Here is a 56,573-nt window from a genome sequence, read left to right as displayed (position 1 = left end):
CCGGCTGCTCAAGGACTTCGACTCCGCGCTCCTTCCGTACGCGGTCGCCACGGTCTTCCTGGCCTTCGGTGTCGCCTACCGCTACACCGTGTGGATCTCCTCTCCCGGTGCGCGCCGCCTCTTCAAGCAGGGCTGGCGCAGCCTGTTCTCGGCCGCCAACTTCCGCAAGGCGCCGACCGCCCTGCCGAAGATGATCGCCACCTATCTCGGTTTCCAGAAGTTCCTGGGTGCCCGCTCGCACGGCCGCTGGGCGGCCCACCAGTTGATCTTCTGGGGCTGCATCCTGGCCGCCGCGATCACCTTCCCGCTGACCTGGGGCTGGTTCACCTTCACTTCGGGGTCCGGCTCGGGCCCCGGCTATGAGATGCGGATCTGGGGGTTCAAGGTCCTGGGCTTCGACTCGCTGAGCGTGGTCGGCTGGCTGATGTTCCACGGTCTGGACATCGCCGCCGTACTGGTGATCCCGGGCGCCTCGTACTTCCTGTGGCGCCGGATGAAGGACCGCGGCGCCATCACCGGCCAGCGCTTCGCCTACGACCTCGTCCCGCTGATCGCCCTGATCGTCATCTCCGTGACGGGCCTCCTCCTCACCTTCTCGTCGATCTTTCTGCACGGCGGCGGCTACCAGTTCCTGGCGGTGCTGCACATGGTGTCGGTGGTGTTCACGCTCATCTACATCCCGTTCGGGAAGTTCTTCCACATCGTGCAGCGGCCGGCCGCGGTCGGTATGCAGCTCTTCAAATACACGGCCCGCCAGGACGAGCAGGTCTTCGCGTGCAAGCGCTGCGGTGAGCCGATCGACACCGCCCCGTACGTCGAGAACCTCCAGGGCACCATGCGCGATCTGAAGCTGGGCTTCGACGCCTGGGCCGCGTACTGCCCGCGCTGCAAACGGGTGCTGCGCGGCACCGCCTACCTCAGCCATGTCAAGAAGGGCTTCAAGTGAGCAGCGTGCCCCCTCCACTCGACCCTTCGATCGCCCCGCCCGGCACCCGCAACTTCCGGGACGCCGGCGGGATTCCGGCCGACCAGTGGCACGCCGACCAGAACGGCGAGACCCTCGTACCCACCCACTGCTGCTTCTGCGGGGTGCAGTGCGGCATGTATCTGCGGGTCGACCGGGCGGGCAAGGTGTTCGGGGTCGAGCCCCGCAACCACGACATCAACCGGATGCGGCTGTGCCCCAAGGGCATCAACGCCTACCAGCAGGTCAATCACCCCGACCGGCTGACCGCCCCGTTGATGCGCCGCTCCCGCGACGAGCCGTTCCGGGAGGCATCCTGGGAGGAGGCGCTCGACTTCACGGTCGCCGAGATCCGCCGCATCCAGGGTGCGCACGGCAATGACGCGTTCGGGCTGCTCGGCGGGGCGAGCCTGTTCTCGGAGAAGACGTACCTGGTCGGCAAGTTCGCTCGGGTCGCCCTCAAGACGCGGCACGTCGACTACAACGGCCGCCTGTGCATGGTGTCGGCGGCGGGCGCGAACAAGCTCGCCTTCGGCATCGACCGGGCGGGCAACCCGTTCTCCGACATCCTGCTCAGCGACTGCCTGCTGATCGCCGGGTCGAACGTGGGGGAGTGCTTCCCGGTCATGACCCAGTACCTGTGGGGCGCCCGGGACCGGGGGGCCAGTCTCATCGTGATCGACCCGCGGGAGACGGCGATCGCGCGCACCGCCGACATCCATGTGGCTCTCCGCCCGGGCACGGACGCTGCCTTCTTCAACGCGGTCCTGAACGTGGTCATCCAGGAGAACCTCGTCGACAAGGAGTTCGTGGCCGAGCACACCACCGGCTGGGACGAGGTGCGGGCCTCCGTAGCCGACGTCACGCCGGAGGTGGCAGCCGAGATCTGCGGGATTCCCGCCTCCCAGGTCGTCCAGGTCGCCCGGGCCTTCGCGGGCGCCAATCGGGCGATGGCCTGGCACGCCCGGGGCATCGAGCACCATTCGCAGGGCGTCGAGAACTGTCTGACCGTCATCAACCTGTGCACGGCGACCGGCAATCTCGGCAAGCCGGGCGCCGGTTACGGCACCATCACCGGCCAGGGCAACGGCCAGGGCGGACGTGAGCACGGGCAGAAGTCGGACCTGCTGCCCGGCGGGCGTTCCATCTCCAATCCGGAGCACCGGCGGCAGATCTGTGAGATCTGGGGGATCGAGGAGCCCGAACTGCCGCCCGCGGGAACCTCGATGATGGAAATGGTCTGGCAGATGCAGCGCGAGGAGATCCGCGGCCTGATCGGCATCTGCAACAACCCGTTCGTCTCGCTCCCCAACTACGCGACGGTCAAGTCGGGTTACGACGCTCTGGAGTTCCACGCTCAATTCGACTTCTTCCTTTCCGAGACGGCGACGAACGCGCATGTCGTCTTTCCGGTCACCACCTGGGCCGAGGACGAGGGGGTGATGGCCAACGCCGAGGCCAGGGTGGTCAAGCACAACAAGGCGCAGGAGCCGCCCGCCGGGGTGCGTACCGACACCTGGGTGATGTGCCAGCTGGCCCAGCGCCTGGGCGTGGGCGACAAGTTCGACTACGCGGGTTCGCGCGAGGTGTTCGACGAGTTGCGCATCGCGTCGGCCGGAACGGTCAACGACTATTACGGCATCACCTACGAGCGGCTGGAGGAGACCGGGGGTATCGCCTGGCCGTGCCCCTCCACCGACCATCCGGGCACGCCCCGCCTGTTCGAGGGCGGCCGGACCGCCCACCCGGACGGCAAGATCCATATGCAGGTGGTCGAGTGGCATCCGCCGATGGACCCGTACGACGAAGAGCATCCGATGTCGCTGACGACGGGCCGTACGGTGGCGCACTTCCTGTCGGGCAACCAGACCCGCCGGCTCGGGGCGCTCGTCGAGCAGACACCGCGGCCCTGGGTGGAGGTCCATCCCTCGCACGGCTTCCGCAACGGCGACCCGGTGCGGGTGGTGACCCGGCGGGGCAGTGAGGTGTTCCCGGCCCTGGTCACCGAGGCGATCCGTCCCGACACCGTGTTCATCCCGTACCACTGGCCCGTTCCGACGGCCGCCAACGCGCTCACCATCGATGCCCTCGACCCCCGGTCCAAGATCCCCGAGTACAAGGTGTGCGCCTGCCGTATCGAGGCGGCGGAGCGGATCGACGAGGTGCCGGCGCCGCCGACCGCGCCGGGACACCAGGCGTACCCGGCGACGCAGGTCTCGCGCACCGACCCCCTGCCGCCCACGTCCCCGCAGGGCCGTGGCACCGCGGAGAGGAGCTGACGCCCGCCATGATGGGCAGAACGATCTTCATCGACCCGGGGCGCTGCATCGGCTGCCAGGCCTGTGTGTCCGCCTGCCGCGAGTGTGACTCGCACCGCGGCAAGTCCATGATCCATCTCGACTATCCCGACGAAGGTCATTCCGTCGCCTCCCTCCCGACCGTCTGTATGCACTGCGAGGACCCGGTCGCCCCGTGCGCCGAGGTGTGTCCGGCGGACGCGATCCTGGTGACCGCGGACGGTGTGGTGCAGCAGGCCGACACCACCCGCTGCATCGGCTGCGCGAACTGCGTCAACGCCTGCCCCTTCGGCGTACCGAAGATCGACCTCCAGGCGAAGCTCCAGCTGAAGTGCAACCTCTGCTACGACCGCACCGCCTACGGTCTGGCCCCCATGTGCGCCACGGTCTGTCCGACCGGTGCGCTGTTCTACGGGACCGTCGAGGAGCTCCGCGCGGAGCGCCCCGGGGTCCAGGTCGCCGACTCCTTCACGTTCGGCGATGTCGTCGTCTCCACCGGCGTGGCCATGGTCGTGCCCGCCGACAAGGTCCAGTGGCCGGTGCCCGGAGGTCTCCCGATCGTCGAGGTCAACGGGAAGGACGTCACCCGATGAGCGTCACCGACCAGTCGCCCGCCGCGCCCGAACCGGACGCGGACCCCGCCCGGGACGCGCTCCACGACCGCATCGCCGCCGACTCCCTGACCACCCGCCGTGACTATCTGCGCATCGTCGCCACCGTGTCGGGCGGCCTCGCGGTCGGCGGGCTCGCCGTGGCCGGGGGCGTGCTGCACCGCCACGGTGACAGCGACGGGCCGCCCGACCGCAAGCGCGTCGCAGCCGTCCTCGCCCCCGGCGAGTCCGTCGCCTTCCGCTTCCCCGACGAGGACGACCGCGCCGTCGCCGTCCGCCTCAAGGACGGCACCCTCGTCGGCTACTCCGCGGTCTGTACGCATCTGGCCTGCGGGGTGCTGTGGCGCGAGGACCGAGGCACCGAGGGCGAGCTGTACTGCCCGTGCCACGAGGGGGTCTTCGACGCCCGCACCGGTGAGGTGACCGCCGGCCCGCCGCCGCGCCCGCTGCCGAAGGTGCTCCTGGCCGAGGAGGCCGACGGAAGCGTCTGGGCGGTGGCCACGGCGCGCTCCGGTGAGAGCGTCAAGGACGCCATGTGCCGCCAATTCGCGGACAAGCGGCCGGACATGGCGGCCCGTAGGGGCTGCCCCGCCGCGGAAGCCAAGGCGGTCGAGAGGAGCGAGCGGACATGAGCACCGAGGGAAACACGCCCCCCGGCGGCGCTCCCGGCCGCGACGGCACGCCCCAGGCGGGCGGGAGCTTCGGCCCGGGCGAGGGCCTCGCGGGTGAGGCGCGGCCCGCCTACACCCCCGGCTCCGTACAGCCCCGGCTGAACCGGCCGGTCCATGAGCGGTATCCGCAGATCCGCGCGACCAGTGGGTACGGCGACCCCCGGGTCCGGCACACCGGGCCCGGGCCGGGTGCCGGCACGGAGCAGGAGCCGGAGCGTTCCTCGAAGCTGACGGCCCGCCTCACCCTCGCCATCACCGTGGTCATCGGCCAGCTGTGGGGCCTGACCGTGGTGGTCAACGAGTGGATGCGGGGCAACACCGGCACCGCCTGGTGGGGGGCGGGATTTCTGTGTCTGTCGTTCCTCGTGGTCCTGGGCCTGTGGGCACTCGACCCCAAGGACCGCTGACCTCGCCGCCCGCGCCGCGTGGGCCGCCCGCCCGCGGCCGTACCCTGGAGGCATGAGCACCGCCCCCACCCCCGGACCGCACGACCCGGCAGCAGCGCCCGACGAGCCGGTCGAGAAGCAGGCCGAGCAGCAGCGCGAGGAGGCCGTGCGGCCGAAGCCCGAGGCGAAAGCGAAGCCGCGGCTGGTCTTCGACGATCCGCTGGACCAGCAGTCGGCGGACGACACCGACCGCGGGTGGGGCGAGCGTCCCGCGTCCGCCGACAGCGCCGGGGATTTGGCCCGCTTCCTCGACGAGAAGCCGCCCCACCACATCTGAGCCGTACGCGACAGCGCTAGAACCCCGCGGGACCCGCGCCGGTGCCGGGGCCAGAGCCCATGCCGGGACCCGATCCCAGACCGGGGCCGGAGCCCGTGCCCGGGCCGCGCTGGGTGACGAGGAGGTCGCGGATCTCCTTGAGCACCTCCAGCTCGCTGACCTCCATCGTCTCGCGCACCCCCTCCTTGGCCTTGTCGTGCGCGGCCCGCCTCGCCAGGATCTTGGCCATGGGCAGCACCATCAGGAAGTACACGACGGCCGCGGTGATGAGGAAGCTCAGCAGGGCGCTGAGCACCCCGCCCCAGAGGATCTGGATGCCCGAGTCGGCCCTGCAGGGACCCTTGAGGCAGGAGCTGTAGCTCTCCAGGTCCTTCGTGCCGAACGCGCCGACCAGCGGGTTGATCACGCCCTTCACGACCGAGTTCACGATGTTGGTGAACGCGGCACCGATCACCACGGCGACGGCCAGGTCGATCACATTTCCGCGCATCAAGAAGGCCTTGAAGCCGGCCATCACACCTGTCTTGTCCTCGCTCACCAATGAGCCTTTCTTCGCATGTGCAGGGGACGGAGCGAACTCCTGCGCCACCTTGGACAGGACGGGGACGCGCTGTCCAATCCGGGCACGCGAACTGATGACTTGACCGTCCCTGCGTGCGAATCAACACAGGGTCACCGCGAGCCGTGCGGAGGAACCCGCGCCGACCAGCGTCCGGGCGGTCTCGCGCGGCACGGCGAGGACGACGAGCGCTCCCGCCTCCGGCGACGCGTCGCGTGGCCCCGGAACTCCCGTGACCCTGGCGCCCGTTGCCAGCACGCGCGCCTCACCGGTGCCCGCCGTGGGCGAGTTGGCGGACGCGATTACGTCGACCCGGTCGCCGGGCCTCAGCAGCCGCACGGTTTCCGCGTCCGCGATCCGTACCGGCGCCGACACCATCGCGGACTCCCGCGCGGGTGGCCGTTCGTGCGGCGCGGGGGGCACGGCCGGGTGCGTACGTTCGGCCGCCTGCGGGCTGGAGACCGCGAGGGCGGCAGCCGTGACGGCGAGCCCGGCGGCCACCGCCCGCCGTCGCCTGCGCATCGCGCGGCGCAGCCCGTGCCGTCCACCGCGCACCCGCAGCGGAGGGAAGAACGGCACCCCGCCCGGCTCGGGTGCGGGCACGGGAGGCAGATAGGGGAGCGGGCGAGGAGCGGGGGAAGCCGCGGAGGCGGCGGGGCGTGCGGACATGGTGACCACTACCGATCGTGGAGTGCCTGTGCTGCTCGGACGCTCCTCACGATCCCCTGCCCCGAGGGATTTCGCCGGGGCCTGTGGAGGACGGCCCGGATGTGGATAACTCGCTCACCCGGAAGGGGTGTTCAGCCCCCCATCAGCTCTTTTCCGGCCCCCGGGTCGATCCCCCCGGCCGTCCCCGGGTCGATCACCCGGCCGTCCCTGGGCGATCCCCCGTCGCCCCCCGAGCGACACCCGCCGCACCCTCCGCCGCCCTCACGGCAGTTCGATACCCAGGTCCCAGCCCTCGTGCGCGTGGCCGCACAGGCAGTCGCGGTCCTCGGTGGACGGAAGGGCCTCGACCGCGTCGAAGAGCACCTCGCGCAGGCGCGCCACGTTCTGGCCGAACACCTTCAGGACCTCGGTGTGCGAGACGCCCTCGCCCGTCTCGGCGCCCGCGTCCAGGTCGGTGACCAGGGTCAACGAGGTGTAGCAGAGCCCGAGTTCGCGGGCGAGTACGGCCTCGGGGTGGCCCGTCATGCCGACCACGGAACCGCCCATCGCCGCGTGCCACCGCGACTCGGCGCGGGTGGAGAAGCGGGGGCCCTCGATGACGACCATCGTGCCGCCGTCCACGGCCGGCCAGCCGCGCCCGTCGGCCGCGGCCAGGGCGACCTTGCGGCCGTTGGGGCAGTACGGGTCGGCGAACGTGGTGTGCACGACGTTGGGGATGGTGCCGTCGGGCAGGGGCAGCCCGTCGAAGTAGGTCTGGGCGCGTGCCTTCGTACGGTCCACCAGCTGGTCGGGGACGAGCAGGGTGCCCGGCCCGTACTCCGGGCGCAGGCCGCCCACCGCGCACGGGCCGAGCACCTGGCGCACCCCCACCGACCGCAGTGCCCACAGGTTGGCGCGGTAGTTGATGCGGTGCGGGGGCAGGTGGTGGCCGCGGCCGTGGCGGGGCAGGAAGGCGACCCGCCGGCCGGCGAGCTCGCCGAGGAAGAGGGAATCGCTGGGGGAGCCGTACGGGGTGTCCACCTGGATCTCGGTGACGTCCTCCAGAAAGGAGTAGAACCCCGAGCCGCCGATGACGCCGATCTCTGCGTTAACCATGGCGGTCACACTAACCGTGGCCGCCAACGCCAGAGCCCCCGCCGTGGGGACGACGGGGGCTCTGCGCGAGGCTGGGTCAGGCGGCCGGGCTGGCGCTCGACGAGGACGAGCCGGAGCTCGACGCCGAGGCGGCCGGCTTGGACTCCGAGGCCGATGATGTCTTCGGTGTCGACGAGGACGTCGACGCGGGCGAACTGCTCGACGACGATCCGCGGCTGTCGTTGCGGTAGAAGCCGGAGCCCTTGAAAACGATGCCGACCGCCGAGAACACCTTCTTCAGGCGTCCGTCGCAGTTCGGGCATACGGTCAGGGCGTCATCGGTGAACTTCTGCACCGCCTCGAGGCCCTCGCCGCACTCGGTGCACTGGTACTGGTAGGTCGGCACTTGTCTTCCTCCTGGCACTCTCACTCGATGAGTGCTAACGACGGTCCATAGTGACGTATTCCCCGGAATCAGTCCACCGTGACGGGAACACGGTGACCGACGCCACGCGCCACGGTACGTGCCGCCGGGCGCGGGCTGAGCCGCGAACGCAGCGCCAGCAGGGTCACCAGGGCCAGTGCGGTGCCGCCCATCGGCACCAGGAACCCGGCGGTCGAACCGTGGGCGTCGGTCAGCCGGCCGGCGACGGTGACGGCCGCCGCCTGGCCGAGGGCGACCGCGCCGGTCAGCCAGGTGAAGGCCTCGGTGCGGGAGGTCGCCGGGACCAGCGACTCGACCAGCGTGTAGCCGGTGATCAGGGCCGGGGCGATGCACAGGCCGACGAGCAGGCCGAGGCCGCCGAGCAGCAGCGCGGAGTGCGCCGCCCACAGTCCGGAGGCCGCCAGGGTCAGCGCGGCGTAGCCGGCGATCAGCCGGGTGCGGGGCGCGGACTTCCAGGCGATGGCGCCGCAGGCGATGCCCGCCAGCATGTTTCCGGCGGCGAAGATGCCGTAGAGGACGCCGTTGATGCCGGGGTTGCCGATCTCTTCCGCGAAGGCGGTGAGCGAAACCTGCATGCCGCCGAAGACCGCGCCGATGCCGAGGAAGGCCATCGCCAGGACGCGTACGCCCGGGATGGACAGCGCGGAGGTGTGCTCGGCCTGCTCCAGTTCGGCGGCGCTGCGCACCGGCGGCTGGGTGGTGCGCCGGGCGGCGAACAGCAGGCCGCCGATCAGGGTTAGCGACGCTTCGGCGATCAGGCCGGCCGCCGGGTGCACGCCGGTGCACAGGGCGGTGGCGAGGACCGGGCCGATGACGAAGGTGAACTCGTCGGTCACGGACTCGAAGGCGGCGGCGGTCGCCATCAGGGGCGAGCCGTCCAGCTTGTGCGCCCAGCGGGCCCGCACCATGGGGCCGACCTGCGGGACGGAGGCGCCGGTGGGCACGGCGGCGATGAACAGCGCCCACAGGGGCGCGCCGGCCAGCGCGAGCGCGGTCAGCGTCGACACCGAGGCCGCGTGCACCAGGACGCCGGGCACCAGGACGGCGCGCTGGCCGAAGCGGTCGGCGAGCTTGCCGCTCTGCGGGGCGAACAGGGCCATGGACACGCCGGTGAAGGCGGCCACGGCGCCGGCGCCGCCGTACGAGCCGGTGGTGTGCTGCACGAGGAGCAGGATGCCGATGGTGAGCATCGCGAAGGGCTGCCGGGCGGCGAAGCCGGGCAGGAGGAAGGACAGTGCGCCGGGTGTGCGCAGAAGCTGCCCGTAACCGGGCCGCTTGTCAGAAGTGACCGTGGATGCCACGGCCCCTTGCCTTTCTGCCGCCTGGTAGCGCGCCCCATGCACAGATCTGTGGGTGCGGGCGTTGCCGAGAGCTGTCCTCTTGCGCGGAACTGCGGTAGATGCCGGGGGCTACTGCGGGGAGCTCCCGACCGCCATACGGTCGCGCCAGCTCTGCGTCAGGCAGAGTTGGTCGATCAGTGGTGTGCCTTCATGGTACAGAGTTTTGGCACTCCGTGCCTGTGAATCCGCACGGAGTGCCAACTTTCGTCCTGTGTTTATGTGGCCGTCATGTGGTTTGACGAGGGATGACGCGGCTCAATGTGACGTTCGCCTGGGCTTCGCCCGCTGCGCGGACCCGCCGGTGCCGCCTGTGCCCAGCCAGCCGGCGAGCTTGCCGCCCTGGCCGACCGCGCGCAGCCGGGACTCGGCGGCGTCGCGCACCGGATCGGTGGCGACCACCAGGAGTTCGTCCCCGTGGCGCAGCACCGTGGTGGGCCCGGGTACGAAGCTGGTGCCCTCGCGCACCACCAGGGTGACGGCGGCGCCGGGCGGCAGCCTCAGCTCGTGCACCTCGACGCCGTGCATCCGCGAGGTGGGCGGGATCGCCACGGACAGCAGATGGCCGCGCAGCCGCTCCAGGGGTGCCGATTCGACGCCGAGGTCGGCGGCCTCGTCGGCGTCCGAGAGCTGGAGCTTGCGGGCCAGCCACGGCAGCGTCGGCCCCTGGACCAGGGTGTAGACGACGACCAGGATGAAGACGATGTTGAAGACCCGCTCGCTGCCGTCGATCCCGGAGACCATGGGGATCGTGGCCAGGATGATCGGTACGGCGCCGCGCAGGCCCGCCCACGACATCAGGGCCTTCTCCTGCCAGGGCAGTCGGAACGGCAGCAGGCTGAGCAGTACTTCCAGCGGTCGCGCCACCATCGTCAGGACGAGGCCGATGATCACGGCCGGCCAGAAGTCGGCGGCCAGGTTGTGCGGGGTGACCAGCAGGCCGAGCAGGACGAACATGCCGATCTGGGCGATCCAGCCGAGCCCGTCCGCGAAGCCCCGGGTGGCCGGCCAGTGCGGCAGCTTGGCGTTGCCGAGCATCATGGCGGCGAGATAGACCGCGAGGAAGCCGGAGCCGTGGGCCATCGCGCCGGCCGCGTAGGCGGACACGGCGATCGCCATCACCGCGATCGGGTAGAGGCCGGAGGCGGGAAGCGCCACATGGCGCAGTCCGAAGGAGCCGAGCCAGCCCACCGCGAGTCCGATGGAGGCGCCGATGGCCAGCTCCAGGGCTATCTTGCCGACCAGCAGGTACCAGGAGTCGACGGGGCCCGGTGTGGAGAAGGCGACGACCAGGATCACCACGGGGGCGTCGTTGAAGCCGGACTCGGCCTCCAGGACGCCGGTGATGCGCGAGGGCAGGGGCACCTTGCGCAGCACGGAGAAGACGGCCGCGGCGTCCGTGGAGGACACCACCGCGCCGATGATCAGTGCCTGACGCCACTCCAGGCCCACCAGATAGTGCGCGCCCGCCGCGGTGACGCCCACGCTCACCGCGACGCCGACGAGCGACAGCATCACGGCCGCCGGCAGGGCCGGCCTGATCTCCTTCCACTTGGTGCCCAGGCCGCCCTCGGCCAGGATCACCACCAGTGCGGCATAGCCGATCACCTGCGTCAGTTCGGCGTCGTTGAACGTGACGTTGAAGATGCCGTCCTGCCCGATCGCGACACCGATGCCGAGATACAGGAGCAGGCTGGGGAGCCCGCTGCGCGAGGAGATGCGCACCGCCGCGACGGCGATGAGCAGGACGAGCGAGCAGATGAGCAGGAGTTCGTTGAGCTGGTGGACAGTCAGTGGCCGATCCTTCCCCTCAGGCGCCGCCGGGCACCCCATGAAAATCGTGCATCCCCAGGCGCCTTGTGCGCATCCCGGGACACCTCGGGCATGCCAAGCGAAAGGTTTCGGCACTCCAAGGTACTTCGTTACCTTACCTAATCTTTGACGCTTTCTTTACGCGCGGGCCCCGGTGTGCGGGCCCCCCGCGGGCGAACGCGGACACCGCGTCAGGGGCTGTCAGCGGCTGCGCCTATGGTTGCTCCCAGCACTCCTGGACCACCCTGCCCCTCGAAGGACAGCGATGCCCGCCACCACAACCGCCCCTTCCGCCGGTACGACGGCCGGCAAGACGAGCAGGAAGAGGGGACGCCGCCTTCGGCTGTTCGTCCTCGTCCTGGTGCTGGCGCTGGTCGCGGGCGTCGCCTACGGCGCGTACTGGGGAGTGAGCACCGTGCGCGCCTCCTTCCCGCAGACCACCGGCACCCTCAAGCTCCCCGGCCTCACGGGCGAGGTGGAGGTCAAGCGCGACGACTACGGCGTCCCGCAGATCTACGCGGGCAGCGACGCGGACCTCTTCATGGCCCAGGGCTATGTCCAGGCCCAGGACCGCTTCTGGGAGATGGACGTCCGCCGTCATCTGACCTCGGGCCGGCTCTCGGAGATGTTCGGCAGCGGCCAGGTCGACACCGACGCCTTCCTGCGCACCCTGGGCTGGCGCAAGGTCGCGCAGCAGGAGTACGACACCCAGCTGTCGCCCGCCACGAAGAAGTACCTCCAGGCGTACTCGGCGGGGGTGAACGCGTACCTCAAGGGCAAGGACGGCAAGGACATCTCCGTCGAGTACGCGGCGCTCGGCTTCACCAACGACTACGCGCCGGAGTCCTGGTCGCCGGTCGACTCGGTGGCCTGGCTCAAGGCGATGGCCTGGGACCTGCGCGGCAACATGCAGGACGAGATCGACCGTTCCCTGATGACGAGCCGGCTCAGCCCGCAGCAGATCAAGGACCTGTACCCGGCGTATCCCTCCGCCACCCACCGCCCCATCGTCGACCAGGGCTCGTACAACAAGGCCACCGGGAAGTTCGACCCGCAGCGCGCCGCCACGGGCTCCGACGGGGCCGCGGGAAGCGCCCAGGACGCGCTCCAGGGGATGCAGAGCCAGCTCTCGGCGCTGTCCGACACCCTCGACAAGATCCCCTCGCTGCTCGGCCCCAACGGCAGCGGCATCGGCTCCAACTCCTGGGTGGTGTCGGGCAAGTACACGACGACCGGGATGCCGCTGCTCGCCAACGACCCGCACCTGGCGCCGATGATGCCCTCGCTCTGGTACCAGATGGGCCTGCACTGCCGGACGCTCTCCAGCACGTGCTCCTACGACGTGGCGGGCTACACCTTCTCCGGCATGCCCGGCGTGATCATCGGCCACAACCAGGACGTGTCCTGGGGATTCACCAACCTCGGCGCCGACGTGACGGACCTGTACCTGGAGAAGATCTCCGGGTCCAGCTACCTCTACGACAACCAGGAGAAGCCCCTCGCCACCCGCGAGGAGCTCATCAAGGTGGCCGGCGGCCCCAACAAGACCATCACCATCCGCGAGACCAACAACGGCCCGCTGGTCTCCGACCGCAACGACGAGATGGCGAAGGTGGGCCAGAAGGCCCCCGTCGACACCGCGGCCCCCGACCGGGGCGCCGGCTACGCGGTCGCCCTGAAGTGGACGGCGCTGGAACCCGGCAAGTCCATGGACGCCGTCTTCGAGCTCGACAAGGCCACCGACTTCAAGTCCTTCCGGGCCGCCGCCAAGGACTTCGAGGTCCCCTCGCAGAACCTCATCTACGCCGACACCAAGGGCAACATCGGCTACCAGGCGCCCGGAAGGATCCCGGTGCGCGCCGACGGCGTCGACGGCACCCTGCCCGCCCCCGGCTGGGACTCGAAGTACACGTGGAAGAAGGGCTCCATCCCCTTCGACGCGCTGCCCTACGAGTACAACCCCAAGCGCGGCTTCATCGTCACCGCCAACCAGGCCGTGATCGACGAGAAGAAGTACCCGTACCTGCTCACCAAGGACTGGGGCTACGGCACCCGCAGCCAGCGGATCAACGACCTCATCGAGTCGAAGACCAAGGGCGGCGGGAAGATCTCCACCGAGGACATGCAGAAGATGCAGATGGACAACAGCAGCGAGATCGCCGCGCTCCTGACGCCCGCCCTGCTGAAGATCGACGTGCCCGACCCGTCGGTGCGCGAGGCGCAGAAGCTCCTGGAGGGCTGGGACTACACCCAGGAGAACGACTCGGCGGCCGCCGCCTACTTCAACGCGGTGTGGCGCAACGTCCTGAAGCTGGCCTTCGGCAACAAGCTCCCCAAGGAGCTGCGGCCCAAGGGGGAGTGCCTGTACGTGACTCCGCCGGCCGGCACCGGTCCCGTCGACGACCCCGACAAGAAGGTCTGGGAGTGCGGCGAGCGCGACGGCGACTCGGCGCAGCCCGACGGCGGTGACCGCTGGTTCGAGGTCGTGCGCAAGATCTTCAACGACCAGAACAACACCTGGTGGAAGGCGCCGGGCACGCGTCTCGACAAGGCCACCACGACCCGTGACCAGCTCCTGGCGCGGGCCATGAAGGACGCCCGCTGGGAGCTGACCGCCAAGCTCGGCAAGGACACCACGAGCTGGACGTGGGGCCGGCTGCACCAGCTGATGCTGAAGAACCAGACCCTCGGCACCGAGGGCCCGGGCTTCCTGCAGTACGTCCTCAACCGCGGCCCGTGGAACCTCGGCGGCGGCGAGGCCGCCGTCGACGCGACCGGCTGGAACGCGGCGAGCGGCGACTACGGCGTCACCTGGGTGCCCTCGATGCGGATGGTCGTCAACCTCAAGGACTTCGACAAGTCCAAGTGGATCAACCTCACCGGGGCCTCGGGCCACGCCTACAGCGCGCACTACTCGGACCAGACCGAGAAGTGGGCCAAGGGCGAGCTGGTGGACTGGTCGTTCAGCGGCCGGGCGGTGGACGGCTCGACGGTCGACACCCTCAAGCTCACGCCGTAGGCGCGGCCCTCACACGGCGAAGCGCGTCACCCCGTGAGGGGTGACGACCGCTTGCACGGGGTGGTCGTGCGGTTCCTCCGGGACCCGCGCGACCACCTCGTTCGCGTACAGGAGCACCACCAGGGCGGGCTCGGCCCCCGCCGCCCGGAGGCGGGCCAGCACCCGGTCGTAGGAGCCGCCGCCCCGGCCGAGCCGCATGCCGCGCCCGTCCACGGCCAGACCCGGCAGCAGCACCGCGTCGGCGGCCGTCACGGCCTGCGGGCCCAGGCGCTCACCGTCGGGTTCCAGCAGGCCGCGCCCGGCCGGAACCAGTCGCTCGGGGCTCACATAGGGGGCCCAGTCCAGGTCGTTGTCCGGGAGCAGCACCGGCAGCAGCACCCGTACGCCCCGGGCGTGCAGCAAGTGGACCAGGGCGCGGGTGCCGGGCTCGCTGCCCACCGAGAGGTAGGCGGCCACCGTGCCGGCCGTCGCGAGTTCGGGCAGCGCCAGCGCCTGGTCGGCGAGGGCCAGGGACGTGGCGCGCAGCTCGTCGTCCGTGAGCTGCTTCCTGGCGTCGAGAAGCCTGCGCCGCAAGAGGGCCTTTTCGGACATCTGGTGACTCACGGTCTGTCTGTAATCCCCTCAAATGCGCGGGTAAGAGAGCGAATTCACCGGAGAACAATCATCCGCACATACCCAGCGGATAGGGTGCCCGCATGACTCAGTCGCCCCCACGGATCACCAAGGCTGTCATCCCCGCGGCCGGGCTCGGCACCCGGTTCCTTCCGGCTACGAAGGCCACCCCGAAGGAAATGCTGCCGGTGGTGGACAAGCCGGCCATCCAGTACGTGGTGGAGGAGGCGGTGGCGGCGGGCCTGTCGGACGTCCTCATGGTGACCGGACGCAACAAGCGTCCCCTGGAGGACCACTTCGACCGCAACTACGAGCTGGAGTCGGCGCTGACCCGCAAGGGCGACGCCGACCGGCTCGCCAAGGTGCAGCAGTCCAGCGACCTGGCGACCATGCACTACGTACGCCAGGGGGACCCGCGGGGCCTGGGCCACGCGGTGCTGTGCGCGGCCCCGCACGTGGGCAGCCAGCCCTTCGCGGTGCTCCTCGGCGACGACCTGATCGACGCCCGCGACCAGTTGCTCTCGCGGATGGTGGAGATCCAGGAGCACGAGGGCGGCAGCGTGATCGCGCTCATGGAGGTCGATCCCGGGCAGGTCCACCTCTACGGCTGCGCGGCCGTCGAAACCACCGCCGAGAGTGATGTCGTGCGCGTCACCGGGCTCGTCGAGAAGCCCGAGCCGGCCGAGGCGCCCTCCAACCTCGCGGTCATCGGCCGCTACGTCCTGGACCCGGCCGTCTTCGACGTGCTGCGCACCACCCGGCCCGGCCGGGGCGGCGAGATCCAGCTCACCGACGCCCTCCAGCAGATGGCCGCCGACGAGTCGATCGGCGGCCCGGTGCACGGCGTCGTCTTCAAGGGCCGCCGCTATGACACCGGTGACCGCGGAGACTATCTGCGGGCCATTGTCAGACTGGCGTGCGAACGTGAAGACCTGGGCCCCGACTTCAAGGCCTGGCTTCGCCGGTACGTCACCGAGGAGATGTAGCACGCGTGAGCAACACGATCTGGTCGGTCGACGAGCACCTGGACGACATCCTCGCCGCGGTCAGGCCGCTCGAACCCATCGACCTGCAACTGCCCGACGCCCAGGGCTGCGTCCTGGTCGAGGACGTCACGGTGGCCATCGCCCTGCCGCCCTTCGACAACAGCTCGATGGACGGATACGCGGTGCGCGTCGCCGATGTGGCGGGCGCCAGCGAGGAGTTCCCCGCGGTGCTCACCGTCATCGGTGACGTCGCCGCGGGCAGCGGCGAGCTGCCCACCGTGGGCCCCGGCCAGGCCGCCCGGATCATGACCGGCGCCCCGCTGCCCCCCGGCGCCGAGGCCGTCGTCCCCGTGGAGTGGACCGACGGCGGGGCCGGCCAGGGCGCCGCCACCACCATGCGCCCGGCGGGAGACGCCCCCGAAGGGGCGAGCGGCCAGGTGCGGGTGCACCGCGCCGCCGAGGCCCGCGCCCACGTCCGCGCGCGCGGCAGCGACGTCCAGGTCGGCGATCTCGCCCTGCGCGCCGGCACCGTGCTCGGCCCGCCCCAGATCGGCCTGCTGGCCGCCATCGGCCGCGGCACCGTCCGGGTGCGGCCGCGCCCGCGGGTGGTGGTGCTCTCCACCGGAAGCGAACTGGTGCAGCCCGGCGAGGAGTTGAGGGAGGGTCAGATCTACGACTCCAACAGCTTCGCGCTGGCCGCCGCCGCCCGGGACGCGGGCGCCATCGCCTACCGGGTCGGCGCCGTCACCGACGACGCGGCGGTGCTGCGCGACACCATCGAGGACCAGCTCATCCGCGCCGACCTGCTGGTCACCACCGGCGGGGTCAGCGTCGGCGCGTACGACGTCGTCAAGGAGGCGCTGTCCTTCGCCGGCGACGAGGACGAGCCGGGCAGCGGCGTCGACTTCCGCAAGCTCAAGATGCAGCCGGGCAAACCGCAGGGCTTCGGCTCGATCGGCCCGGAACACACCCCGCTCCTTGCCCTGCCCGGCAACCCGGTCTCCTCCTACGTCTCCTTCGAGCTGTTCGTGCGCCCCGCGATCCGCACCCTGATGGGCCTCGCCGACGTCCACCGGCCCACCGCCCGCGCCGTCCTCAAGAGCGGCAAGGCGCTGAGCTCGCCCGCGGAGCGGCGCCAGTTCCTGCGCGGCCGCTACGACGCCGAGGCGGGCACCGTCAGCCCCGTCGGCGGCGCGGGATCGCATCTGATCGCCGCGCTCGCGCTCGCCGACTGCCTCATCGTGATCCCCGAGGAGACCACCTCGGCGGAGCCCGACAGCGAGGTGGACGTGGTCCTGCTCGGCTGAGTGGCGGCCGGTGGGGGTACGGTGTCTGCCCACAGAAGCCGTACCGGGAGCGCCACCGAATGAGTACGACGCACAGCAGGCTCACGCACCTCGACGAGGCGGGCGCGGCCCGCATGGTCGATGTGTCCGAGAAGGACGTCACCGCCCGCACCGCCCGCGCGAGCGGCCGCGTGCTCGTCTCGCCGCGTGTGGTGGAACTCCTGCGGGGCGAGGGCGTGCCCAAGGGCGACGCGCTGGCCACCGCCCGCATCGCCGGGATCATGGGCGCCAAGCGCACCCCCGACCTGATCCCGCTGTGCCACCCGCTCGCGGTCTCCGGCGTGCAGCTGGACCTGGCGGTCACCGACGACGCGGTGGAGATCCTCGCGACGGTGAAGACCACCGACCGCACGGGCGTCGAGATGGAGGCGCTGACCGCCGTGTCGGTGGCCGCCCTCACCGTCGTCGACATGGTCAAGGCCGTCGACAAGGCCGCCGTCATCACCGACGTACGGGTCGAGGAGAAGACCGGCGGAAAGTCCGGCCACTGGAACCGGCCGACGGAGGCCGGAGCATGACGGCCCCTCAGCCGGACCCCGCGAACGTCCCGCGCCGGCCGGGCCCGCAGGACGCGACCCCGTTCCCGGCGAGCGGCGAAGGCCTCGGCGAAGCGCTGCTCGCGCCGTACGCGGCCCTCGTCGTCACGGCCTCCAACCGGGCGTCCGCCGGGGTGTACGCGGACACCGGCGGGCCGCTGCTCGCCGAGGGCCTCGCCTCGATCGGCTTCACCGTGGACGGGCCGCTCGTGGTGCCCGACGGCGACCCCGTCGGGCAGGCGTTGCGCGCCGGGGCGGCCGCCGGCTACGACGTGATCGTCACCACCGGCGGCACCGGCCTCTCGCCCACCGACCGCACCCCCGAGGTCACCCGCGCCGTCCTCGACTACGACGTGCCCGGCATCCCCGAGGCGATCCGCGCCGAGGGCCTGGCCAAGGTCCCCACCGCCGCCCTCTCGCGGGGCCTGGCCGGGGTGGCCGGCACCACGTTGATCGTCAACCTGCCGGGCTCCGCCGGCGGCGTACGCGACGGACTCGCCGTCCTGGAGCGGATCCTGCGGCACGCCGTGGACCAGATCCGCGGCGGCGACCACCCCAGACCCGCGGGGAGCACGAGCTGAACGTTCCTTCCTGGCCGGTCGAGCTCGCGGAGGGCGATGTGGTCCTGCGCCCCATAAAGCTGCGCGACCAACGGGCCTGGCGCGACGTCAACCGGCGCAACCGGGACTGGCTGCGGCCCTGGGAGGCGACGATCCCGCCGCCCGCGCCCGGCGCGCCCTTCGCCCAGCGGCCCACCTACCGCCAGATGGTCCGCCATCTGCGGGCCGAGGCCAACGCGGGCCGCATGCTGCCGTTCGTCATCGAGTACCAGGGGCATCTGGTCGGCCAGTTGACCGTCGCCGGGATCACCTGGGGCTCCATGTGCTCGGGCCACGTCGGGTACTGGGTGGACCGGGAGGTGGCGGGGCGGGGCGTGATGCCGACGGCCGTCGCGCTCGCCGTCGACCACTGCTTCCGCGCGGTCGGCCTGCACCGCATGGAGGTGTGCATTCGCCCCGAGAACGGGCCGAGCCGCCGGGTGGTGGAAAAGCTCGGTTTCCGCGAGGAGGGGCTGCGCCCGCGCTATCTCCACATCGACGGCGCCTGGCGCGATCATCTCGTGTACGCGCTGACCGCCGAGGAAGTCCCCGAGGGGCTGCTCGCCCGGTGGCGCCGGGCTCGCCAGTCCCATCACGGTAAATAAAATAAATGTTCGAATTCGATCGGGATCCGGTCCCGTCGTTTCGTCGAACGATCTGAGAAATCACAAAAAAAGCCGGTGATATCAGCCAGATCGTGCGACACACCGGCTCAATTGGCGTATCCCCGCGCGCCCCGGCCTCTACGGTGTGGTGTGTGAGCAGCAGCGGCCTCATCTACGCAGTCATCGTCGGGGCCTGGGCCGCCTACTTGGTGCCGATGTGGCTCCGCAGGCAGGACGAGCTCAATGAGGCCCGTCCGACGGAACGCTTCAGCACCGCCATCCGGCTGCTGTCCGGACGGTCGGCCATGGAGCGCCGGTACGCCAAGGAGCTGCGCCAGCGGGCCATCGAGGAGGCAGCGCCCCAGGCGGAACCCGGGACCCCTCCGGACGCCCCGACCGAACCCCTCGTCACCGCGGGGGAGTCCGTCGGCGCTCCGGACGCCGTGGTGCCCCCGGCGCGTTCCCCGCGCCCCGCGCGCCCGCAGTCGCGTCCCGACCACCCCGACCACCCCGAACGGCCGCGTCCGGCCACCACCGCATCGGCGGAGCGCGCCCGGCGCGCGCAGCGCAGCGCGGTGCTCGCCAGGCGCCGGCGCACCACGGTCGTCCTCTTCCTCGCCTTCACCCTTGGCGCGGTCGTGGCGGCGGTCGGCGGGCTCGGCTTCCTGTGGGCGCCGGCCGTTCCGGCCGCGCTGCTGAGCGCGTACATCGTGCATCTGCGGATCCAGGAGCGGCGGCGCTTCGCCTTCACCATGGACCGCCGCCGAGCGGAGTTCGCCGCCCAGCGGCTGCGCGAGAGCCGGCCCCGCCCGCGGGCGACCGCGCCGGGCGTCGAGAGCGACGACGAGACGGACTCCCACCACCCCGCGCCCGTGCCCGCGCCCGCGCCCGCCCCCGCGCTCTCCCCCCAGGAGGCCGGGCGGCGCGCGCTGGTCGAGCAGACCGACCACCAGGAGTGGGTCGACCAGCAGCGCGAGCGGGGCCCCGCGCGCGGCGCCAGTTGGGAGCCGGTACCGGTCCCGCTGCCCACCTACGTCACCGCGCCGGTCGCCCCGCGCGCCACCGGCAGCATCGACCTGGGCGCCCCGGACACCTGGTCCTCGGCCCGCTCCTCGACGGCCGACCCCACCCCGCCCCCGCCCACCGCCGACCCGCCCCCCAGGCAGCGCTCGGGCCCAAGTCGCCACCGCACCCCGCTCTTCGACCAGTACGCGGACGACGACCGCCCCCGGGCCGCCAACGAATGACCCCTCTCACGCTGACCAGGGCGGAACGGATTTCCAACCACTCCCTTCCGGGTGCTAAGGTTTCACTCGTTGCAAGGGCCTGTGGCGCAGTCCGGTAGCGCACCTCGTTCGCATCGAGGGGGTCAGGGGTTCGAATCCCCTCAGGTCCACAACAGGTCAGAGCCCCAGTCGGAGAAATCCGACTGGGGCTCTTTCCGTGCGTGCGGGGCCGGCCCGGAACCCGGAAGGGGTTCGGGGGCGGCCGGACGCCGGCCCTCGCGGGGTTCAGGAATCCTGGAGCGGCTTGGCGAAGCAGCGGCTGGAGTCGTAGGTGCGGTAGTGGCCGAACTTTTCGCAGGGCTCGTAGCCGGCCGAGGTGTACAGGGTGATGGCCTCGGGCTGCTTGTCGCCGGTCTCCAGGACCATGCGGGTGCGGCCGGCCGCGCGGGCGTCGGCCTCCAGCATCGACAGGATGCGCCGGGCCAGACCCAGCCCCCGGGCCTCGGGGACCACGTACATGCGCTTCAACTCGGCGTCGCCGTCGCGGTAGTTCTCCTCGTTGGCGTCCTGGCCGCGCCAGCCGCCGGTGGCCACCGGGCGCTCCTCGGCGTCGTACGCGAGCAGGTACAGGCCGCGCGGGGGTATGAACATCGAGGCGTCCAGGGGTGTGGCATCGCCCTCGTCCCCGTACCGCTCGGCGTATTCGAGCTGGACCTGGTCGTTGAGTTTGACGGCGTCGGGGTGATCGTAACCGAGGCGACGGATAATCATGCGGAATAGCGTACTTCTATGCGTGCGGGGCGGGGCGTCCGGGTCGGTAGGGTGCCGGGATGCTCACTGTTACCTCTGTGAATGTAAACGGGCTGCGGGCGGCCGCCAAGAAGGGCTTCGTGGAGTGGCTCGCGGGCACCGGGGCCGACGTGGTCTGCCTGCAAGAAGTGCGGGCCGAGCCGCACCAGCTCCCCGCCGGGGCCGGGGCGCCCGAGGGCTGGTTCGCCGCGCACGCGCCGGCCGCCGCCAAGGGCCGGGCCGGTGTGTCCCTGCTCACCCGGCGCGAGCCGGACCGGGTGAGGATCGGGTTCGGGAGCGAGGAGTTCGACGGCTCGGGACGGTACATCGAGGCGGACCTGCCCGGTGTGACCGTGGCCTCCCTGTATCTGCCCTCCGGCGAGGTCGGCACCGAGCGGCAGGACGAGAAGATCCGCTTCATGGCGGAGTTCCTGGAGTACCTCAAGGGGCTCAGGGAGCGGGCCGCCGCCGACGGGCGCGAGGTCGTGGTGTGCGGCGACTGGAACATCGCCCACCAGGAGGCCGACCTCAAGAACTGGAAGGGCAACAAGAAGAACTCCGGCTTCCTGCCCGAGGAGCGGGAGTGGATGACCCGGGTCTTCGACGCCGCCCACGGCGGGTACGTCGACGTCATGCGCGCCCTGCACCCGGACGTCGAGGGCCCGTACTCGTGGTGGTCCTACCGCGGCCGCGCCTTCGACAACGACACGGGCTGGCGCATCGACTACCAGGTCACCACGCCGCGCCTCGCCGAGCGCGCCGTCAAGGGCTTCGTTGAGCGGGCCGCGACGCACGGCGAGCGGTGGAGCGACCACGCGCCCGTGACGGTGGTGTACGACCTGTAGGCCGGGGGTTCTGAGGCCGGGGGTTCTGAGGGCAGGGGTGGTCCTGAGGCCGGGGGTTCTGAGGCCGGCGGAACGGGCTCGCCGGGTCCGTCAGGGCGCCCGTGCTGTGATGTCGCGGTTCACTCGCCACGGGGCTCCTGGGTCAGCCGTCGGTCCAGGGCCAGGGACAGTTCCGCGTCCACCACCGCCTTGGCCAGCGGGCGCAGGGCGTCCGGGTTCTCGGCGGAGGTGTGGGTGCGCAGCAGATCGGTGAAGAGGTCGGCCAACGCCTCGGCGTGGTCGCGTACTTCGCGGCCGGCGGCCAGCACCGCGGCCAGCGGGACGCCCTTGCGGACCAGGGACGCCGAGACCTCCAGGAGGCGGCGGCTGATGTGGACGATCTCCTCGCCCGACACCGTGACGTAGCCCAGCTCCAGGGCGGCCGCCAGGTTCTCCGGGGTGACCTCGCCCGCGAAGTGGTCCGCCAGCGCCTCCGGGGTCAGGCGGACCGGGGTCTCCTCGGTGGGCTCGACCAGGCCGAGCGCCTCGCCCGCGTCGCGGCCCGACTCGAAGGCCGAGGTCAGGTCGGCGATGCCGGACAGGGTGTGGCCGCGCTCAAGGAGCGCCGAGATCGTCCGCAACCGGGCCAGGTGGTGGTCGTCGTACCAGGCGATGCGGCCCTCACGGCGCGGCGGCGGGATCAGTTGGCGCTCGCGGTAGAAGCGCAGGGTGCGTTCGGTGATGCCGGCCTTCCGGGCCAGCTCCGCCACGCGGTACTCCGGTCCGGGGGCCTGGGCCGGGGGGAGGGGTTCGCCGGACGTGCCGGGCGGTCCGGGCGACGGGCGGCTCTCGCCGGCGCCGGTACGGGTGCCGGTATGTGCCTTCCCCGTGCGTCCCTTCCCCGTGCGTCCCTTAGCCGTGCGATCCCCGCGCGCACCCTGACTTGCCTGGTCTTCTGCCACCGCCTCAGCCTATGCGGTGCCCGGCGGGTTGTACCGGCGGTAACTTTCCCCGCCGCACCCCCTACCGCTCGGTATGTGACTGCTCTACCCTCCCAACAGTGCCAGTGATTGCTGGCAACATTGTGGGACCGACCGTGGAGGCGGTGGCATGGCCCAGCACGAGCATGTACGTGTGGCGGTGATCGGGTCGGGGTTCGGCGGGCTCGGGGCGGCGGTCCGGCTGCGCCGCGAGGGGATCACCGACTTCGTCGTCCTGGAACGGGCCGGCTCCGTCGGCGGCACCTGGCGCGACAACAGCTACCCGGGGTGCGCCTGCGACGTCCCCTCGCACCTGTACTCCTTCTCCTTCGCGCCCAACCCCGACTGGCCCCGTACCTTCTCCGGCCAGGAGCACATCCGCGCCTACCTCGACCACGTCGCCGACACCTTCCGGCTGCGCCCGCACATCCGCCTCGACCACGAGGTGACGATGATGCGCTGGGACGCCGAGCGGCTGTGGTGGGAGATCGACGTCGCCAACGGCACGACCCTGACCGCGGACGTCGTCGTCTCCGCCACGGGCCCGCTCTCCGACCCCAAGATGCCGGAGATACCCGGGCTCGACGGCTTCCCCGGCAAGGTGTTCCACTCCGCCCGCTGGGACCACGACTACGACCTGCGCGGCAAGCGCGTCGCCGTGGTGGGCACCGGTGCCTCGGCGATCCAGATCGTGCCCGCCATCCAGCCCGAGGTCGGGCGCCTGACCCTGTTCCAGCGGACGCCGCCCTGGGTCATGCCGCGCATGGACCGCGCGATCTCCGGGGCCGAGCGCTGGCTGCACCGCCAGGTGCCCTTCACCGGGGCGGCGCGGCGCGGACTCCTGTGGGGCATAAGGGAGTTGCAGGTCAGCGCGTTCACCAAGCGGCCCAATGAGCTCGGCCTCGTCGAGTCCGTCGCCAAGGCGAACATGGCCCGCGCGATCAAGGACCCGGCCCTGCGCGCCAAGCTGACCCCCGACTACCGGATCGGCTGCAAGCGCATCCTGCTGTCCAGCTCGTACTATCCGGCGCTCGCGAAGGACAACGTCGACGTCGTCGCCTCCGGGCTCACCGAGGTGCGCGGCTCCACCGTGGTGGCGGCCGACGGCACGGAGAGCGAGGTCGACGCGATCATCTTCGGCACCGGGTTCCATGTCACCGACATGCCGATCGCCGACCGTGTCGTCGGCGCCGAGGGGCACACCCTCGCCGAGTCGTGGAAGGACGGGATGCAGTCGCTGCGCGGCGCGACCGCGGCCGGATTCCCCAACTGGATGACCATCATCGGGCCCAACACCGGCCTCGGGAACTCCTCCATGATCTTGATGATCGAGTCCCAGCTCACCTATCTGGCCGACTACCTGCGCCAGTTGAACGTCCTGGGCGGCCGGGTCGCGCTCACCCCCCGGCCCTCAGCCGTCGGCGCCTGGAACCGGCGGGTGCAGGAGCGCATGAAGCGGACCGTGTGGAACACCGGCGGCTGCACCAGCTGGTACCTCGACGCCAACGGCCGCAACACCACCGTCTGGCCGGGCACCACCGGTGAGTTCCGCCGCGCGACACGGGAGGTGGACCTCGGCGAGTACGAGGTCGTCCGCGCCCGGGCGGCCGAGTCCGGAGCCGGGTCCGGGTCCGGGTCCGTGGCCGTGCGGGACGCCGCGGGCGAGCACGAGGCGGTGTCCGCGTGAGCCCCTCCCGAACCCGAGCCGGAGCCGGAGGCGGCCCGCGCGGGTCGTACGCGCCGCAGCCCGTCGCCACGCGCGAGGTGAGCGCCCGCTCCGCCGACGGCACCGTCCTGCACGTCGAGGTGCACGGGCCCGAGGGCGCGCCCGCCGTCGTCCTCGCGCACGGCTGGACCTGCTCCACCGCGTTCTGGGCCGCCCAGATCCGGGCGCTCGCCGGACCGTGCCGGGTCATCGCCTACGACCAGCGCGGACACGGGCGTACGCCCGCCGCCGAGGTCTGCTCCACCGAGGTGCTCGCCGACGACCTCGAAGCGGTGCTCGCGGCGACCCTCGCGCCGGGCGAACGGGCCGTGCTCGTCGGGCACTCCATGGGCGGCATGACGCTGATGGCCGCCGCCGGGCGCCCCGGTCTGCGCGAGCACGCGGCCGCCGTCCTGCTGTGCAGCACCGGCGCCGGGGAACTCGTGGCCCAGTCGCTGGTGCTGCCGCTGCGGGCCGGCCGGGTACGGACCGGGCTCACCCGGCGCGTCCTCGGATCGGGCGCGCCGCTGGGGCCGGTCACTCCACTCGCCAAGAAGGTCCTGCGGTACGCCACGATGGGCCCCGGGGCGGCGCCGGACAAGGTCGAGACGTGCGCCCGGATCGTGCACGCCTGCCCGCGCGGGGTGCGCCAGGCCTGGTCCCATGTACTGGCCGAGCTCGAACTCGGCCTTCTGGTACGGGAGTTGAGGGTGCCCACCGTGGTGGTGGCGGGCAGCGCGGACCGGCTCACGCCGCCCGTGCACGCACGGCGGATCGCGGCCGAGCTGCCCGACTGCCGTTCGCTCGACATCCTGACCGGCATCGGGCACATGACGCCCATCGAGGCGCCCGAATTCATCACCGAGAAGATCCGCGCGCTGGTGGCCGAGCATCTCGCCGCCCCGGCCGCCATGGACGCAGTCGACACCGAGGAGCGTGCCGTATGAGCAGGGTCGGTCTGGAAGGACAGGTCGCGGTCGTCACGGGAGCGGCCCGGGGTGTGGGCGAACTCCTCGCCCGCAAGCTGTCGGCGCGCGGCGCCAAGGTCGCGCTCGTCGGGCTCGAACCCGACGAACTGAAGCGGGTCGCCGCGCGGCTGCACACCGAGGCCGAGTCCTGGCACGCCGACGTCACCGACCACGAGGCGATGGCACGGGTCGCCGTCGAGGTCAAGGAGCGGTTCGGGAAGGTCGACCTCGTCGTCGCCAACGCGGGGGTCGCCTCCGGCGGGCCGTTCGTCGACTCCGACCCCGCCGCCTGGCGCCGGGTCATCGAGGTCAACCTCATCGGCGGGGCCGTCACCGCGCGGGCCTTCCTGCCCGTGCTGATGGAGTCGCGCGGCTACTTCCTCCAGATCGCCTCGCTCGCGGCGATCACCCCGGCGCCGATGATGACGGCGTACTGCGCCTCCAAGTCCGGGGTCGAGGCGTTCGCGCACAGCCTGCGGGCGGAGGTCGGCTACAAGGGGGTGCGGGTCGGGGTCGGGTATCTGTCGTGGACCGACACGGACATGGTGCGGGGGGCGGACCAGGACGAGGTCATGCGCGAGCTGCGGTCGCGGCTGCCGTGGCCGTCGAACCGGACGTATCCGCTCGGGCCCGCGGTCGACCGGATCGTCGCCGGGATCGAGCGGCGGTCCTCGCATGTGTACGCGCAGTGGTGGTTGCGGGGGATGCAGTCCGTGCGGGGTTATCTGCCGGGGGTGATCGCGGGGGTGGGGCAGCGGGAGATGCGGCGGTTCGAGCCGCGGCTTTCCTCTGTGGGGCGGGGGTTGGTCGGGGCGGGCGGGGCGGCCGACGAAGCCTCCCGAGCCCCCTCCTCCCCCCACCCGTAACCCCGGGGGCCCCTGGGGGGTCTGCCCACCCACCCGCCCGTGCAGCGGGTTGGATGGCTCCGGGCCCCCTGGGGCTCCGCCCCAGACCCCGGGGGTTTGCCCACCCACCCGCCCGTGACGGGGGTTGGATGGCCCGGCCCCTGGGGCTCCGCCCCAGACCCCGGGCGGGGGCTCCGCCCCCTGCACCCCCGCTCGCGCCTGAACGGCGCTCGTCCTCAATCGCCGGACGGGCTGAAGGTGCCCCAGCACCGAGTAGTTGAGGGGCGCGGAAAGCTGCGCGAGAAGCGCCCACGGCCCGCAGGTTCAAGAGGGTTTCAGGGGCGCGGGGAACTGCGCGCAGAGCGAGCACGGCCCGCAGGTTCGAGCGGGTTTAGGGGCGCGGGGAACTGCGCGAGAAGCGCCCACGAACCGCAGGTTCAAGAGGGTTTCAGGGGCGCGGGGAACTGCGCGACCAGCCACCTGCGGGCCGCAGACGGAAACGAGTTCCTCCGGGGGCGCGGGGAACCGCGCGAATGGGCCCCGGGCCGGGAGGGGGCGGGGTTACAACCGCTCAGGCCGCGGCGGGAGTTGGGGGCGTTGGCGGTTGGGGGTGGTGGTGTAGCCCGGTGGGGTGGACGCGGGGTGCAGGGTCAGGAGGTCCAGGGCCAGCTGAACCGCGTCGTCGAGCTGGGCATGGCGCCCCTCCGCCCAGTCCAGCGGCGTACGCAGGATCTCCAGATCCGGCTCCACCCCGTGGTTCTCCACGGACCACCCGTACTCGTCGAACCACGCCGCGTTCATCGGCACGGTGATGACCGTTCCGTCGCCCAGAGTGTGACGGCCCGTCATGCCGACCACTCCGCCCCACGTGCGCTGCCCCACCACCGGGCCCAGTTTCAGCAGCCGGAACGCCGCCGTGATCATGTCGCCGTCGGACGACGTCGCCTCGTCGGCCAGGGCCACCACCGGGCCCCGGGGGGCGTTGGAGGCGTACGAGACCGCCTGGGCGTTGCGTGTCAGGTCCCAGCCCAGGATGCGCCGGGTCAGCTTCTCCACCACCAGCTCGCTGATGTGGCCGCCCGCGTTGCCCCGTACGTCCACGATCAGGGCGGGGCGGCTCACCTCCATGCGCAGGTCGCGGTTGAACTGGGCCCAGCCCGAGCCGCCCATGTCGGGGATGTGCAGATAGCCGCATTTGCCGCCGCTCAACTCCCTTACCACGCCCCGGCGTTTGGCCACCCAGTCCTGGTAGCGCAGGGGGCGTTCGTCGACCAGCGGGACCACCGCGACCCGCCGGGAGCGGCCCCCGCCCCCGGCGGGGCTGAACGTCAGCTCGACCGTCGTGCCGCCCGCGCCCGCGAGGAGGGGGTACGGGCCTGCCACCGGGTCGACGGGGCGGCCGTCGACATGGGTCAGGGCCGCGCCCTCGCGCAGACCCGCGCCCGCGAGCGGTGAACGCGCCTTGGAGTCCGACGAGTCGCCGGGCAGGATCCGCTGAATGATCCAACTGCCGTTGTGGCACGTCAGGTTGGCGCCGAGCAGGCCCTGGGCGCGCTGGTAGTGCGGGGGCCCCTCGTTGCGGCGGGCGGCGGTGACGTAGGCGTGCGAGGTGCCCAGTTCGCCCAGTACCTCGCGCAGCAGATCGCCGAACTCGTCCGGCGTGGCGATCCGTTCGACCAGCGGGCGGTACTGGTCCAGAACCCCCGTCCAGTCGATGCCGCACATCTTCGGCTCCCAGAAGTAGGAGCGGATGATGCGCCCGGCCTCGTCGAAGGCCTGGCGCCACTCCAGGGCCGGGTCGGCCTCGTGCAGGATGCGGCGCAGGTCCAGATAGACGGTGGAGTCGTTGTCGCCGGGTTCGGTGGCGGGCACCGCGCGCAGTTCGCCCTCGTCGACGACGACCAGGCGGCTGGCGTCGCCGCTGACCGCGAAGTAGTCGAGGTGGTCGACCAGTTCGGTCCTGCGGGCCTTGGAGATGTTGAAGTGTTCCAGGGTGGGGCGGCCCGAGGTGTCGGCCGGGTTGGCGAAGGTCTCGCCGAGCGCGCCCGAGATGGGCCAGCGCAGCCAGACCAGGCCGCCGCCCGAGACCGGGTGCAGGGCCGAGTACTTGGAGGCGGAGACGGGAAACGGGGTGACCCGGTTCTCCAGGCCTTCCACCTCCACCGTCACCGTGCCGTCGCCCGAGTCGTCCAGCGGGTCGAGGCCGCCCGCGGCGGGCCGGCCGTCCGGCGAGAGGGCGAACGGGGACGGCGTCGCCGAGTTGAGGGGGACGAGATAGGGGCGGCAGCCCAGCGGGAACGACAGGTCGCCGGTGTGCACGTCGTACACCGGGTCGAAGCCGCGCCAGGACAGGAACGCCAGATAGCGCCCGTCGCTGGTGAACACCGGGTTCTCGTCCTCGAAGCGGCCGTTGGTGACATCCACGACGGTGCGCGCGCCGGGCCCCGCGATACGGGCCATCTTGATCTGACGCAGCGAGCGGCCGATGCCGGGGTGCGACCAGGTCAGCCAGGCCCCGTCGGGGGAGAAGGCGAGGTCGCGGACGGGCCCGTTGACGGACCGGATCAGCTCGGTGACCCGACCCTGCGGCGTGCTCGGAGAGTCCGGCGTGCTCGGCGAGTCCGGCGAGTCCGGCGAGTCCGGAGAGTCCGGCGGGACCGGCGGGACCGGCGAGTCCGGCGCGCCCGCCGGGTCTGCCGAGTCCGTCGGGGCTGTCGAGCCCGAGCCCGAGCCCGAGCCCGAGCCCGAATCCGAGCCGGGATGCGAGCCCACCTCCGCGCCCTCCGCGCCCGTCCAGCGCGTCGCCCCCGTCGAGCCCGTCGCAGGGGCCTCCTCCGGCTCCTCGCTCACGTCGATGAGCAGCAGCCGGCCGTCGTGCGCCGCGATCGCCAGGCGTTCGCCGTCCGGGTCGGACACCATCTCCTGCACCCGGCCGAGCTCGCCGGCCGCGAGCCGCCTGGGTGCCCGCTCGCCGCTGGCGCGCGGCAGGAAGGCGATCTCGACCGCGTCCTCGCCCTCCGCGTCGGTGATGTAGGCGACCTGCCCGCCGCTGCCCAGCATCTCGGGCATCCGCACCCGTACCCCCGGGGTGTCGGCGATGGTGCGGGCGGGGCCGTCGCGGTGGGTGAGCCAGTACAGGCTGCCGCGTACCACGACGGCGCTGGCCCGGCCGGTGGTGTCGACGGACAGGGAGTCGATGTGGTTGGCGGCCGGCACCTGGTAGCTGCGCCGCCCCGCGCGCGGCCCGCCGAGCCGTACGTCCAGCTTGCGCGGCACCGAGTCGGGGGTGAGCGCGTCCACGATCCACAGGTCGCCCGCGCACTGGTAGACCACCCGGCGGCCGTCGCTGGAGGCGTGCCGGGCGTAGAACGCGTCGTGGTCGGTGTGCCGGGTGAGGTCGGAGCCGTCGGGCAGGCAGGAGTACAGGTTGCCGACGCCCTCGTGGTCGGAGAGGAAGGCGATGCGGCCGTCCACGAACATGGGCGCGTCCAGGTGGCCGCCGATGTCGGGCAGCAGCCGTTCCCCGTGCAGCCACAGGCGTCCGGTGGCGCCGCCGCGGTAGCGCTTCCAGGCGGCCGGCTCGTGCGGCGGCTTCCCGGTGAGGAGAAGGGTGCGCCGCTCGCCCTCCAGGTCCGCGACGGCGATGTCGGAGACCGGGCCCCAGGGGAGCTTGCGGCCGGGGGAGCCGTCGGTGGGGACGCTGTAGGCCCAGGAGAAGTACGAGAACGGCTGTCCGTGAGAGGACACCGCGAGGATGTGGCCGTCGGGCGACCAGCCGCACACGCGGGTGTCGGAGGAGCCCCAGTAGGTCAGCCGGCGGGCCGGGCCGCCGCTCACCGGGGCCAGATGGATCTCCGGGTCCAGGCTGCGCCAGGTCGTGTACGCGATGTGGCGTCCGTCGGGCGAGAAGCGGGGGTGGCCGACCTTGGTGCGGTCGACGGTGACCCGCCAGGCACGCGAGGGGCTGTGCCCGGCCGGGACCAGCGGGGCGACCCAGAGGTCGTCCTCGGCGGCGAAGCACAGCAAGTCGTCGTGCAGATGCGGGAACCGGAGGTACGCGGCGTCGTCACTCACCCCCCAATGCTTTCCGCGGGGAGGGGGTGCGGCAACTCGTGGGAACGCTTTATTCCGTTCCGGCTTATCCCGTTCCGACACTTGTGGTCGAGAACACAAGCGAAACGGTTTCGTTTCGCTCGGGCCCGAGGTTACGTTCGTACGGTACGAAAAGGCGGTCCGCGCACCCGGTACGCACCGGTCCGTACGCGGAGGTGGTCCGGATGCGCCGGACGCATCAGGAGAGGAGGTCGACATGGCGGGCAGGCTCACCCCGGAACGCGAGGCGGAGCTCTACGAAGCCGTGCTCGACCTGCTGCGCGAGGTCGGTTACGACGCCCTGACCATGGACGCCGTCGCCGCCCGCACCCGCTCCAGCAAGGCCACCCTCTACCGCCAGTGGGGGAGCAAGCCCGAGCTGGTCGCGCGCGCCCTGCGGCACAACAAGCCGGTCACCCTCGCGGAGATCGACACCGGCTCGCTGCGCGGCGACTTCCAGGCGATGGTCGCCCGCGAGGACGACTGCCAGATGGAGAAGGACTCCGCGCTGATGCGGGGTCTGATGCGGGCCGTCCACGACAACCCCGAGCTCCACAAGGCGCTGTGCGAGGTGCTGATCGAGCCGGAGATCACCGGGCTCGCCGCGGTGCTGCGGCGCGCGGTGGAACGCGGTGAGGTCGGTGCGGACAACCGTGCGCTCCCCTATGTCGTCCACATGCTGGTCGGCGCCTTCGCCGCCCGGCAGTTCATCGAGGACCGCCCGGTCGACCAGGCCTTCCTCGCCGACTACTTCGACGCCGTGGTCCTCCCCGCCCTCGGCGCCCCCGGCTAGGCCTCCCCGCCCGGCTTTCGCAGTACCGCCCCACCTGACGCACGCCGCTCTCGTCGTCGGGCTGATTCCCCATGCCCTGCTGATTCCATACGACTTGACCGGGAGTACGCCCTCGTGGCCACGTTCCTCTATCGCCTAGGCAGGTTCGCCTTCCGGCGCCGCCGCTATGTCGCCCTGGTGTGGGTGGCACTGCTCGCCCTCGCCGGCTTCGGTGCCGCGTCCGCCACCACCGCCACCTCCTCCTCGTTCTCCATTCCCGGCACCGAGGCGCAGCGCGCCTTCGACCTGCTCAAGGACCGGTTCCCGAACGACACCGCCGACGGGGCGACCGCCCGCGTCGTCTTCAAGGCGCCCGAGGGCCAGAAGATGGCCGACCCCGCCAACAAGGCCGCGGTCGAGAAGACCGTGGCCGGCCTGAAGGCGGGCTCGGACCAGGTCTCGAATGTCACCGACCCCTTCGAGGCGAAGGCCGTCTCCCAGAACGGCCAGGGCTCCATCGCGTACGTCCAGGTGTCGTACAAGGCCAACGCGATGCAGCTCACCGACGACACCCGCGACGCGCTCAAGAAGAGCGGCGATGAGGCCAAGAAGGCCGGGCTCACCGTGGAGATCGGCGGTGACGCGCTCCAGGCCATGCCGGAGACCGGCTCCGGCGAGATCATCGGCGTGGTCATCGCGGGGCTCGTCCTGGTGATCACCTTCGGCTCGCTGGTGGCGGCGGGGCTGCCGCTGCTCACCGCGATCATCGGGGTCGGCATCGGTGTCTCCACCATCACGGCGCTTGCCAATGTGCTCGACCTCGGCTCCACCACGTCCACGCTCGCGATGATGATCGGGCTCGCGGTCGGCATCGACTACGCCCTGTTCATCGTCTCCCGCTTCCGGGCCGAGCTGGCCGAGGGCAGGGAGCGCGAGGACGCCGCGGGGCGGGCCGTGGGAACGGCGGGTTCCGCCGTCGTGTTCGCCGGTCTGACCGTGGTCATCGCGCTGGTGGGCCTGGCCGTCGTCAACATCCCGATGCTCACCAAGATGGGAGTGGCGGCCGCCGGCACCGTCGTCATCGCCGTCCTCATCGCCCTGACCCTCATACCCGCGCTGCTCGGCTTCGCCGGCCGGCGCGTGCTCGGCCGCAAGGCCCGCAAGGCGCACGAGCGGGGCGAGCGGACCGCCGAGGGCAAGCCCAACATGGGCACCCGCTGGGCGAGCTTCGTGCTGCGCAGGCCGGTGTGGGTGCTGCTCGTCGGCGTCATCGGGCTCGGCGCGATCGCGCTGCCCGCGAGCTCCCTCCAGATGGGTCTGCCGGACGACGGCTCGCAGCCGACCTCCACCACCCAGCGCCGCGCCTACGACACCCTCTCGGAGGGCTTCGGGCCGGGCTTCAACGGGCCTTTCATGGTCGTCGTCGACGGCAAGGGCGCGGCGAACGGAGTCAGGGGCGCGGCCGATGCGACGGTGGCCGCGATCAAGAAGCTCCCGGACGTGGGCCCGGTGCTGCCGCCCGCGTACAACACGAACACCGGCAACGACACGGCGACCATCACGGTCATCCCGAAGTCCAAGCCGTCCTCCACCCAGACCGAGGACCTGGTCCACTCGATCCGGGACGCGGGCTCCACCATCAAGGCGGACACCGGGGCGAAGGTCCTGGTGACCGGTTCGACCGCGATGAACATCGACTTCTCGCAGAAGATGAACGACGCGCTGCTGCCCTATCTGGCACTCGTCGTCGGACTCGCCTTCCTGCTCCTGATGGTGGTCTTCCGCTCGGTCCTGGTCCCGCTGAAGGCGGCCCTCGGCTTCCTGCTCTCGGTGGTCGCCGCCCTCGGTGCGGTCGTCGCGGTCTTCCAGTGGGGCTGGCTCGGCTCGCTCTTCGGCGTGCAGCAGACCGGCCCGATCATGTCGATGATGCCGATCTTCATGGTGGGCGTCGTCTTCGGCCTGGCGATGGACTACGAGGTGTTCCTGGTCACGCGGATGCGCGAGGCGTACGTCCATGGCGAGCGGCCGGGCCAGGCGATCGTGACCGGGTTCAAGCACGGCGCCCGGGTGGTGACGGCAGCCGCCGTCATCATGATCGCGGTGTTCTCCGGCTTCATCGGCTCCAGCGAGCAAATGATCAAGATGATCGGCTTCGGCCTGGCCATCGCGGTCTTCTTCGACGCGTTCATCGTCCGGATGGCGATCGTGCCCGCGGTGCTCGCGCTGCTCGGCGCGAAGGCCTGGTGGCTGCCGCGCTGGCTGGACCGGGTGCTGCCCAACGTCGATGTCGAGGGCGAGGGCCTGCGCAAGCAGGACAGCGGCGACGCCGACGGCGACCGCGAGTTGGCGCGGGTCTGACCCCCGCCCCCCGAACGCCGGGACCCCACGAACCGAGCGGCCGTGGGTCCCGGCCGACGTGGGCGGCCTGTGGGGACGGGACCGCCGGCGTCACCAGGCCCCCCGTGCGCCTCGCGCACGGGGGGCCTTCGCGTGGGCGGGGGCCGGGTTCAGCCGCGGGGACCCGCCGGGGACGCGGCGGCCGGGGCCGCCCGCGCGTCCGTGGCGTAGGTGTGGCGCAGGAAGCGGACCAGGGGCGAGCTGTCGAACTGGACCACCGCGACCCCCTCCGGCGAGTGGAACTCGAGGACCGTCTGGGCCCGGCCGCACGGCCAGACGCTCACATCGCCCCGGCTGGCCGGCGCACGCAGGCCCGACTCCAGCAGATCGCGCGGGAAGGCCCACTCGTTGCCGCCGGGAAAGGCGAAGCGGACCGCGCCGGACGAGTCCGCGGGGTCGTAGCGCATGGCCACCGGGACGGGGTTGGAGAGCGGGGCGTCGGTGACGACGCGGGCCCGGGCGTGATCCTCCACGGGGCGGGAGGCGGCGCGGTCCGCTGCGGAGCGGGAGAGGTCGGGACCCTCGGCGGAGCGTTCGGCGGCGTGGTCCTCGGAGTGGTCCTCGACTGCGGGCGACATCGATCGCTCCTCACGCTGGGTGCTGCTGGTGAATACCGGTTCGCACTATTTGTTATCCAATGTCCCATAATTTCCTGGTAAGCCCCCGGTGAGTCGGCTTGTCAGTTGTCTCTCGGCCGCTTTTGCAAGACGTTCGCAACAGGGCACTATCATCAAACGGTTCTGCGCACGCCCGCGCAGGGAAGAGGGCGCCACGGGAAATCGGAGTCCACCCATGCACGTACCCGATGGATTCATCAACGCACCTGTATCGGCGGTCACAGGTGTGGTCGCCGCCGCCGCCGTCGCCGTCAGCCTGCGCGGAGCGCGGCGCGAACTGGGGGGCACCTCCCACGCGCCGGGCGCCGGGGGCGAGCGGACGGCGCCGCTGGCCGGGCTGGTCGCCGCGTTCATCTTCGCCGTGCAGATGCTGAACTTCCCCGTCGCGGCCGGCACCAGCGGCCATCTGCTGGGCGGCGCGCTCGCCGCGATCCTCGTCGGGCCGTACACGGGCATGCTCTGCGTCTCGGTGGTCCTGCTCATGCAGGGCGTCCTGTTCGCCGACGGCGGGCTCACCGCGCTCGGCGTCAACATCACCGACATGGCGATCACCACCACCGTCGTCGCCTACCTCCTCTTCCGCGGCCTGCTCGCGGTGCTTCCCCGCACCCGCCGCTCGGTGACCGCCGCCTCCTTCGTGGCCGCGCTGTTCTCCGTACCGGCCGCCGCCCTCGTCTTCACCGCGATCTACGCCCTCGGCGGCACCACCGACGTGCCGATTACCAAGGTGCTCACCGCGATGGTCGGCGTCCACCTCCTCATCGGCATCGGCGAGGCCGCCATCACCGCGCTCACCGTCGGCGCCGTCCTCGCCGTACGCCCCGACCTCGTGTACGGGGCCCGCGGCCTGACCGTGCCGCTCAAGCTGCGCGTCGGCGGCGAACTCATCGACGCCCCCGCCGCGGTGCCCGCCCCCGCCGCCGCCCGCGCCGGGTCCACGAGGAAGGTGTGGGGCATCGGCATCGTCACCGCCCTGCTGCTCGCCGGCTTCGTCTCCTTCTACGCCTCGGCCAGCCCCGACGGCCTGGAGAAGGTCGCCCACGACAAGGGCATCGACGCCAAGACCACCGAGCACGCCACCTCCGACTCCCCGCTCGCCGACTACTCGGTCAAGGACATCGGGGACGCCCGCCTCGCCGGCGGCCTCGCCGGAGTGATCGGCGTCGGCGTCACGGTGGTGGTGGGCAGCGGAGTGTTCTGGGCGGTCCGCAGGCGCCGTACGGACTCCGCCCCGCGGGGCCGCGGTACCGACCGCACCCCGGAAGCCGTCTGACATGGGAGCGGGCCACTCCCACCGCCTCTACCGGCACGGCCACTCACCCGTCCACGAGCTGCCCCCGCACTGCAAACTCGCGGCGGTGTTCGCGTTCGTGGTCGTGGTGGTGTCCACGCCGCGCGAGGCGATGTGGGCGTTCGCGCTGTACGCCGTGCTGCTCGCCGCCGTGGCGGGCGCGGCCCGCATCCCGGCCGGCTATCTGCTCAAACGCCTGCTCATCGAGATCCCGTTCGTGGCGTTCGCCGTGCTTATGCCGTTCGTGGTGCCCGGCGAGCAGGTGCACGTCCTCGGCCTCGCGCTCAGCGAGAACGGCCTGTGGGGCGCCTGGAACGTGCTCGCCAAGGGCACCCTGGGCGTCGCCGCCTCCGTGATCCTCGCCTCCACCACCGAACTGCGCGCCCTGCTCCTGGGCCTCCAGCGCCTGCGCCTGCCGCCCCTCCTCGTCCAGATCGCCTCCTTCATGATCCGGTACGGGGACGTCATCACGGACGAGATGCGGCGCATGTCCATCGCCCGCCGCTCCCGCGGCTTCGAGGCCCGCGGGGTGCGCTCCTGGGGCGTCCTCGCGAAGTCGGCGGGCGCGCTCTTCATCCGCTCCTACGAACGCGGCGAACGCGTCCATCTGGCGATGGTCAGCCGGGGGTACGCCGGGTCCATGCCTGTGATCGACGAGGTGACCGCGACGCGTGTCCAGTGGACGCGGGCGGTCGCGCTGCCCGGGGCGGCGCTGGTGGTGTGTCTGCTGGGCTGGACCCTGTGAACCCCCCCGAGAACCTGCCCGCCGGACACCCCGCCGGACACCCCGCCGGGCACCCCGCCGAGCCCGACCCCCGTACGACCGCCGCGCCCGACCCCCGTACGACCGCCGCGCCACCCCCTACGACCGCTGAGGCCCCCGTGAACGTCCCGTCCCTCGAAGTGTCCGGCCTCGCTTTCGCCTACCCCGACGGCCACCAGGCCCTGTTCGGCGTCGACCTGACGGTGGGACGCGGCGAGCGGGTGGCCGTGCTCGGCCCCAACGGCGCCGGCAAGACCACCCTGGTACTCCACCTCAACGGCATCCTCGAAGGCGGCGCGGGCTCGGTGGCGGTGGCCGGCCTGCCGGTCGCGAAGAAGAACCTCGCCGAGATCCGGCGCCGCGTCGGCATCGTCTTCCAGGACCCCGACGACCAGCTGTTCATGCCGACCGTCCGCGAGGACGTCGCCTTCGGCCCGGCGGCGGCCGGGATGCGGGGGGCGGAGCTGGAGGAACGGGTGATGGGGGCGCTGGCGCAGGTGGGGATGGCGGAGTACGCGGACCGTCCCCCGCATCACCTGTCCTTCGGGCAGCGCCGCCGGGTGGCCGTCGCCACGGTCCTGGCGATGTCGCCGGAGATCCTCGTCCTGGACGAGCCCTCCTCCAACCTCGACCCGGCGTCGCGGCGTGAACTCGCGGACATTCTGCGGGGGTTGGACGTCACGGTGCTCATGGTGACCCATGATCTGCCGTACGCGCTGGAGTTGTGCGGGCGGGCGGTGATTCTCAGTGAGGGGGTCATCGCGGCGGACGGCCCCACGGTGGAGGTCCTGTCCGACGAGACGCTGATGCGTACGCATCGCCTTGAGCTGCCGTTCGGGTTCGACCCGGGGGTGGCGGCGGCGGCCCTGCGCGGCCACGCGTAACCGCCCCGGCGGCGCGGCCGCACTCGCTTTTCGCGCAGTTCCCCGCGCCCCTGACCCCTCTCGATCCTGCGGGTCGTGGTCGCTTCTTGCGCAGTTCCCCGCGCCCCCAAAACCCGTTCTCGGCCTGCGGGCCGTGGTCGCTTTTCGCGCAGTTCCCCGCGCCCCTAACCCCTCTTGAACCTGCGGATCGTGGTCGCTTTTCGCGCAGTTCCTCGCGCCCCTTACCCCTCTTGAACCTGCGGGCCGTGGTCGCTTCTTGCGCAGTTCCTCGCGCCCCTGAAACCCGATGTCCACCTCGCGTCGTGGTCGCTTCTCGCGCAGTTCCCCGCGCCCCTTAACTACTCGGTGCGGGTCGGCGCAGGCCACCTCAGCCCGTCCGGCGATTGAGGACGAGCGCCGTTCAGGCGCGAACGGGGTCTGGGGCGGAGCCCCAGGAGGGCCGGCACCCTCCAACCCTGCGCTTACGGGCGGGTGGGTGGGCAAAGGTGCCCGGGGTCTGGGGCGGAGCCCCAGGGGGCTGGGGCACCATGGGAGGGGCGTCAGGGCGGCGCGGGAGTGGATGGGGAGTGGATCGTGGACGTACAGGGCGCCGTGGCCCCGGGCTACGAACCCGTGAAGGACGCCTTCGTGCGGAACTTCACGCACCGGGGCGATCGGGGCGCCGCCGTGGCCGTGTACCGGGACGGGCGCAAGGTCGTCGACCTGTGGGCCGGCACCAGGGACGTGGACGGCACGGCCCCCTGGGCCCTGGACACCGCCCAGATCGTCCGCTCGGCCACGAAGGGCGTGGCCGCCGCCGTCCCCCTCCTCCTGCACCAGCGCGGCCGGCTCGACCTGGACGCGCCCGTGTCGACGTACTGGCCCGAGTTCAAGGCGTACGGCAAGGAACGCACCCTGGTGCGGCACCTGTTGGCGCACCGGGCCGGGGTGCCCGCCCTGGACCGCCCGCTGACCCCCGCCGAGGCCGCCGACGCCACCTCGGGCCCGGCGGCCGTCGCCGCCCAGCATCCGTTCTGGGAGCCCGGCACCGCGCACGGCTACCACGCGCAGACGTACAGCTGGCTGCTCGGCGAGCTGGTGCGGCGCGTCACCGGACGCACCATCGGGCGCTGGCTTGCCGAGGAGATAGCCGGGCCGCTCGGCCTGGACTTCTGGCTGGGCGTGCCGGACACCGAGGCGCACCGGGTGGGCCGGGTCGGCCCGGTCGAGGCGCCCGTGGGCGAGGGCGGTCTGCGGCTGCGGCCCAAGCGGAGCGTCGCCGAGGCCTACCGGGACCCCGACTCCCTGACCCGGCGCGCGTTCGGGGCGATCGATCCGTTGCCCGACGAGAACGATCCCGCCTACTGCGCCGCCGAGCTCCCCGCCTCCGCGGGCATCTCCACCGCCCGCGCGCTGGCCCGCTTTTACGCCGCCACGATCGGCCAAGTCGACGGCGGGCCAAGGCTGTTCGCGCCCGCGACGCTCACCCTGGCCCGCACCGAGGAGAGCGCGGGACCCGACCGCGTCCTGGTGGTCAACACCCGCTTCGGCCTCGGCTACATGCTGCACGGCCCCGCCTGCCCGCTGCTCGCCCCCGGGTCGTTCGGGCACCCCGGGCGCGGCGGCTCGCTGGGCTTCGCCGACCCCGAGTCGGGCCTGGCGTTCGGCTATGTGACCAACGGGCTCCAGAAGGGTGTCACCGCGGATCCCCGCGCCCAGGCCCTGGTGAGGGCGGTACGTTCGGCCGTATGACGCATCCTCAGACGGACCGGCACACGGCACGCTTCCCGGGACACACCGCGCTGATCACCGGCGCCGCGCGCGGCATCGGGGCCGCCATCGCGCGCAGGCTCACCGACGAGGGTGCCCAAGTCCTCGTCGCCGACATCGACTTGAGCGGGGCGAAGGCGACGGCCGCCGCGCTGAAGGGCGCCGTCGCCCGGCACTGCGACGTGTCCGACCGCGCCTCGGTGGAGGCGGCGGTCGCGTTCGCCGTCGAGGAGTTCGGCCGGCTCGACGTCCTGGTCAACAACGCCTACTCCTGCACTCCGGACGCCGAACGCTTCGAGGACGAGGACGACGAGGAGTGGGCGCGCGACCTCGACGTCACCCTCACCGGCGCCTTCCGCTGCGCCCGCGCCGCCCTGCCGCACCTGGCCGCCTCGGGCCGGGGCGCGATCGTCAACATCGGCTCGGTCAACGGCGAGCAGGACTTCGGCAACCACGCCTACAGCGCCGCCAAGGCGGGCCTGGCGTCCTTGACCCGTACGCTCGCCGGGGACGCGGCGCCGCGCGGAGTGCGGGTCAACCTGGTGCACCCCGGCACCATCCGCACCCCCGCCTGGGAGGGCCGCGAGGCCCAGTTGGAGCGGCTGGCCCACCAGTATCCGATGGGCAGGGTCGGCGAGCCCGAGGACATCGCGGCGGCCGTCGCCTTCCTCGCCTCCGCCGACGCGTCCTGGATCACCGGCACCACCCTGCGGGTCGACGGCGGGGTGCTGGCGGTCAACACCGGCTTCCAGCGCAGCGCCCACGAGGCGTGAGGCTCACTCCCCGGCCGTCCTGAACATCGCCCGGCGCAGCCACCCGCTGTGCGCCGCCGCCCGCAGCGCGCCACGCAGCAGCGTCCGGGCGAGCCGGCTGTCGGTGGTCGCCGAGCGGGTGTCGCGCAGCGACCGGGCGACCGCATCGAAGCCGTACACCCGCATCTCCGTCTCGTACGCCCCGACCGCCCGCACCACGTCGCGGCGGCGGGCGAGGCTGCCGGACAGCAGGCGGGCGTCGCGCAGGGCGGTGTCGGCGCCGGTGCCGCCGAGCGCCGTCATGTCGTGGGCGGCGTCGCCGAGCAGGGTGACCCGCCCGGGCGGCCACGGCTCGACCGGCTCAAGGGCGCGCATCCGGGACGCCCGGACGGTGGCCGGGTCCGACTCGGCGACCAGGCGGCGCAGCGCCGGATGCCAGCCGGTGATCCGCTCGCCGACCAGCACGCGCAGCGCCTTGCCGTCGAGGAGCTCCGCGTCGTCCGGGCAGGCGGCGGCCTTGACGACGTACGTCCACACCACCCGGTCGGCGCCCCGGGCGCGGGAGGAGCGCCACGCCGCGCTGAACAGGGCGTCCGAGCGCGGGGTGAGGATGGTGTTGGCGCCGGCCGTGAGCGAGGCGGGGAGCTCGTCCGCGCGCGGCCCGGTCAGCTCCAACTGGCCTGCTATGGAGAGGACTTGGGTGTCGAGGTGGGTCGCGTGCGGCAGGAGCTGGGCGCGGACCCGGGACTCGGCGCCGTCCGCGCCGACCAGGAGGTCGCCGTAGGCGGTCGGGCCGTTCGCGAAGTGCGCCGTGACGGTGCCGTCGGGTGCCTGCTCGTAGTGGGTGAACTCCCGCCCACGGAACACCAGATGCTCGCCGAGGCCGGTCAGCAGGACCTCGCCCAGGGTGTCGCGGTCCACGAGGTGATGGGCGTGCTGGGCCGGACGGTCCCCGGGCGGCCCGGGAAGGCACAGCAGGTCCCTCAACTGCTCAGTGCGGTAGGCCAGTTGGCCCGCGCCGGGCTCGGAGGCCGCCGTGAACGCCTCCCACGCCTCGGGTGGCAGGCACTCGTACAGGGCCCGCGCGCCCTGGGGGCCCAGGCGCAGGCGCTGGTCGTGCGGCGCCCCGGCCTCCGCGCGTTCGTACACCGCGAAACCCAGGCCCGCCTTGCACAGCCCCTGGGCCAGACAGAGCCCGCCGATGCCGCCGCCGATGATCAGGACGTGCGGTGTGCCGGTCATGGCGCCCCCTTCGTCGAGGCGCAACCTAGCGGCGGGCGGGCCGGTGTCAAGCAGTGCGCGGCCCGGCCCGCCCGCGGCCGACGGACCGGCCGGGCGCGCGGGTCGAGGCCGGGACCGATGGTCCCGGCCGGGCGCGCGGGTCTCAGCCGGCGCGCAGGACCTGGGCGACGATGGGTCCCGCCGCGTCACCGCCGTGCCCGCCGGACTGCACCAGGGCCGCGGCCGCCAGGTCGTCGCTGTACGCGGTGAACCAGCTGTCCGACTTGTTCTGCCCGTCCTTCTCGGCCGACCCGGTCTTGGCTCCCTTGGCGCCGCCGACGGAGGACATGGCCTGCGTCGCGGTCCCGTAGGAGGCGGTCGCGGTGATGTGCATCATGTCCCGCAGCTGGGCGGCGACGCCCGACGGCAGCGGGCCGGCCTGGGCGAGCGCGCGGCCGTCCAGGGACTGCGGCACGATCACCGGCTGGTGGAACTGGCCCGACTTCGCGGTCGCCGCGATCGACGCCATGTCGAGCGGGCTCATCTGCACCTTGCCCTGCCCGATGTAGGCGGCCGCGGTCTCCGCGCCGGCCGACGCGGGCACGCTGCCGTCGAAGGACGGCACGCCGACCTTCCAGTCCTGGCCTATGCCGAAGTAGTCGGCCGCGACGCGCCCCAGCGCCCCGTCGTCGTTCACATCGTCGACGAGCTTGATGAAGGCGGTGTTGCAGGAGCGGGCGAAGCTCTTGGAGAAGGGCTGGCCGTCCATCGAGAAGTTGTCCAGGTTGTGGAAGGTGACGCCCTGCCACATCGCGCTGGACGGACACTCGGCCGGCTTGTCGGCGGCAGCCTTGCCCTTCTCGATCAGCATCGCCGCCGTGACGATCTTCATCGTCGAGCCGGGGGCGACCCGGCCCTGGAGCGAGGCGGGGAACTTGTCGATCCGGTTGTCGGCGACGGCCCGGATCTCACCGGTGCTGGGCTTCACCGCGACCACCGAGGACTCCCCGAAATGCTGGACCGCCTTCTCGGCCGCGGCCTGCACATCGGCGTCCAGGGTCGTCTTCAGCTTGCCCGGGGTGCCCTTCTGGAGGGTGACCAGGGTGCGGGCCGGGGTGGTGTTGTCGCCCTGGATCTGGAGCTCGATGCCCGGGGTGCCGTCGGCCTTGGCGCCGTACTTCTCGCGCAGCCCGTCCAGGATCGCGCCGAGCGAGGGGAACTGCTCCTTGGTCAGCGGGCGGTCCTTGTCGTCGACCGCCTGGATCTCGGGGTTGCGCGCCTGCCCGGTCACCAGGTGCTCGCCCGCCTTGAGCTGCGGGTGCAGCACCGCGGGCTGCCAGTCGACCAGCGCCTTGTGCGTGGACTGGCCGCGTACGACGGTCAGTTGGGAGGCGTAGGACAGCGGAGCCGTCTTGCCCTCGAACGAGACGTCGGCCTTGACCGTGTAGGGCACGACGGGTCCGTTGGGCGCGCCGGGGGTGACCGTCACATGGGTGAGGTGGGCCTGGTCGCGGAAGCCGGTGAGCGCGGTCGACGCCCCCTGCTGGTTGTTGGTGAGCGTGGCGGCCCGCTCCGCGTCGCCCTTGGCCCAGGCGGCGAGGAAGTCGTTGGAGGTCTGCTTGATCTCGTCCTCGGTCGGCGGCCCGGTGCGCGCGGGCGCGCCCTGGGTGTGTGTCCCGCCCGGGCCCTTGTCATCGCCCCCGCCCACCAGCGTGTAGCCCCCGTACGCCACTCCGCCGGCCACCACCACGAACACTCCGCCCACGATGGCGACCTTCGCTGCACTGCGCATCCCGCAGTTCCCCTCCCCAGGAGTCCCCCGAACCCCTTGAACGTGTTCAACGGGTTACTTGGGGGCGACTCTACGGGACGGGAGTGACAGTGGGGCTCGCAGTTGTCCGAACGGTTACCGGAACGCGACCGGTGTCACACCCAGCTGTCCAGCCACATCCGGCCGCGCCAGGAGTCCAGCGGGATCGGCGTACCGGTGTAGATGGGCCAGAAGTAGACGAAGTTCCACACGATTAGCAGGACGAGCACGCCGGCCCCGATCGCGCCGACCGCGCGCCGCCGTTCCGGGGCGCCCGGTGGCCCGATGATCGCGCCGACCATCATCGCCACGGCCAGACACAGGAACGGCACGAACACGACCGCGTAGAAGAAGAAGATCGTCCGCTCCTGGTACAGGAACCAGGGCAGATACCCGGCCCCCAGGCCGCACGCGATCGCGCCCGCACGCCAGTCGCGCCGGAAGAACCAGCGCCACAGGACGTACAGGAGCGCGAAGCAGCCGGCCCACCACAGCAGCGGGGTGCCCAGCGCGATGACCTCGGACGCGCACTTGGCGCCCGCGCCCGAAGGGCAGCCGTCCGAGCCGGGGTTGGGGCTCTCGTAGTAGTAGGAGACGGGCCGGCCGAGGACCAGCCAGCTCCACGGGTTCGACTGGTAGGTGTGGCCCTCGGTGAGGCCGACGTGGAAGCTGTAGACCTCGGTCTCGTAGTGCCAGAAGCTGCGCAGGGCGGCCGGCACCCAGCTCATGTCGAACTGCGGCAGATGGTTGACCGTGCCGATGAGCGGCAGCTTGACGTGGTCGGGGGAGAGGCCCGCGCGGCCGTCCGCCCAGTGCCGCCCGTACCCCTTGTCGGTGGCGAACCAGCCCGTCCACGACACCAGGTAGGTGGCGATCGCGACCGGCACCGTGGAGCAGAACGCCCCGATCGCGTCCCGGCGCAGGACCGTCCGGTAGGGGCTGACCGCGCCCGCCGTGCGCCGGGCGCCCGCGTCCCACAGGACGGCCATCACACAGAAGAAGACCAGGATGTACAGGCCGTTCCACTTGGTTCCGCAGGCCAGGCCCAGCATGATCCCGGCCGCGATCCGCCAGGGCCGCCACCCGAACCGGACCCCGGCCGCGATCGCCGCGTCCGGGCGCAGCAGCCCCTCCTCGTCCTCGGGCAGCGCGGCCGCCAGCCTCGCCCGGACGCGGTCGCGGTCGATCACCAGGCAGCCGAAGGCCGCGAGGACGAAGAACATGACGACTGTGTCGAGCAGCGCGGTGCGGCTCATCACGAAGTGCAGCCCGTCGACGGCGAGCAGCGCGCCCGCCAGACAGCCCAGGAACGTCGAACGGAACAGGCGGCGCCCGATCCGGCAGAGCATCAGCACCGACAGGGTGCCGAGCACGGCCACCATGAAGCGCCAGCCGAACGGCGTGAAGCCGAACATCTTCTCGCCGATGCCGATCAGGTACTTGCCGACCGGCGGGTGCACCACATAACCCGGCGCGGTGGGCACCGAGATGAGGTCCGGGTTGGCGAGGATCGACTTGTCGATGTCCTTGGGCCAGTCGCCCTCGTAGCCGTGGTTGATGAGCGTCCAGGCGTCCTTGGCGTAGTACGTCTCGTCGAATATCACCGCGTGCGGCGAGCCCAGGTGCCAGAACCGCATGACCCCCGCGACCAGGGTCACCAGGAGCGGCCCGGCCCACGCCGACCAGCGCACGATGCGCGCCGCCCACAGCGGCCCGATGCCGAGCACCGTCCACAACTGCCCGGACGGCCGCGTGTACGGCGGCACCAGGCGCTCGCGCAGCCCGGTTCTCGGCCGCACGACATGGCCGAACCGGCGCATGTGGTGCGGCCAGGAAGGCGGTTCGTCCCCGGCATCGTGGCCCGGCAGGGTCGGTGGCGCAGTACTGGTCACCGCGCCATCGTAGGGAACTCCCCTGTGGGAGTCCCGTGGCCGGGCCCGGCGGCCCCGGCTCCGCGGGGCTGCGAGGATGGTCGGTGTGACCGGAACACTCGTACTCGCAGGCACCCCCATCGGCGACACCGCGGACGCCCCGCCCCGGCTCGCCGCCGAACTGGAGCGGGCCGATGTCGTCGCCGCCGAGGACACCCGCCGCCTTCGCCGGCTGACCCAGGCGCTCGGCGTGCATACCCAGGGGAGGGTCGTGTCGTACTTCGAGGGGAACGAGTCGGCGCGCACCCCCGAGCTGGTCGAGGCGCTCGAAGGCGGCGCCCGGGTGCTGCTCGTCACCGACGCGGGCATGCCGTCGGTCTCCGACCCCGGCTACCGCCTGGTCGCGGCCTGTGTCGAGAAGGACATCAAGGTCACGGCGGTGCCGGGGCCCTCCGCTGTGCTGACCGCGCTGGCCCTGTCGGGGCTGCCCGTGGACCGGTTCTGCTTCGAGGGCTTCCTGCCGCGCAAGGCGGGCGAGCGGCTCGGGCGGCTGCGCGAGGTCGAGGGCGAGCGGCGCACGCTCGTCTACTTCGAGGCCCCGCACCGCCTCGACGACACCCTCGCCGCGATGGCCGAGGTGTTCGGCGCCGAGCGGCGCGCGGCGGTGTGCCGGGAGCTGACCAAGACGTACGAGGAGGTCAAGCGCGGCCCGCTGAAGGACCTGGCGGCGTGGGCGGCCGAGGGCGTGCGCGGCGAGATCACCGTGGTGGTGGAGGGGGCGCCCCAGACCGGGCCCGCCGAACTCGACGCCGAGGAGCTGGTCCGGCGCGTCCAGATCCGTGAGGAGGCGGGGGAGCGGCGCAAGGAGGCCATCGCGGCCGTCGCGACCGAGACCGGTCTACCCAAGCGCGAGGTCTTCGACGCGGTGGTGGCGGCAAAGAACGCGGCACGTCAGAGCCCTGCGGACGGTAAAGGACTATCGTAAAAAGTAAAACGCGGGCCGCGCACCGGGGCGGACAAAAGCACCCAGCCCTAGGAAAGGCCAAGACCACACCAACTCTCTACAGCCCCTGATGCGTTTTGGCCGCGAAAGGCGTCTCCTGGATCGGGGGACCTTTCGCCCCCGCTCGTAAAGAGCGCTCGCAAGAGCTTGTCCAGCGGACAAGAGGAGCCGGCACATGAGTGAGATCGCTGAGACCACGGCACACGAGGCATACGCCTTCGCGTGCATGAGGTGTGGATATGGCTGGGAGCAGGCGTACGAGATAGAGCACCACGTGGACGCCACGGGCCAGGCGTTCGTCGTCTACAAGGCCAATGGCGAGCGGGTGCCCTCCCCGCTGTCCGCCCCCACCTGCCTCAACTGCGGCGGACACGTGGTGCGCATCATGCGCTCCGGGCGGGTGTCGTCCGCGCAGCAGGGGATGATCCAGCACCGCGCGCCCGCGCCGACCCAGCCCTCGCCCGGACCTCAGGACGAGGCCGGCACCCCCGCCAAGCCCGAACACCACTGGCACCTGTCGGACCTCCTGCACCCCTTCCACCGCAAGTGACCCCCTCGCGTCCCGCGTGAGCGCACCGGGCGGGGGGCCGGGCGCGGGGGAGAGGCGGCGCGCGTCCTTTCGTAGGATCGGCGCATGAGTGCCGCCAAAGATGCCCCGCCGCCCCTGCCCGAACCGCTCGGTGTGGCGGTCGCCGACTCGCACACCCACCTGGACATGCAGGACGGCACGGTCGAGCAGGCCCTGGAGAAGGCCGCGGCCGTCGGCGTCACCACCGTGGTCCAGGTGGGCTGCGACGTGAAGGGCTCCCAGTGGGCGGCCGACACCGCCGAGGCGTACGCGGCCGTGCACGCCGCCGTCGCCCTGCACCCCAACGAAGCCCCCCGTATCGTCCACGGCGACCCCGACGGCTGGTCGCGCCAGGGCGCTCGGGGCCCCGGCGGCGAGGGCGCGCTCGACGAGGCCCTCGGCGAGATCGAGCGGCTCGCGGCGCTGCCCTGGGTCAAGGCGGTCGGCGAGACGGGCCTCGACCACTTCCGCACCGGACCCGAGGGCAAGGCCGCCCAGGAGCGCTCCTTCCGGGCCCACATCGAGATCGCCAAGCGCACCGGCAAGGCCCTCGTCATTCACGATCGCGAGGCGCACGCGGATGTGCTGCGCATTCTCCGCGAGGAAGGCGCTCCCGAACGGACCGTCTTCCACTGCTATTCCGGCGACACGGAAATGGCCGAACTCTGCGCCGAATACGGGTACTTCATGTCCTTCGCGGGAAACATGACCTTCAAGAACGCCCAGCCGTTGCGCGACGCGCTCGCCGTCGCCCCGCTGGAACTCGTTCTCGTCGAGACCGACGCGCCGTTCCTCACGCCGGTGCCGTACCGCGGACGGCCCAATGCGCCGTATCTCATTCCGGTCACGGTGCGCGCCATGGCGGCCGTCCGGAACATCGGCGAAGACGTGCTGGCCGCGGCGATCGCGGACAACACCGCGCGCGCGTTTGATTACTGAGGGATAACGGAATCCGGCCGTCGTGAGGCGGCGCGCAGGGTAGCCGCGCGACCCTCCGTAGTCGAGCTGCTTTGGAGAGTGACCACCGCTCCGCTAGTGTCCCGGCCCGCACCATCGGACCGGACCCTGGAGCGTCGTGAGCAATTCGCAGGGAAGTCACCGAGCCGCACGGGGCGGCCGCCGCGCGGCAACCGCCACGGCCACGCCTCCCTACGGCACCCCCGGCGCGGCCCCCCGCCCCGACGTGCCAGCGTCCGCCACGCCCCCCTACGCCTCGCCCACACTCCCCTACGCCTCCTTCGCGCCCCGCTCCGGCATTCCCGCCCCCGGTTACGCCGACCACGACACCCACATCGCCCCGCGCCCCGCCCCCGAGCCACCCTTGGGCCAGGCACCGGACCAGGACGAGGACACGGGCGGGCGGGGCGGAGCGCGCCGGGCGGCCCGGCGCCGCAAGTCGCCCGGCCCCGACCGGCTGCGCCGCCTCGTCCCGCAGGCCCTGGTCGTGGCGTTCCTGGCGGGCGGCACCTCCGCGTTCCTGGTCAACGACAAGGCCGTCAAGCTCACCGTCGACGGCGTGCCGCACACCATGCACACCTTCGCCGATAGCGTCGAGGAACTCCTCGCCGACGAACACGTGCCGGTCGGCGCGCACGACCTCGTGGCGCCCGGCCCCGGCGCCGCCCTCACCGCCGGTGACGAGGTCGTGGTGCGCTACGGCCGCCCCGTCCAGCTCACCCTCGACGGACAGCGCCGCCAGGTGTGGACCACCGCCCGCACCGTCGAGGGCGCCCTGCGCCAGCTCGGGGTGCGCGCCGAGGGCGCCTATCTGTCGGCGTCCCGCTCCTCGGAGATCGGCCGCGCGGGCCTCGCCCTCGACGTGCGCACCGAACGCTCGGTGACCTTCCTCGCGGACGGCCACGAACGCACCCTGCGCACCAACGCGGCCACCGTCGCCGACGCCCTGGAGGAGGCGGGCATCTCCCTCCAGGGCCAGGACACCACCTCCGTGCCGCCCGCCTCCTTCCCGCGCGACGGCCAGACCGTCACCGTGATGCGGATCAGCGGCACCAAGGAGGTGCGCGAGGAGCCCATCCCCTTCCGGGTCGAGAAGACCAAGGACGCCACGCTGTTCGCGGGCACCCAGGTCGTGGTCCGCCGGGGACAGCAGGGCGCCCGCAAGGTCACCTACGCGCTGCGGACCGTCAACGGCGTCAAACAGAAGCCGCGCAAGGTCGCCGAGGAGATCGTTCGTGAGCCGGTCACCCAGCGCGTCAAGGTCGGCACCAAGGCGCTGCCCTCCTCGGTGGGCGGCGCCGACCACCTCAACTGGAGCGGCCTGGCCCACTGCGAGTCCGGCGGCCGCCCCCACGCCCTCGACCCCTCGGGCACCTACGGCGGCCTCTACCAGTTCGACCCGGGCACCTGGCACGCGCTCGGCGGCACCGGCCGGGCCGAACAGGCACCGGCCGGCGAGCAGACGTACCGGGCGAAGAAGCTGTTCGTGACCCGGGGGTCGAGCCCGTGGCCGCACTGCGGCCGTAGGCTGTATCGGTGAGCACCACTGAACCCGACGCACTCCTTACCCCCGCCGACGTCCGTGAACTGGCCGCAGCGCTTGGCGTACGCCCCACCAAGCAGCGCGGCCAGAACTTCGTCATCGACGCCAACACGGTCCGCCGGATCGTGCGGACCGCCGAGGTCCGGCCCGACGACGTGGCGGTGGAGGTGGGGCCGGGTCTCGGCTCGCTGACCCTGGCGCTCCTGGAAGCGGCGGACAGCGTCGTCGCGGTCGAGATCGACGACGTCCTCGCGGCCGCGCTGCCCGCGACGATCGCGGCCCGCATGCCCGCGCGCGCGGACCGCTTCTCCCTGGTCCACTCCGACGCGATGCTCGTCCAGGACCTGCCGGGCCCGCCCCCCACCGCCCTGGTCGCCAACCTCCCGTACAACGTGGCGGTTCCGGTGCTCCTGCACATGCTGGCCCGCTTCCCGAGCATCGAGCGCACCCTGGTCATGGTCCAGGCGGAGGTCGCCGACCGGCTCGCGGCGAAGCCGGGCAACAAGGTGTACGGGGTGCCGTCGGTCAAGGCGAACTGGTACGCGGACGTCAAGCGGGCCGGGTCGATCGGGCGCAACGTGTTCTGGCCCGCCCCCAACGTCGACTCCGGCCTCGTCTCGCTGGTGCGCCGGGCCGCCCCCGTCGCCACGACGGCCTCCCGGGCGGAGGTCTTCGCGGTCGTGGACGCGGCGTTCGCGCAGCGCCGCAAGACGCTTCGGGCGGCGTTGTCGGGGTGGGCGGGGTCGCCTGCGGCGGCCGAGGCGGCGTTGGTCGCGGCCGGGGTTTCGCCCCAGGCGCGGGGGGAGGCGCTGACGGTGGAGGAATTCGCGGCGATTGCGGAACACCGGCCGAGCTAGGTCTTCCGGGGTGGTTCTTCCCCACCCCGCCCCTTCCCGAGACCCTCCGGGGGATCCGGTTCGGCCGCGGCCCGTGCGTGGCTTCTCGCGCAGTTCCTCGCGCCCCTCAACTGCTCGGTGCTGGGCGGCATTTCAGCCCGTCCGGCGTTTGAGGACGAGCGCCCTTTAGGCGCGATCGGGGTCTGGGGCGGAGCCCCGGGGCGCCTGCGGGCCGTGCGTGGCTGGTCGCGCAGTTCCCCGCGCCCCTGGCGGGGCTGGTGCCGGGCTTTCAGGGGCGAGCGGGGGCCGGGGCGGAGCCCCGGGGGTTGGATGCCTGTTTGATGGTGCGGATCACGGGGGCCGTTTCGACGTGCGTGACCGCCGGAAGCCCGGCAACCCGCGTCGTCAGGTACCGGTACAGCTCCCGCTGCCCCGCACACACCACACTCGCGTACAGATTCGTCGGCCCCGTCGTGGCCGCGGCGAACGCGATCTCGGGATGGCTGGCCAGGATCCGCCCCGCCTCCTCCAGGTGCGCGGGGGCCACCGAGAGCCAGAGCAGGGTGCGGGCGTGCCCGCCGAACATGCGCCAGTCGACGTCGAGGTCGAGGTAGAGCACGCCGTGTTCGCGCAGCTCCGCCATCCGGCGCCGGACCGTCGTGGGCGACCAGCCGGTCGCCTCGGCCAACTCCTCGAACCCGGCCCGCCCGTCGGCGGCCAGCAGCGTGAGGAGCGTGCGGTCGCCGTCGTCGAGGCGTACCGGCCCCGGGCGGTGCGGCAGCGGAGGCGGGCGCAGGCGCTCGATCGCCTCCGCGTCCAGCGACCCCAGCTTGCCGACCAGATTGTCCGGCCCGCCGTAGAACGCGTGCAGCACGGAGTGCGCGGTGACGCCCTCCACGCGCGGCGTGCGGGGGAGTTTGGCCAGCAGCAGGGCCTCGCTGTCGGCCTCGCTCTCGGTACGCACCACGCAGGTGATCTCGGTGCCGCCGGAGCTGAGGCTCACCCAGGACGTGTCGGGGCGCCGGGCCAGCGCCTCGGCGACCGGCAGTGCCGCGGTGGGCGCGCACCGCACCCGCAGGAACCACTGGACGGCGCCGAGCGCGGTGGGGTCGACCCCGCCCAGTACCCGTACCGCCCCGGCCGCCCGCAGCCGGGCGTACCGGCGGGCGATGGTGCGATCCGATACGCCCAGCACCTCGGCGATGGTGCTGAACGGGGCGCGGCCGTCGATCTGCAAGGCGTGCGCGAGCCGCCGGTCCAGCTCGTCGTAGTCGGATTCCACCGCGCCAAGGCTAGTGGGTGTCGGATACCAGCACAATCGGGCCTGTTTCTGGTGCGTTCGGCACGGTCGGCGCAGCGTTGGCGCCGTCCCCATCGACCCAGTCACAGGAGAGTCCATGGACACCGAAGTACTCGTCGTCGGCGCCGGCCCGACCGGAATGACGATGGCCAACGAGCTGCTGACGGCAGGGGTGTCGACCGTGCTGGTCGACCGGCTGGCGCGCCGCAGCGAACTGTCCAAGGCGGGCGGCGTGCAGTCCCGCACACTGGAGGTGCTCGACCAACGAGGGCTCCTGGAGCCCCTGTTGGCCACCGGAGACCACCCCGTCACCACCGGCCACTTCGCCGGGGTTCCCCTCCCGCACTCCTCGGACCGGCACCGCCTGCCCTGGCGGTCCGTGCCGCAGGTGGTGATCGAGGGCTTCTTCGAGGAGCACCTCGGCGCGCGCGGCCTCCACGTCCGGCGCGACCACGAACTGGTCGGCCTCGCCCAGGACGGGGCCGGGGTCACCGCGGCCTTCGCGGGCGGCACGTCCCTGCGCGCCCGCTATCTCGTCGCCGCCGACGGCGCCCACAGCACCGTACGGTCGCTCCTTGGGGCGGCCTTTCCCGGTGAGCCCGGCACGCTGACGATCGTCGCCGCCGACGTGCGGTTGGACGGCGCCGATCCGTCCGCCTCGCACACCTGGAACGAGGAGGGGCACTGGGCGGCGCTGTTCCCGCTCGGCACCGATGCGGAGGGCAGGCCGTTGCGCCGCCTGGTACTGGGCGGCCCCGGCCAGTCATTGCCGAGGGAGACCCCGGTCACCGAGGACGACATCCGTACCGGCCTCAACACGGTCTTCGGGACGAAGGTGCACCTGCTCGAACTGCGCTACGCCCGCCGGATCACCAACGCCTCCCGGCAGGCCGAGCGCTACCGGCACGGGCGGGTCTTCCTGGCGGGCGACGCGGCCCATGTCCACCTTCCGCTCGGCGCGCAGGGCATGAACACGGGGATGCAGGACGCCTTCAACCTCGGCTGGAAGCTGGCCGCGGCGGTACGCGGCTGGGCACCGGCGAACCTGCTCGACACGTATCACGCGGAACGGCATCCGGCCGGGGCGGCCGTGCTGCGCAACGTCCGGGCCCAGAGCCTGCTCATGGACTGGGCCGGCACCCGCGATCCGGAGGTCCTGGCGGCTCGGGAGATCTTTACGTCCCTGGCCCAACTGCCGGACGTCCAGAACCATTTGGGGGACCTGATGTCCGGGATGGCCATCCGCTACCCGATGCGGGATCCGGCGCCGGGCGGCACGTCCCACCCGCTCCTCGGGCTGCCCGTACCGGATCTGGACCTCGGCGGGGTCCGGGTGCACGAGCTGCTCCGGGCGGGCCGGGGTGTCCTGCTGGACCCGGCCGGCGCGTACGGCGAGGTCGCCGCGGCCTGGTCGGACCGAGTGGTCCTGGCCGGCCGGGGCGCCGCGACCGAGCCGCTGCTCGTCCGCCCCGACGGCTACGTGTGCTGGGCGCCCCCGGCGCCCCTGGAGCCGGCCCTCCACCACTGGTTCGGCGAGCCCCTGTAACCCCCGGGGCCCCGCCCCCGCTTTCGCCTGCGGACCGCGCCCACGTCTCGCGCGGTTCCCCGCGCCCCTAAAAACCCGTCTCCATCTGCGGGCCGCGGGTGGCTGGTCGCGCAGTTCCCCGCGCCCCTTAACCCTCTCGGGCCTGCGGGTCGTGGTCGCTTTTCGCGCAGTTCCCCGCGCCCCTAAAACCCCGGTCGGCTGCGGACCGTGCTCGCTTCTCGCGCAGTTCCTCGCGCCCCTTAGCAGTACTGGTGCTGGCCCGCATGGGGACACCTCAGCCCGTCCGGCGATTGAGGACGAGCGCCCTTAAGGCGCGATACGGGGTCTGGGGCGGAGCCCCAGGGGTCCCGGCGCCATCCGACCCTGCGCTTACGGGCGGGTGGGTGGGAAAGGTGCCTCGGGGTCTGGGGCGGTGCCCCAGGGGGCCCGGAACCGACCAACCCGTCGCACGGGCGGGTGGGTGGGGAAAACGCGCACGGGGCCTGGGGCGAAGCCCCGGGCGGGGTTGGGGGAAAATGGCCCCCGTGAGCACCCCCCGTATCGTCACCGCCCGCGTCCCCGCCAAGGTCAACGTCCAGTTGGGCGTGGGCCCCGCCCGCCCGGACGGGTTCCACGACCTCGCCAATGTCTTCCTCGCGGTCGACCTCTACGACACCGTCACCGTGACCCCCGCCGAGACCCTCCGCATCACCTGCGAGGGCCCGGACGCCGCCCAGGTCCCCCTGGACCGTACGAACCTGGCCGCCCGCGCCGCCGAGCTCCTCGCCGCGCGGCACGGCATCGAGCCCGCCGTCCACATCCACATCGACAAGGACATCCCCGTCGCGGGCGGCATGGCCGGCGGCAGCGCGGACGGCGCGGGCGCGCTCCTCGCTTGCGACGCGCTGTGGGGCACGAACGCGACCCGGGCCGAACTCCTCGACATCTGCGCCGAGTTGGGCAGCGACGTACCCTTCAGCCTGCTCGGCGGCGCGGCCCTCGGCACCGGGCGCGGCGAGAAGCTCGCCCCCCTGGAGGTCGGCGGAACCTTCCACTGGGTGTTCGCGGTGGCCGACGGCGGCCTCTCCACCCCGGCCGTCTACCGCGAGTTCGACCGCCTCACCCCCGACGCCCCCGCCCCCGAGGCCTCACCCGCGCTGCTCGAAGCGCTCCGCACCGGCGACGCGAAGGCCCTCGCGGGCGCCCTCACCAACGACCTCCAGGCCGCCGCCCTCTCCCTGCGCCCCTCGCTCGCGGACACCCTCGCGGCGGGTACGGCGGCGGGCGCCCTCGCGGCCCTGGTCTCGGGCTCGGGCCCGACGACGGCGTTCCTGTGCGCCGACGCGGAGGCCGCCCGCACGGTCGCGTCCGCCCTGATCGCTTCCGGCACCTGCCGCACCGCGAGGGTGGCGTCGTCACCGGCCCCGGGCGCGACGATCGTGCCGTCCGCCTGAGCTCAGTCCCTGCGGGCCCTGTCGAGGACGATCTCAAGGGTGCAGGGCTTGTCGACCTTGAGCTGTCCTCGCTGCATGCCCATGTGTACGTACGCCTTGGTAAGGGGGCCGAGCTCGTAGACATGCACCACGGGCTCGTCGCCGTTTCCGCCCCGCTCGACCCGCCAGAAGTTGGGGATCCCGGCGGCGGCGTACTTCTGAGGCTTCGTGGTGCGGTCTCGGGATTCCGAGTCGGGAGAGACGACCTCGACGGCCAGCAGTACGTCCTGCGGGCGAAAGCTCATCTGGTCAGGCCCGGTGACCGCTTCCGTTCGCACCAGGCTGACGTCTGGCGCGAGACCGTTGCGGTCGTCGAGGACGACGGTCATGTTCCGGATGACGTCCAACGTGTCCGGCCGATCACGCCGCACGCCGTCGACCAAGAGGTCGACGACACAGGCGTGGAACATGCACTGCGGGCTCGCGAAGACCAGACCCGCGTCGATCAGCTCGGTGCGGGACGGGAGTTCGGGCAGCGTGAACAGGTCACCCACGGTGTAGCCGTCCCGGGGAGGCCGGGGCCACCGATGCTCAAGGGGTTCGTCAGCGGTCATGTTTCCTCCGCGGGCGGCTTGATGCACACCGTCAACTCGGGCCGAACGTCAGCCCCGGTGCTCCGCGACGAACGCGGTCCACGCCTCGGCGGAGAGCGCAAGCGTGGGGCCTTGCTTGTCCTTGGAGTCGCGTACGTGGACGGTGTCGGGGCAGACGGCCACCTCTACGCAGTCGTCACCCTGCGTGCCGCTGTAGCTCGACTTGTGCCAGGCGAGCGCGACTTCGACACAACTGTCGCCCTGCGTGCCGCTGAAGCTGCTCTTGAACCAGGTGAGTTCTGGGGTGCTCATAGGGCTCCTCGGATCTGCTCCAACAGGCCCCGCGACTTGGTTGAGTTGAGGGCCTGCGAGCGCAGTGTGTCATACGCCTGCTGGAGGGGGACCACCTCTTTTCGATCACTGATCAGCCGGCCGTTGCGCTGCCCTTCCGAGTACGCATGTCGCCGGCCGTCAGGTCCTTCCAGCAATTGCAGCGGTCCGTCCAAACACGCATGGAACTCACAGCCCAACGGCATTACTTGCAGCGTCACATTGCGCGGCTCGGTGCTCGCCAGCACATGGTCCAGCATGTCCCGCGTCACCCCCACGCCGCCCAGCCGCTCCCGGAACACCGCCTCGGACACGATGAAGCTGAACGGCACGTTCTGCCGCTCCCGAAGCAGCCGCTGGCGCTTCATCCGAGCGACGAGCTGGCTCTCGACCTGCTCGTCCGTGAGGGGCGGCACCGCGTTCTCGAACAACGTCCGCGCGTACGCCTCCGATTGCAACAACCCCGGCACCATCCGGCATTCGTACGTGCACAGGCTCACCGCGGTCCGCTCGCGCCGCGCCCACTCCCGGAACCACGTCGCCAACCCCGCCTGCCGCGTCAGATAGCCGAACGCCCGCCGCAGCGCCCCCGTGTTGCCGAGGGCCGCCTCCGCTCGCTCCACGAACTCCTCGTCCGGCATGCGGCGGCCCAACTCGACCGATTCCACCGTGTGTTTGGAGTAGCGGACCAGCCGCGCGAACTCCTCGCGGGTCAGGCCCGCGTGTTCGCGCAGGCCCTGTACGAACGCTCCGAACGTCTTGAGGCTGTCGGACGGGACGGGTTCCGCCGCACCACCCCCGGCCCGCTCCCGCTCCCGCTCGCCGCCGCCGTCGTCGTCGGTCATGTGCCGCCACCTTCCGGTGAGTTGATCTCCCCGCTCAACTCACCCAGGGTGACCGCTCGCGACCGTACCGTCCACCCTCCGTGTCCGTACGCTCGCGCAGCGTACGGATGGCCCCACCGTCGGCCGCCCTACCGCGTGGCCTTCAGGCTGGACTTCGCCAGCTCGTACGCCGGCAGCATCTCCTGGTGTTCCTGGGTGTCCAGGCCGCCCAGGTGCAGCACGAGCGTGCCCTTGGGGGTGACGACCGCCAGGGCGTGCTCCTGCTTCGAGGCGTCCATCACCTTGCTGTACGTCTCGTAGGCGACCTCGGTGGCCGGAAGCGAGCCCCCCTTGATCTCCTGGTACGCCGGCTTGCGCGCGTTCTTGTCGGCGCCGACGAACGACTCCAGGGCCGCGCGGGGCGTGCCCGAGGTGGTGGTGATGGTCCAGGCCCGCAGGAAGCCGATGTGGCCCGCCGGTTTCGCGTCGATCTCGCAGGCCAGGGTGAACGGACCCTGCTTGGCCAGGCCGGCCAGTGGGGAATCCGCGGCCTCGGCCGCCACCGGCTTCGGCTTCCACTTCGCCGCCAGGTCGAACGTCGCCGGCAGGGCGCAGGCCGAGCCCGCCGACCCCACAGCGCCGCCCGCCTTCGCCGCCGCGGCCCCGCTCCCCGAAGTGGGCGACGGCTTCGCCGGGCTCGACGGGGCCGCCGATGCCCCCGGCTTCTTCTCCTCGCCGCACCCCGTCAGAACCGCCGCCGCCAGCACCACCGCGACCGCACCCCGCACCCCATCGCGCACCACATCGCGCCGCATGAGCCCCCGCCCCTCGTCCTTCATAAGAACCCCGTGATCGCGGACACTGCCGCGGATCACCCCTCGCGTGATCCCTCGATCACCGGCCGAACGCTATCCGACCGTCCGCGGCGACTACCCTGGATGACGATCCATCCCCCTGCTCAGGAGTGAAATGGCCGTCAACCTGGTCAATGTCGAGGCAGTCAGCAAGGTGTACGGCACCCGTGCCCTGCTCGACGGAGTCTCCCTCGGCGTCTCCGAAGGGGACCGGATCGGGGTCGTCGGGCGCAACGGCGACGGCAAGACCACCCTGATCCGGATGCTGGCCCAGCTGGAGGAGCCGGACACCGGCCGCGTCACCCACGTGGGCGGGCTGCGGCTCGGCGTGCTCACCCAGCACGACTCGCTCGACCCCACCGCCACCATCCGGCACGAGGTCATCG

51 protein-coding genes and 1 tRNA gene (2 of these 52 running past the window's edge) are annotated in these 56,573 nt (G+C 72.0%); 33 read left to right on the top strand and 19 right to left on the bottom strand.

Going from position 1 to position 56,573, the window contains the following annotated elements:
• The 6 genes in view from N4G70_RS24410 to N4G70_RS24385 are tightly spaced (at most 52 nt apart) and all read left to right on the top strand, a layout consistent with a single transcriptional unit that may run on beyond the window.
• Positions 1–946 carry the 3' portion of an MFS transporter gene (locus tag N4G70_RS24410; protein WP_399036648.1) on the top strand. 170 nt of this gene lie to the left of the window's left edge, so only the last 946 of its 1,116 coding nucleotides appear in the window; its start codon lies beyond the left edge, outside the window; the stop codon is at positions 944–946.
• Positions 943–3,243 carry a molybdopterin oxidoreductase family protein gene (locus tag N4G70_RS24405; RefSeq protein ID WP_261714837.1) on the top strand — a complete coding sequence of 767 codons (2,301 nt, stop codon included), beginning with the start codon at positions 943–945 and terminating at the stop codon, positions 3,241–3,243. Before N4G70_RS24410 ends, N4G70_RS24405 begins: the two co-directional genes overlap by 4 nt.
• An 8-nt stretch (positions 3,244–3,251) precedes the next feature.
• Positions 3,252–3,854: a 4Fe-4S dicluster domain-containing protein gene (locus tag N4G70_RS24400; protein WP_120722905.1), complete on the top strand. Its 603-nt coding sequence runs from the start codon at positions 3,252–3,254 to the stop codon at positions 3,852–3,854.
• Complete coding sequence (locus N4G70_RS24395) at positions 3,851–4,504, top strand: ubiquinol-cytochrome c reductase iron-sulfur subunit (RefSeq protein ID WP_261714836.1); 654 nt, start codon at positions 3,851–3,853, stop codon at positions 4,502–4,504. The genes N4G70_RS24400 and N4G70_RS24395 overlap by 4 nt, the downstream gene beginning before the upstream one ends.
• The gene (locus tag N4G70_RS24390) at positions 4,501–4,950 is read left to right on the top strand and encodes a hypothetical protein (protein WP_261714835.1); all 450 of its coding nucleotides are present in this window, start codon (positions 4,501–4,503) and stop codon (positions 4,948–4,950) included. The genes N4G70_RS24395 and N4G70_RS24390 overlap by 4 nt, the downstream gene beginning before the upstream one ends.
• 52 nt (positions 4,951–5,002) lie before the next feature.
• Positions 5,003–5,266 carry a hypothetical protein gene (locus N4G70_RS24385; RefSeq protein WP_261714834.1) on the top strand — a complete coding sequence of 88 codons (264 nt, stop codon included), beginning with the start codon at positions 5,003–5,005 and terminating at the stop codon, positions 5,264–5,266.
• Positions 5,267–5,282: 16 nt separating this feature from the next.
• Here N4G70_RS24385 and mscL read toward each other — a convergent pair whose 3' ends face one another.
• The 6 genes from mscL to N4G70_RS24355 all read right to left on the bottom strand — a co-directional run bounded on the left by mscL (position 5,283) and on the right by N4G70_RS24355 (position 11,183).
• On the bottom strand, positions 5,283–5,804 hold the full coding sequence (gene mscL, locus N4G70_RS24380; protein ID WP_261714833.1) for a large conductance mechanosensitive channel protein MscL: 522 nt from the start codon (positions 5,802–5,804) through the stop codon (positions 5,283–5,285).
• Between the two features lie 123 nt (positions 5,805–5,927).
• Positions 5,928–6,494, bottom strand: coding sequence for an RcpC/CpaB family pilus assembly protein (locus N4G70_RS24375; protein WP_261714832.1), 567 nt, complete (start codon positions 6,492–6,494; stop codon positions 5,928–5,930).
• 261 nt (positions 6,495–6,755) lie between these two features.
• Entirely contained in the window at positions 6,756–7,589 is an 834-nt protein-coding gene (locus N4G70_RS24370) for an S-methyl-5'-thioadenosine phosphorylase (RefSeq protein ID WP_261714831.1), read from the bottom strand.
• A 76-nt stretch (positions 7,590–7,665) separates the two neighbouring features.
• A complete protein-coding gene (locus N4G70_RS24365; RefSeq protein ID WP_261714830.1) occupies positions 7,666–7,974 on the bottom strand; it encodes an FmdB family zinc ribbon protein in 309 nt (102 codons plus the stop codon).
• Positions 7,975–8,042: 68 nt separating this feature from the next.
• A complete protein-coding gene (locus tag N4G70_RS24360; protein WP_261714829.1) occupies positions 8,043–9,314 on the bottom strand; it encodes an MFS transporter in 1,272 nt (423 codons plus the stop codon).
• 294 nt (positions 9,315–9,608) lie between these two features.
• Entirely contained in the window at positions 9,609–11,183 is a 1,575-nt protein-coding gene (locus N4G70_RS24355) for a potassium/proton antiporter (RefSeq protein ID WP_261714828.1), read from the bottom strand.
• 244 nt (positions 11,184–11,427) lie between these two features.
• Between N4G70_RS24355 and N4G70_RS24350 the strand changes: the two genes are divergently transcribed.
• On the top strand, positions 11,428–14,181 hold the full coding sequence (locus tag N4G70_RS24350; RefSeq protein ID WP_261714827.1) for a penicillin acylase family protein: 2,754 nt from the start codon (positions 11,428–11,430) through the stop codon (positions 14,179–14,181).
• A 9-nt stretch (positions 14,182–14,190) separates the two neighbouring features.
• On the opposite strand, the gene N4G70_RS24345 is transcribed toward N4G70_RS24350, so the two are convergent.
• Positions 14,191–14,772, bottom strand: a complete 582-nt coding sequence (locus tag N4G70_RS24345) for a 5-formyltetrahydrofolate cyclo-ligase (protein ID WP_261714866.1) — start codon at positions 14,770–14,772, stop codon at positions 14,191–14,193.
• A 104-nt stretch (positions 14,773–14,876) separates the two neighbouring features.
• On the opposite strand from N4G70_RS24345, the gene galU reads away from it, so the two are divergent.
• The 7 genes from galU (at position 14,877) to N4G70_RS24310 (ending at position 20,261) form a co-directional block, all read left to right on the top strand.
• Positions 14,877–15,779, top strand: coding sequence for a UTP--glucose-1-phosphate uridylyltransferase GalU (gene galU, locus N4G70_RS24340; RefSeq protein WP_261714826.1), 903 nt, complete (start codon positions 14,877–14,879; stop codon positions 15,777–15,779).
• 5 nt (positions 15,780–15,784) lie between these two features.
• Positions 15,785–17,086 carry a gephyrin-like molybdotransferase Glp gene (gene glp, locus N4G70_RS24335; RefSeq protein WP_261714825.1) on the top strand — a complete coding sequence of 434 codons (1,302 nt, stop codon included), beginning with the start codon at positions 15,785–15,787 and terminating at the stop codon, positions 17,084–17,086.
• A gap of 59 nt (positions 17,087–17,145) precedes the next feature.
• Positions 17,146–17,643, top strand: a complete 498-nt coding sequence (gene moaC / locus N4G70_RS24330) for a cyclic pyranopterin monophosphate synthase MoaC (protein WP_261714824.1) — start codon at positions 17,146–17,148, stop codon at positions 17,641–17,643.
• Positions 17,640–18,242: a molybdenum cofactor biosynthesis protein B gene (locus tag N4G70_RS24325; protein WP_261714823.1), complete on the top strand. Its 603-nt coding sequence runs from the start codon at positions 17,640–17,642 to the stop codon at positions 18,240–18,242. The genes moaC and N4G70_RS24325 overlap by 4 nt, the downstream gene beginning before the upstream one ends.
• Entirely contained in the window at positions 18,239–18,865 is a 627-nt protein-coding gene (locus N4G70_RS24320; protein ID WP_261714865.1) for a GNAT family N-acetyltransferase, read from the top strand. The genes N4G70_RS24325 and N4G70_RS24320 overlap by 4 nt, the downstream gene beginning before the upstream one ends.
• Positions 18,866–19,017: 152 nt before the next feature.
• The gene (glpR, locus tag N4G70_RS24315) at positions 19,018–20,112 is read left to right on the top strand and encodes a gephyrin-like molybdotransferase receptor GlpR (RefSeq protein WP_261714822.1); all 1,095 of its coding nucleotides are present in this window, start codon (positions 19,018–19,020) and stop codon (positions 20,110–20,112) included.
• A gap of 75 nt (positions 20,113–20,187) precedes the next feature.
• A tRNA-Ala gene (locus N4G70_RS24310) sits at positions 20,188–20,261 on the top strand.
• 115 nt (positions 20,262–20,376) lie between these two features.
• On the opposite strand, the gene N4G70_RS24305 is transcribed toward N4G70_RS24310, so the two are convergent.
• On the bottom strand, positions 20,377–20,862 hold the full coding sequence (locus N4G70_RS24305) for a GNAT family N-acetyltransferase (protein ID WP_261714821.1): 486 nt from the start codon (positions 20,860–20,862) through the stop codon (positions 20,377–20,379).
• A gap of 59 nt (positions 20,863–20,921) precedes the next feature.
• On the opposite strand from N4G70_RS24305, the gene N4G70_RS24300 reads away from it, so the two are divergent.
• Positions 20,922–21,725 carry an exodeoxyribonuclease III gene (locus N4G70_RS24300; protein ID WP_261714820.1) on the top strand — a complete coding sequence of 268 codons (804 nt, stop codon included), beginning with the start codon at positions 20,922–20,924 and terminating at the stop codon, positions 21,723–21,725.
• A gap of 119 nt (positions 21,726–21,844) precedes the next feature.
• Here the strand turns inward: N4G70_RS24300 and N4G70_RS24295 are convergent, their stop codons facing one another.
• On the bottom strand, positions 21,845–22,474 hold the full coding sequence (locus N4G70_RS24295; protein WP_261714819.1) for a MerR family transcriptional regulator: 630 nt from the start codon (positions 22,472–22,474) through the stop codon (positions 21,845–21,847).
• Positions 22,475–22,814: 340 nt separating this feature from the next.
• On the opposite strand from N4G70_RS24295, the gene N4G70_RS24290 reads away from it, so the two are divergent.
• Genes N4G70_RS24290 through N4G70_RS24280 form a run of 3 tightly spaced genes read left to right on the top strand, consistent with a single transcriptional unit; the run spans position 22,815 to position 26,223 of the window.
• A complete protein-coding gene (locus N4G70_RS24290; RefSeq protein WP_261714818.1) occupies positions 22,815–24,371 on the top strand; it encodes an NAD(P)/FAD-dependent oxidoreductase in 1,557 nt (518 codons plus the stop codon).
• On the top strand, positions 24,368–25,336 hold the full coding sequence (locus N4G70_RS24285) for an alpha/beta fold hydrolase (protein ID WP_261714817.1): 969 nt from the start codon (positions 24,368–24,370) through the stop codon (positions 25,334–25,336). The genes N4G70_RS24290 and N4G70_RS24285 overlap by 4 nt, the downstream gene beginning before the upstream one ends.
• Complete coding sequence (locus N4G70_RS24280) at positions 25,333–26,223, top strand: SDR family oxidoreductase (protein WP_261714816.1); 891 nt, start codon at positions 25,333–25,335, stop codon at positions 26,221–26,223. The genes N4G70_RS24285 and N4G70_RS24280 overlap by 4 nt, the downstream gene beginning before the upstream one ends.
• A gap of 540 nt (positions 26,224–26,763) precedes the next feature.
• On the opposite strand, the gene N4G70_RS24275 is transcribed toward N4G70_RS24280, so the two are convergent.
• The gene (locus tag N4G70_RS24275) at positions 26,764–30,276 is read right to left on the bottom strand and encodes a S41 family peptidase (RefSeq protein ID WP_261714815.1); all 3,513 of its coding nucleotides are present in this window, start codon (positions 30,274–30,276) and stop codon (positions 26,764–26,766) included.
• Between the two features lie 235 nt (positions 30,277–30,511).
• Here N4G70_RS24275 and N4G70_RS24270 point away from each other — a divergent pair, with 235 nt between their 5' ends.
• Both N4G70_RS24270 and N4G70_RS24265 read left to right on the top strand, forming a co-directional pair.
• Positions 30,512–31,087: a TetR/AcrR family transcriptional regulator gene (locus N4G70_RS24270; protein WP_261714814.1), complete on the top strand. Its 576-nt coding sequence runs from the start codon at positions 30,512–30,514 to the stop codon at positions 31,085–31,087.
• 114 nt (positions 31,088–31,201) lie between these two features.
• Complete coding sequence (locus N4G70_RS24265; RefSeq protein ID WP_261714813.1) at positions 31,202–33,424, top strand: efflux RND transporter permease subunit; 2,223 nt, start codon at positions 31,202–31,204, stop codon at positions 33,422–33,424.
• A 149-nt stretch (positions 33,425–33,573) separates the two neighbouring features.
• Here N4G70_RS24265 and N4G70_RS24260 read toward each other — a convergent pair whose 3' ends face one another.
• Positions 33,574–34,041, bottom strand: a complete 468-nt coding sequence (locus tag N4G70_RS24260; protein WP_315904287.1) for an SsgA family sporulation/cell division regulator — start codon at positions 34,039–34,041, stop codon at positions 33,574–33,576.
• Positions 34,042–34,255: 214 nt separating this feature from the next.
• Between N4G70_RS24260 and N4G70_RS24255 the strand changes: the two genes are divergently transcribed.
• The 5 genes from N4G70_RS24255 to N4G70_RS24235 all read left to right on the top strand — a co-directional run bounded on the left by N4G70_RS24255 (position 34,256) and on the right by N4G70_RS24235 (position 39,540).
• Positions 34,256–35,353, top strand: a complete 1,098-nt coding sequence (locus N4G70_RS24255) for an energy-coupling factor ABC transporter permease (protein WP_261714812.1) — start codon at positions 34,256–34,258, stop codon at positions 35,351–35,353.
• A gap of 1 nt (position 35,354) precedes the next feature.
• Entirely contained in the window at positions 35,355–36,116 is a 762-nt protein-coding gene (gene cbiQ / locus N4G70_RS24250; RefSeq protein ID WP_261714811.1) for a cobalt ECF transporter T component CbiQ, read from the top strand.
• Positions 36,117–36,253: 137 nt separating this feature from the next.
• Positions 36,254–37,018, top strand: a complete 765-nt coding sequence (locus N4G70_RS24245; protein ID WP_261714863.1) for an energy-coupling factor ABC transporter ATP-binding protein — start codon at positions 36,254–36,256, stop codon at positions 37,016–37,018.
• A gap of 573 nt (positions 37,019–37,591) precedes the next feature.
• Positions 37,592–38,749, top strand: coding sequence for a serine hydrolase domain-containing protein (locus N4G70_RS24240; RefSeq protein ID WP_261714810.1), 1,158 nt, complete (start codon positions 37,592–37,594; stop codon positions 38,747–38,749).
• The gene (locus N4G70_RS24235) at positions 38,746–39,540 is read left to right on the top strand and encodes an SDR family NAD(P)-dependent oxidoreductase (protein ID WP_261714809.1); all 795 of its coding nucleotides are present in this window, start codon (positions 38,746–38,748) and stop codon (positions 39,538–39,540) included. The genes N4G70_RS24240 and N4G70_RS24235 overlap by 4 nt, the downstream gene beginning before the upstream one ends.
• 3 nt (positions 39,541–39,543) lie before the next feature.
• Here N4G70_RS24235 and N4G70_RS24230 read toward each other — a convergent pair whose 3' ends face one another.
• From N4G70_RS24230 to N4G70_RS24220, 3 genes are all read right to left on the bottom strand, one after another.
• Complete coding sequence (locus N4G70_RS24230) at positions 39,544–40,761, bottom strand: NAD(P)/FAD-dependent oxidoreductase (protein WP_261714808.1); 1,218 nt, start codon at positions 40,759–40,761, stop codon at positions 39,544–39,546.
• 142 nt (positions 40,762–40,903) lie between these two features.
• Entirely contained in the window at positions 40,904–42,532 is a 1,629-nt protein-coding gene (locus tag N4G70_RS24225) for a penicillin-binding transpeptidase domain-containing protein (protein ID WP_261714807.1), read from the bottom strand.
• A gap of 134 nt (positions 42,533–42,666) precedes the next feature.
• Positions 42,667–44,442 carry a dolichyl-phosphate-mannose--protein mannosyltransferase gene (locus tag N4G70_RS24220; protein ID WP_261714806.1) on the bottom strand — a complete coding sequence of 592 codons (1,776 nt, stop codon included), beginning with the start codon at positions 44,440–44,442 and terminating at the stop codon, positions 42,667–42,669.
• Between the two features lie 76 nt (positions 44,443–44,518).
• Here N4G70_RS24220 and rsmI point away from each other — a divergent pair, with 76 nt between their 5' ends.
• From rsmI to rsmA, 5 genes are all read left to right on the top strand, one after another.
• Positions 44,519–45,406 carry a 16S rRNA (cytidine(1402)-2'-O)-methyltransferase gene (gene rsmI, locus N4G70_RS24215; RefSeq protein ID WP_261714805.1) on the top strand — a complete coding sequence of 296 codons (888 nt, stop codon included), beginning with the start codon at positions 44,519–44,521 and terminating at the stop codon, positions 45,404–45,406.
• A 193-nt stretch (positions 45,407–45,599) separates the two neighbouring features.
• The gene (locus N4G70_RS24210) at positions 45,600–45,974 is read left to right on the top strand and encodes a hypothetical protein (RefSeq protein ID WP_261714804.1); all 375 of its coding nucleotides are present in this window, start codon (positions 45,600–45,602) and stop codon (positions 45,972–45,974) included.
• Positions 45,975–46,058: 84 nt separating this feature from the next.
• Complete coding sequence (locus N4G70_RS24205) at positions 46,059–46,931, top strand: TatD family hydrolase (protein ID WP_261714803.1); 873 nt, start codon at positions 46,059–46,061, stop codon at positions 46,929–46,931.
• Positions 46,932–47,067: 136 nt separating this feature from the next.
• Positions 47,068–48,489 carry a ubiquitin-like domain-containing protein gene (locus N4G70_RS24200; RefSeq protein ID WP_261714802.1) on the top strand — a complete coding sequence of 474 codons (1,422 nt, stop codon included), beginning with the start codon at positions 47,068–47,070 and terminating at the stop codon, positions 48,487–48,489.
• On the top strand, positions 48,486–49,349 hold the full coding sequence (gene rsmA, locus N4G70_RS24195) for a 16S rRNA (adenine(1518)-N(6)/adenine(1519)-N(6))-dimethyltransferase RsmA (protein ID WP_261714801.1): 864 nt from the start codon (positions 48,486–48,488) through the stop codon (positions 49,347–49,349). Before N4G70_RS24200 ends, rsmA begins: the two co-directional genes overlap by 4 nt.
• Positions 49,350–49,617: 268 nt before the next feature.
• Here rsmA and N4G70_RS24190 read toward each other — a convergent pair whose 3' ends face one another.
• Positions 49,618–50,610: an Lrp/AsnC family transcriptional regulator gene (locus N4G70_RS24190; RefSeq protein WP_261714800.1), complete on the bottom strand. Its 993-nt coding sequence runs from the start codon at positions 50,608–50,610 to the stop codon at positions 49,618–49,620.
• Between the two features lie 115 nt (positions 50,611–50,725).
• Here N4G70_RS24190 and N4G70_RS24185 point away from each other — a divergent pair, with 115 nt between their 5' ends.
• Together N4G70_RS24185 and N4G70_RS24180 are read left to right on the top strand one after the other, a co-directional pair.
• Positions 50,726–52,174, top strand: coding sequence for an FAD-dependent monooxygenase (locus N4G70_RS24185; protein WP_261714799.1), 1,449 nt, complete (start codon positions 50,726–50,728; stop codon positions 52,172–52,174).
• A gap of 524 nt (positions 52,175–52,698) precedes the next feature.
• Complete coding sequence (locus N4G70_RS24180) at positions 52,699–53,607, top strand: 4-(cytidine 5'-diphospho)-2-C-methyl-D-erythritol kinase (RefSeq protein WP_261714798.1); 909 nt, start codon at positions 52,699–52,701, stop codon at positions 53,605–53,607.
• A 2-nt stretch (positions 53,608–53,609) separates the two neighbouring features.
• Here N4G70_RS24180 and N4G70_RS24175 read toward each other — a convergent pair whose 3' ends face one another.
• The 4 genes from N4G70_RS24175 to N4G70_RS24160 form a co-directional block, all read right to left on the bottom strand.
• Positions 53,610–54,200, bottom strand: coding sequence for a Uma2 family endonuclease (locus N4G70_RS24175; protein ID WP_261714797.1), 591 nt, complete (start codon positions 54,198–54,200; stop codon positions 53,610–53,612).
• A 48-nt stretch (positions 54,201–54,248) separates the two neighbouring features.
• On the bottom strand, positions 54,249–54,491 hold the full coding sequence (locus N4G70_RS24170) for a DUF397 domain-containing protein (RefSeq protein WP_261714796.1): 243 nt from the start codon (positions 54,489–54,491) through the stop codon (positions 54,249–54,251).
• A complete protein-coding gene (locus N4G70_RS24165; RefSeq protein WP_261714795.1) occupies positions 54,488–55,354 on the bottom strand; it encodes a helix-turn-helix transcriptional regulator in 867 nt (288 codons plus the stop codon). The genes N4G70_RS24170 and N4G70_RS24165 overlap by 4 nt, the downstream gene beginning before the upstream one ends.
• Positions 55,355–55,482: 128 nt before the next feature.
• Positions 55,483–56,172, bottom strand: a complete 690-nt coding sequence (locus N4G70_RS24160; protein WP_261714794.1) for a lipoprotein — start codon at positions 56,170–56,172, stop codon at positions 55,483–55,485.
• 130 nt (positions 56,173–56,302) lie between these two features.
• Between N4G70_RS24160 and N4G70_RS24155 the strand changes: the two genes are divergently transcribed.
• A protein-coding gene (locus N4G70_RS24155; protein ID WP_261714793.1) for an ABC-F family ATP-binding cassette domain-containing protein crosses the window boundary here: on the top strand, positions 56,303–56,573 show its start. 1,535 nt of this gene lie beyond the right edge of the window; the window shows 271 of its 1,806 coding nt (coding positions 1–271); its start codon is at positions 56,303–56,305; the stop codon falls past the right edge of the window.

The organism is Streptomyces sp. ASQP_92, from assembly GCF_025399895.1.
In the GTDB taxonomy this organism is placed as follows: Bacteria; Actinomycetota; Actinomycetes; order Streptomycetales; family Streptomycetaceae; genus Streptomyces.
The sequence above is the reverse complement of the archived record's forward strand: the minus strand, read 5'-3'. Positions and strand labels throughout refer to the sequence as shown.

Coding starts and splice junctions, on each gene's coding strand:
- N4G70_RS24400 (WP_120722905.1), top strand. CDS start 3,252: ATGATGGGCAGAACGATCTTCATCGACCCGGGGCGCTGCATCGGCTGC.
- N4G70_RS24395 (WP_261714836.1), top strand. CDS start 3,851: ATGAGCGTCACCGACCAGTCGCCCGCCGCGCCCGAACCGGACGCGGAC.
- N4G70_RS24390 (WP_261714835.1), top strand. CDS start 4,501: ATGAGCACCGAGGGAAACACGCCCCCCGGCGGCGCTCCCGGCCGCGAC.
- N4G70_RS24385 (WP_261714834.1), top strand. CDS start 5,003: ATGAGCACCGCCCCCACCCCCGGACCGCACGACCCGGCAGCAGCGCCC.
- N4G70_RS24375 (WP_261714832.1), bottom strand. CDS start 6,494: ATGTCCGCACGCCCCGCCGCCTCCGCGGCTTCCCCCGCTCCTCGCCCG.
- N4G70_RS24370 (WP_261714831.1), bottom strand. CDS start 7,589: ATGGTTAACGCAGAGATCGGCGTCATCGGCGGCTCGGGGTTCTACTCC.
- N4G70_RS24355 (WP_261714828.1), bottom strand. CDS start 11,183: ATGGGGTGCCCGGCGGCGCCTGAGGGGAAGGATCGGCCACTGACTGTC.
- N4G70_RS24350 (WP_261714827.1), top strand. CDS start 11,428: ATGCCCGCCACCACAACCGCCCCTTCCGCCGGTACGACGGCCGGCAAG.
- N4G70_RS24345 (WP_261714866.1), bottom strand. CDS start 14,772: ATGTCCGAAAAGGCCCTCTTGCGGCGCAGGCTTCTCGACGCCAGGAAG.
- galU (WP_261714826.1), top strand. CDS start 14,877: ATGACTCAGTCGCCCCCACGGATCACCAAGGCTGTCATCCCCGCGGCC.
- moaC (WP_261714824.1), top strand. CDS start 17,146: ATGAGTACGACGCACAGCAGGCTCACGCACCTCGACGAGGCGGGCGCG.
- N4G70_RS24325 (WP_261714823.1), top strand. CDS start 17,640: ATGACGGCCCCTCAGCCGGACCCCGCGAACGTCCCGCGCCGGCCGGGC.
- N4G70_RS24305 (WP_261714821.1), bottom strand. CDS start 20,862: ATGATTATCCGTCGCCTCGGTTACGATCACCCCGACGCCGTCAAACTC.
- N4G70_RS24300 (WP_261714820.1), top strand. CDS start 20,922: ATGCTCACTGTTACCTCTGTGAATGTAAACGGGCTGCGGGCGGCCGCC.
- N4G70_RS24290 (WP_261714818.1), top strand. CDS start 22,815: ATGGCCCAGCACGAGCATGTACGTGTGGCGGTGATCGGGTCGGGGTTC.
- N4G70_RS24280 (WP_261714816.1), top strand. CDS start 25,333: ATGAGCAGGGTCGGTCTGGAAGGACAGGTCGCGGTCGTCACGGGAGCG.
- N4G70_RS24270 (WP_261714814.1), top strand. CDS start 30,512: ATGGCGGGCAGGCTCACCCCGGAACGCGAGGCGGAGCTCTACGAAGCC.
- N4G70_RS24260 (WP_315904287.1), bottom strand. CDS start 34,041: ATGTCGCCCGCAGTCGAGGACCACTCCGAGGACCACGCCGCCGAACGC.
- N4G70_RS24255 (WP_261714812.1), top strand. CDS start 34,256: ATGCACGTACCCGATGGATTCATCAACGCACCTGTATCGGCGGTCACA.
- cbiQ (WP_261714811.1), top strand. CDS start 35,355: ATGGGAGCGGGCCACTCCCACCGCCTCTACCGGCACGGCCACTCACCC.
- N4G70_RS24235 (WP_261714809.1), top strand. CDS start 38,746: ATGACGCATCCTCAGACGGACCGGCACACGGCACGCTTCCCGGGACAC.
- N4G70_RS24230 (WP_261714808.1), bottom strand. CDS start 40,761: ATGACCGGCACACCGCACGTCCTGATCATCGGCGGCGGCATCGGCGGG.
- N4G70_RS24225 (WP_261714807.1), bottom strand. CDS start 42,532: ATGCGCAGTGCAGCGAAGGTCGCCATCGTGGGCGGAGTGTTCGTGGTG.
- rsmI (WP_261714805.1), top strand. CDS start 44,519: ATGGTCGGTGTGACCGGAACACTCGTACTCGCAGGCACCCCCATCGGC.
- N4G70_RS24210 (WP_261714804.1), top strand. CDS start 45,600: ATGAGTGAGATCGCTGAGACCACGGCACACGAGGCATACGCCTTCGCG.
- N4G70_RS24205 (WP_261714803.1), top strand. CDS start 46,059: ATGAGTGCCGCCAAAGATGCCCCGCCGCCCCTGCCCGAACCGCTCGGT.
- N4G70_RS24185 (WP_261714799.1), top strand. CDS start 50,726: ATGGACACCGAAGTACTCGTCGTCGGCGCCGGCCCGACCGGAATGACG.
- N4G70_RS24175 (WP_261714797.1), bottom strand. CDS start 54,200: ATGACCGCTGACGAACCCCTTGAGCATCGGTGGCCCCGGCCTCCCCGG.
- N4G70_RS24170 (WP_261714796.1), bottom strand. CDS start 54,491: ATGAGCACCCCAGAACTCACCTGGTTCAAGAGCAGCTTCAGCGGCACG.
- N4G70_RS24165 (WP_261714795.1), bottom strand. CDS start 55,354: ATGACCGACGACGACGGCGGCGGCGAGCGGGAGCGGGAGCGGGCCGGG.
- N4G70_RS24160 (WP_261714794.1), bottom strand. CDS start 56,172: ATGAAGGACGAGGGGCGGGGGCTCATGCGGCGCGATGTGGTGCGCGAT.